The 57,671-nt window shown below is 28.3% G+C and carries 59 protein-coding genes and 5 tRNA genes (2 of these 64 cut by a window edge); 48 read left to right on the top strand and 16 right to left on the bottom strand.

All coding sequences use genetic code 11. The features are described from left to right. The 3 genes in view from AMN80_RS02565 to AMN80_RS02575 are tightly spaced (each overlapping or abutting the next) and all read left to right on the top strand, a layout consistent with a single transcriptional unit that may run on beyond the window. Window positions 1-156, top strand: partial view of an FtsB family cell division protein gene (locus AMN80_RS02565; protein WP_075520431.1) — the 3' portion only. It extends 141 nt beyond the left edge of the window; only the last 156 of its 297 coding nucleotides appear in the window; its start codon lies off the left edge, out of view; the stop codon is at window positions 154-156. After that, the gene (gene lipA / locus AMN80_RS02570) at window positions 149-1,099 is read left to right on the top strand and encodes a lipoyl synthase (RefSeq protein WP_075520432.1); all 951 of its coding nucleotides are present in this window, start codon (window positions 149-151) and stop codon (window positions 1,097-1,099) included. Before AMN80_RS02565 ends, lipA begins: the two co-directional genes overlap by 8 nt. Continuing rightward, the gene (locus AMN80_RS02575) at window positions 1,068-1,517 is read left to right on the top strand and encodes a type II toxin-antitoxin system RatA family toxin (RefSeq protein ID WP_075520433.1); all 450 of its coding nucleotides are present in this window, start codon (window positions 1,068-1,070) and stop codon (window positions 1,515-1,517) included. Before lipA ends, AMN80_RS02575 begins: the two co-directional genes overlap by 32 nt. On the opposite strand, the gene AMN80_RS02580 is transcribed toward AMN80_RS02575, so the two are convergent. The 3 genes from AMN80_RS02580 to ispF are packed head-to-tail and all read right to left on the bottom strand — an operon-like array spanning window position 1,500 to window position 3,565. Then, entirely contained in the window at window positions 1,500-1,970 is a 471-nt protein-coding gene (locus tag AMN80_RS02580) for a CinA family protein (protein WP_075520742.1), read from the bottom strand. The genes AMN80_RS02575 and AMN80_RS02580 overlap by 18 nt on opposite strands. Continuing rightward, entirely contained in the window at window positions 1,957-2,457 is a 501-nt protein-coding gene (locus tag AMN80_RS02585) for a phosphatidylglycerophosphatase A family protein (protein ID WP_082256548.1), read from the bottom strand. The genes AMN80_RS02580 and AMN80_RS02585 overlap by 14 nt, the downstream gene beginning before the upstream one ends. Beyond that, a complete protein-coding gene (ispF, locus tag AMN80_RS02590; RefSeq protein ID WP_075520434.1) occupies window positions 2,450-3,565 on the bottom strand; it encodes a 2-C-methyl-D-erythritol 2,4-cyclodiphosphate synthase in 1,116 nt (371 codons plus the stop codon). The genes AMN80_RS02585 and ispF overlap by 8 nt, the downstream gene beginning before the upstream one ends. A gap of 31 nt (window positions 3,566-3,596) precedes the next feature. Between ispF and AMN80_RS02595 the strand changes: the two genes are divergently transcribed. From AMN80_RS02595 to AMN80_RS02640, 10 genes are all read left to right on the top strand, one after another. Then, window positions 3,597-5,381, top strand: coding sequence for an ATP-binding protein (locus tag AMN80_RS02595; RefSeq protein ID WP_075520435.1), 1,785 nt, complete (start codon window positions 3,597-3,599; stop codon window positions 5,379-5,381). Beyond that, window positions 5,371-6,723 (top strand): sigma-54-dependent transcriptional regulator, encoded by a 1,353-nt coding sequence (locus AMN80_RS02600; protein WP_075520436.1) that lies wholly within the window; start codon window positions 5,371-5,373, stop codon window positions 6,721-6,723. The genes AMN80_RS02595 and AMN80_RS02600 overlap by 11 nt, the downstream gene beginning before the upstream one ends. Next, the gene (trkA, locus tag AMN80_RS02605; RefSeq protein ID WP_075520437.1) at window positions 6,723-8,096 is read left to right on the top strand and encodes a Trk system potassium transporter TrkA; all 1,374 of its coding nucleotides are present in this window, start codon (window positions 6,723-6,725) and stop codon (window positions 8,094-8,096) included. Before AMN80_RS02600 ends, trkA begins: the two co-directional genes overlap by 1 nt. After that, window positions 8,097-9,500, top strand: coding sequence for a TrkH family potassium uptake protein (locus AMN80_RS02610; protein ID WP_075520438.1), 1,404 nt, complete (start codon window positions 8,097-8,099; stop codon window positions 9,498-9,500). Between the two features lie 27 nt (window positions 9,501-9,527). Beyond that, window positions 9,528-9,604: transfer RNA gene (locus AMN80_RS02615), tRNA-Arg, on the top strand. Between the two features lie 172 nt (window positions 9,605-9,776). After that, window positions 9,777-10,814: an amino acid ABC transporter substrate-binding protein gene (locus tag AMN80_RS02620; protein ID WP_075520439.1), complete on the top strand. Its 1,038-nt coding sequence runs from the start codon at window positions 9,777-9,779 to the stop codon at window positions 10,812-10,814. Window positions 10,815-10,876: 62 nt separating this feature from the next. After that, window positions 10,877-12,028 carry an amino acid ABC transporter permease gene (locus AMN80_RS02625; RefSeq protein WP_075520440.1) on the top strand — a complete coding sequence of 384 codons (1,152 nt, stop codon included), beginning with the start codon at window positions 10,877-10,879 and terminating at the stop codon, window positions 12,026-12,028. A 1-nt stretch (window position 12,029) separates the two neighbouring features. Beyond that, on the top strand, window positions 12,030-13,298 hold the full coding sequence (locus AMN80_RS02630; RefSeq protein WP_075520441.1) for an amino acid ABC transporter permease: 1,269 nt from the start codon (window positions 12,030-12,032) through the stop codon (window positions 13,296-13,298). After that, entirely contained in the window at window positions 13,299-14,033 is a 735-nt protein-coding gene (locus AMN80_RS02635; protein ID WP_075520442.1) for an amino acid ABC transporter ATP-binding protein, read from the top strand. A 149-nt stretch (window positions 14,034-14,182) separates the two neighbouring features. Beyond that, window positions 14,183-14,554, top strand: coding sequence for a helix-turn-helix domain-containing protein (locus AMN80_RS02640; protein ID WP_075520443.1), 372 nt, complete (start codon window positions 14,183-14,185; stop codon window positions 14,552-14,554). Window positions 14,555-14,556: 2 nt separating this feature from the next. On the opposite strand, the gene AMN80_RS02645 is transcribed toward AMN80_RS02640, so the two are convergent. Together AMN80_RS02645 and AMN80_RS02650 are read right to left on the bottom strand one after the other, a co-directional pair. Further along, window positions 14,557-14,632, bottom strand: a tRNA-Asn gene (locus tag AMN80_RS02645). 51 nt (window positions 14,633-14,683) lie between these two features. Further along, window positions 14,684-14,757, bottom strand: a tRNA-Cys gene (locus AMN80_RS02650). A 118-nt stretch (window positions 14,758-14,875) separates the two neighbouring features. Here AMN80_RS02650 and AMN80_RS02655 point away from each other — a divergent pair. From AMN80_RS02655 to phoB, 10 genes are all read left to right on the top strand, one after another. Beyond that, window positions 14,876-17,497, top strand: coding sequence for a valine--tRNA ligase (locus tag AMN80_RS02655; protein ID WP_075520444.1), 2,622 nt, complete (start codon window positions 14,876-14,878; stop codon window positions 17,495-17,497). After that, window positions 17,497-19,212 (top strand): dihydroxy-acid dehydratase, encoded by a 1,716-nt coding sequence (gene ilvD, locus AMN80_RS02660; protein WP_075520445.1) that lies wholly within the window; start codon window positions 17,497-17,499, stop codon window positions 19,210-19,212. The genes AMN80_RS02655 and ilvD overlap by 1 nt, the downstream gene beginning before the upstream one ends. Next, window positions 19,212-20,414, top strand: a complete 1,203-nt coding sequence (locus tag AMN80_RS02665) for a sugar phosphate nucleotidyltransferase (protein WP_075520446.1) — start codon at window positions 19,212-19,214, stop codon at window positions 20,412-20,414. The genes ilvD and AMN80_RS02665 overlap by 1 nt, the downstream gene beginning before the upstream one ends. A 4-nt stretch (window positions 20,415-20,418) precedes the next feature. After that, the gene (locus tag AMN80_RS02670) at window positions 20,419-21,570 is read left to right on the top strand and encodes an ATP-binding protein (protein WP_082256549.1); all 1,152 of its coding nucleotides are present in this window, start codon (window positions 20,419-20,421) and stop codon (window positions 21,568-21,570) included. 131 nt (window positions 21,571-21,701) lie between these two features. Next, the gene (locus AMN80_RS02675; protein ID WP_425304128.1) at window positions 21,702-22,709 is read left to right on the top strand and encodes a substrate-binding domain-containing protein; all 1,008 of its coding nucleotides are present in this window, start codon (window positions 21,702-21,704) and stop codon (window positions 22,707-22,709) included. Window positions 22,710-22,820: 111 nt separating this feature from the next. Beyond that, on the top strand, window positions 22,821-24,224 hold the full coding sequence (gene pstC, locus AMN80_RS02680) for a phosphate ABC transporter permease subunit PstC (protein ID WP_075520447.1): 1,404 nt from the start codon (window positions 22,821-22,823) through the stop codon (window positions 24,222-24,224). After that, window positions 24,217-25,479 (top strand): phosphate ABC transporter permease PstA, encoded by a 1,263-nt coding sequence (gene pstA / locus AMN80_RS02685; RefSeq protein ID WP_075520448.1) that lies wholly within the window; start codon window positions 24,217-24,219, stop codon window positions 25,477-25,479. The genes pstC and pstA overlap by 8 nt, the downstream gene beginning before the upstream one ends. Further along, the gene (pstB, locus tag AMN80_RS02690) at window positions 25,480-26,241 is read left to right on the top strand and encodes a phosphate ABC transporter ATP-binding protein PstB (RefSeq protein WP_075520449.1); all 762 of its coding nucleotides are present in this window, start codon (window positions 25,480-25,482) and stop codon (window positions 26,239-26,241) included. Between the two features lie 3 nt (window positions 26,242-26,244). After that, window positions 26,245-26,937 (top strand): phosphate signaling complex protein PhoU, encoded by a 693-nt coding sequence (gene phoU, locus AMN80_RS02695; protein ID WP_075520450.1) that lies wholly within the window; start codon window positions 26,245-26,247, stop codon window positions 26,935-26,937. A 3-nt stretch (window positions 26,938-26,940) separates the two neighbouring features. Further along, the gene (gene phoB, locus AMN80_RS02700) at window positions 26,941-27,621 is read left to right on the top strand and encodes a phosphate regulon transcriptional regulator PhoB (RefSeq protein WP_075520451.1); all 681 of its coding nucleotides are present in this window, start codon (window positions 26,941-26,943) and stop codon (window positions 27,619-27,621) included. Here the strand turns inward: phoB and AMN80_RS02705 are convergent. The 4 genes from AMN80_RS02705 to AMN80_RS02720 are packed head-to-tail and all read right to left on the bottom strand — an operon-like array spanning window position 27,618 to window position 29,861. Then, complete coding sequence (locus AMN80_RS02705; protein ID WP_075520452.1) at window positions 27,618-27,839, bottom strand: DUF6552 family protein; 222 nt, start codon at window positions 27,837-27,839, stop codon at window positions 27,618-27,620. The genes phoB and AMN80_RS02705 overlap by 4 nt on opposite strands. Window positions 27,840-27,890: 51 nt before the next feature. Next, window positions 27,891-28,286: a Fur family transcriptional regulator gene (locus AMN80_RS02710; RefSeq protein WP_075520453.1), complete on the bottom strand. Its 396-nt coding sequence runs from the start codon at window positions 28,284-28,286 to the stop codon at window positions 27,891-27,893. A 22-nt stretch (window positions 28,287-28,308) separates the two neighbouring features. Beyond that, window positions 28,309-29,112, bottom strand: a complete 804-nt coding sequence (locus tag AMN80_RS02715) for a metal ABC transporter permease (RefSeq protein ID WP_075520454.1) — start codon at window positions 29,110-29,112, stop codon at window positions 28,309-28,311. Next, the gene (locus AMN80_RS02720) at window positions 29,112-29,861 is read right to left on the bottom strand and encodes an ATP-binding cassette domain-containing protein (RefSeq protein ID WP_075520455.1); all 750 of its coding nucleotides are present in this window, start codon (window positions 29,859-29,861) and stop codon (window positions 29,112-29,114) included. The genes AMN80_RS02715 and AMN80_RS02720 overlap by 1 nt, the downstream gene beginning before the upstream one ends. Before the next feature lie 75 nt (window positions 29,862-29,936). Here AMN80_RS02720 and znuA point away from each other — a divergent pair, with 75 nt between their 5' ends. Further along, complete coding sequence (znuA, locus tag AMN80_RS02725) at window positions 29,937-30,932, top strand: zinc ABC transporter substrate-binding protein ZnuA (RefSeq protein WP_075520456.1); 996 nt, start codon at window positions 29,937-29,939, stop codon at window positions 30,930-30,932. A gap of 6 nt (window positions 30,933-30,938) precedes the next feature. On the opposite strand, the gene xth is transcribed toward znuA, so the two are convergent. Beyond that, a complete protein-coding gene (gene xth / locus AMN80_RS02730) occupies window positions 30,939-31,715 on the bottom strand; it encodes an exodeoxyribonuclease III (protein WP_075520457.1) in 777 nt (258 codons plus the stop codon). Continuing rightward, window positions 31,715-32,032 carry a HesB/IscA family protein gene (locus AMN80_RS02735; RefSeq protein ID WP_075520458.1) on the bottom strand — a complete coding sequence of 106 codons (318 nt, stop codon included), beginning with the start codon at window positions 32,030-32,032 and terminating at the stop codon, window positions 31,715-31,717. The genes xth and AMN80_RS02735 overlap by 1 nt, the downstream gene beginning before the upstream one ends. Before the next feature lie 50 nt (window positions 32,033-32,082). Here AMN80_RS02735 and AMN80_RS02740 point away from each other — a divergent pair, with 50 nt between their 5' ends. The 13 genes from AMN80_RS02740 to secF are packed head-to-tail and all read left to right on the top strand — an operon-like array spanning window position 32,083 to window position 42,851. Next, entirely contained in the window at window positions 32,083-33,192 is a 1,110-nt protein-coding gene (locus AMN80_RS02740; RefSeq protein WP_075520459.1) for a deoxyguanosinetriphosphate triphosphohydrolase, read from the top strand. Beyond that, window positions 33,189-34,910: an arginine--tRNA ligase gene (gene argS / locus AMN80_RS02745; RefSeq protein WP_075520460.1), complete on the top strand. Its 1,722-nt coding sequence runs from the start codon at window positions 33,189-33,191 to the stop codon at window positions 34,908-34,910. The genes AMN80_RS02740 and argS overlap by 4 nt, the downstream gene beginning before the upstream one ends. Next, window positions 34,910-35,170 (top strand): hypothetical protein, encoded by a 261-nt coding sequence (locus tag AMN80_RS02750; protein ID WP_075520461.1) that lies wholly within the window; start codon window positions 34,910-34,912, stop codon window positions 35,168-35,170. Before argS ends, AMN80_RS02750 begins: the two co-directional genes overlap by 1 nt. Beyond that, on the top strand, window positions 35,160-36,134 hold the full coding sequence (locus AMN80_RS02755; protein WP_075520462.1) for a glycoside hydrolase family 3 N-terminal domain-containing protein: 975 nt from the start codon (window positions 35,160-35,162) through the stop codon (window positions 36,132-36,134). The genes AMN80_RS02750 and AMN80_RS02755 overlap by 11 nt, the downstream gene beginning before the upstream one ends. Next, complete coding sequence (locus AMN80_RS02760; protein WP_075520463.1) at window positions 36,112-36,849, top strand: segregation and condensation protein A; 738 nt, start codon at window positions 36,112-36,114, stop codon at window positions 36,847-36,849. Before AMN80_RS02755 ends, AMN80_RS02760 begins: the two co-directional genes overlap by 23 nt. Continuing rightward, entirely contained in the window at window positions 36,846-37,541 is a 696-nt protein-coding gene (scpB, locus tag AMN80_RS02765; RefSeq protein ID WP_075520464.1) for an SMC-Scp complex subunit ScpB, read from the top strand. Before AMN80_RS02760 ends, scpB begins: the two co-directional genes overlap by 4 nt. Window positions 37,542-37,584: 43 nt before the next feature. Continuing rightward, window positions 37,585-37,797, top strand: a complete 213-nt coding sequence (tatA, locus tag AMN80_RS02770; RefSeq protein WP_075520465.1) for a twin-arginine translocase TatA/TatE family subunit — start codon at window positions 37,585-37,587, stop codon at window positions 37,795-37,797. 2 nt (window positions 37,798-37,799) lie between these two features. After that, a complete protein-coding gene (locus tag AMN80_RS02775) occupies window positions 37,800-38,054 on the top strand; it encodes a twin-arginine translocase TatA/TatE family subunit (RefSeq protein WP_075520466.1) in 255 nt (84 codons plus the stop codon). Beyond that, complete coding sequence (gene tatC, locus AMN80_RS02780) at window positions 38,041-38,805, top strand: twin-arginine translocase subunit TatC (protein ID WP_075520467.1); 765 nt, start codon at window positions 38,041-38,043, stop codon at window positions 38,803-38,805. Before AMN80_RS02775 ends, tatC begins: the two co-directional genes overlap by 14 nt. Next, complete coding sequence (serS, locus tag AMN80_RS02785) at window positions 38,798-40,057, top strand: serine--tRNA ligase (protein WP_075520468.1); 1,260 nt, start codon at window positions 38,798-38,800, stop codon at window positions 40,055-40,057. Before tatC ends, serS begins: the two co-directional genes overlap by 8 nt. Before the next feature lie 53 nt (window positions 40,058-40,110). After that, complete coding sequence (gene yajC / locus AMN80_RS02790) at window positions 40,111-40,398, top strand: preprotein translocase subunit YajC (RefSeq protein WP_075520469.1); 288 nt, start codon at window positions 40,111-40,113, stop codon at window positions 40,396-40,398. Window positions 40,399-40,407: 9 nt separating this feature from the next. After that, a complete protein-coding gene (gene secD / locus AMN80_RS02795) occupies window positions 40,408-41,961 on the top strand; it encodes a protein translocase subunit SecD (protein ID WP_075520470.1) in 1,554 nt (517 codons plus the stop codon). Next, on the top strand, window positions 41,958-42,851 hold the full coding sequence (gene secF / locus AMN80_RS02800; protein ID WP_075520471.1) for a protein translocase subunit SecF: 894 nt from the start codon (window positions 41,958-41,960) through the stop codon (window positions 42,849-42,851). Before secD ends, secF begins: the two co-directional genes overlap by 4 nt. On the opposite strand, the gene AMN80_RS02805 is transcribed toward secF, so the two are convergent. After that, window positions 42,848-43,450, bottom strand: a complete 603-nt coding sequence (locus AMN80_RS02805) for a urate hydroxylase PuuD (protein ID WP_075520472.1) — start codon at window positions 43,448-43,450, stop codon at window positions 42,848-42,850. The two genes, secF and AMN80_RS02805, sit on opposite strands and share 4 nt — an antisense overlap. A 26-nt stretch (window positions 43,451-43,476) precedes the next feature. Then, window positions 43,477-46,353: an excinuclease ABC subunit UvrA gene (uvrA, locus tag AMN80_RS02810; protein WP_075520473.1), complete on the bottom strand. Its 2,877-nt coding sequence runs from the start codon at window positions 46,351-46,353 to the stop codon at window positions 43,477-43,479. A gap of 74 nt (window positions 46,354-46,427) precedes the next feature. Here uvrA and ssb point away from each other — a divergent pair, with 74 nt between their 5' ends. From ssb to AMN80_RS02840, 6 genes are all read left to right on the top strand, one after another. Next, the gene (gene ssb / locus AMN80_RS02815; RefSeq protein ID WP_075520474.1) at window positions 46,428-46,871 is read left to right on the top strand and encodes a single-stranded DNA-binding protein; all 444 of its coding nucleotides are present in this window, start codon (window positions 46,428-46,430) and stop codon (window positions 46,869-46,871) included. 5 nt (window positions 46,872-46,876) lie between these two features. Then, window positions 46,877-49,420, top strand: coding sequence for a DNA gyrase subunit A (gene gyrA, locus AMN80_RS02820; protein ID WP_075520475.1), 2,544 nt, complete (start codon window positions 46,877-46,879; stop codon window positions 49,418-49,420). Then, a complete protein-coding gene (gene coaD / locus AMN80_RS02825) occupies window positions 49,420-49,914 on the top strand; it encodes a pantetheine-phosphate adenylyltransferase (protein WP_075520476.1) in 495 nt (164 codons plus the stop codon). The genes gyrA and coaD overlap by 1 nt, the downstream gene beginning before the upstream one ends. A 58-nt stretch (window positions 49,915-49,972) precedes the next feature. Next, window positions 49,973-50,458 (top strand): peptidylprolyl isomerase, encoded by a 486-nt coding sequence (locus AMN80_RS02830; protein WP_256997980.1) that lies wholly within the window; start codon window positions 49,973-49,975, stop codon window positions 50,456-50,458. A 9-nt stretch (window positions 50,459-50,467) separates the two neighbouring features. Then, window positions 50,468-51,580: a tRNA guanosine(34) transglycosylase Tgt gene (tgt, locus tag AMN80_RS02835; protein ID WP_075520478.1), complete on the top strand. Its 1,113-nt coding sequence runs from the start codon at window positions 50,468-50,470 to the stop codon at window positions 51,578-51,580. Window positions 51,581-51,631: 51 nt separating this feature from the next. Next, a tRNA-Lys gene (locus AMN80_RS02840) sits at window positions 51,632-51,707 on the top strand. Between the two features lie 13 nt (window positions 51,708-51,720). Here the strand turns inward: AMN80_RS02840 and AMN80_RS02845 are convergent. Next, a complete protein-coding gene (locus AMN80_RS02845) occupies window positions 51,721-52,539 on the bottom strand; it encodes a M48 family metallopeptidase (RefSeq protein ID WP_075520479.1) in 819 nt (272 codons plus the stop codon). 121 nt (window positions 52,540-52,660) lie between these two features. On the opposite strand from AMN80_RS02845, the gene AMN80_RS02850 reads away from it, so the two are divergent. Beyond that, the gene (locus AMN80_RS02850) at window positions 52,661-53,275 is read left to right on the top strand and encodes a DUF502 domain-containing protein (protein WP_075520480.1); all 615 of its coding nucleotides are present in this window, start codon (window positions 52,661-52,663) and stop codon (window positions 53,273-53,275) included. Here AMN80_RS02850 and recG read toward each other — a convergent pair. Beyond that, window positions 53,272-55,311: an ATP-dependent DNA helicase RecG gene (gene recG, locus AMN80_RS02855; RefSeq protein WP_075520481.1), complete on the bottom strand. Its 2,040-nt coding sequence runs from the start codon at window positions 55,309-55,311 to the stop codon at window positions 53,272-53,274. The genes AMN80_RS02850 and recG overlap by 4 nt on opposite strands. Before the next feature lie 16 nt (window positions 55,312-55,327). Between recG and AMN80_RS02860 the strand changes: the two genes are divergently transcribed. Beyond that, entirely contained in the window at window positions 55,328-55,585 is a 258-nt protein-coding gene (locus AMN80_RS02860; protein WP_075520482.1) for a succinate dehydrogenase assembly factor 2, read from the top strand. On the opposite strand, the gene AMN80_RS02865 is transcribed toward AMN80_RS02860, so the two are convergent. Beyond that, a tRNA-Ser gene (locus tag AMN80_RS02865) sits at window positions 55,586-55,675 on the bottom strand. Window positions 55,676-55,780: 105 nt separating this feature from the next. On the opposite strand from AMN80_RS02865, the gene rarD reads away from it, so the two are divergent. The 3 genes in view from rarD to AMN80_RS02880 are tightly spaced (each overlapping or abutting the next) and all read left to right on the top strand, a layout consistent with a single transcriptional unit that may run on beyond the window. Then, window positions 55,781-56,653, top strand: coding sequence for an EamA family transporter RarD (gene rarD, locus AMN80_RS02870; protein WP_075520483.1), 873 nt, complete (start codon window positions 55,781-55,783; stop codon window positions 56,651-56,653). Further along, window positions 56,640-57,641, top strand: a complete 1,002-nt coding sequence (locus AMN80_RS02875) for a lytic murein transglycosylase (protein WP_075520484.1) — start codon at window positions 56,640-56,642, stop codon at window positions 57,639-57,641. Before rarD ends, AMN80_RS02875 begins: the two co-directional genes overlap by 14 nt. Beyond that, on the top strand, window positions 57,631-57,671 hold the beginning of the coding sequence (locus AMN80_RS02880) for a hypothetical protein (protein ID WP_075520485.1). 718 nt of this gene lie beyond the right edge of the window; 41 of the gene's 759 nt are visible here — the first part of the coding sequence; the start codon lies at window positions 57,631-57,633; its stop codon lies beyond the right edge, outside the window. The genes AMN80_RS02875 and AMN80_RS02880 overlap by 11 nt, the downstream gene beginning before the upstream one ends.

A 57,671-nucleotide genomic window follows, 5' to 3' on the forward strand; every position in this document is an offset into this window, starting at 1 on the left:
GAAGTGAAAATAATTAGACAAGAAATTGAAGATTTAGAAAAATCTAATATTCTTTTGAGTGATAATATAGATGCTGATTATATTGAGATTTTGTTACGTGACAAATTTTTATTAGGTAAAAAAGGTGAAACAGTTTATATAATTAAAAATGAGTAAATTTAGACATCCTGAAAAGCAAAAAAACCCTATCAATCCAATAAAAAAAAAACCAGAATGGATTAGATCAAAACTTACTAACAGTCGTGAATTTTTTTTAACTAAAAGTGTAGTAAATCAGAATAACCTAGTAACGGTTTGCCAAGAAGCCAATTGCCCAAACATTACTGAATGTTGGAGCAAAAGACATGCCACATTTATGATTATGGGCGACACTTGCACAAGAGCATGTGCATTTTGTGATGTAAAAACAGGCAGACCAAATAAATTAGACCCCCTAGAACCAAAAAAAATATCCTTAGCTGTAAAAAAACTAAATTTGAGACATGTAGTTATAACCTCAGTCGATCGAGATGATTTAGAAGACGGGGGATCAAATCATTTTTATGAGACTATAACGGAAACAAGAAATGAAAATCCAAATACAACAATAGAAGTTTTAACACCTGACTTTTTGAGAAAAGGAGATGCATACAAAAAAGTTTTGGATGCAAAGCCAGATGTTTTTAATCATAATATTGAAACCGTTCCAAGTTTATATTTAAAAGTTAGACCTGGATCGAGATATTTTTCATCTTTAGAGTTACTCAAAAATGCAAAAACATTTGATGAAAATATATTTACAAAATCTGGAATAATGGTTGGTATGGGTGAGAGTAAAGATGAAATCATTCAAGTGATGGACGATTTAAGATCTGCTAAAGTTGACTTTTTAACAATTGGTCAATATTTGCAACCATCAGTAAAACATTTTCCTTTAAATAGATATTATGATCCAAATGAATTTAAAGAATTAGAGGTCATTGCTAAGGCTAAAGGATTTTTGTTAGTTTCTTCATCACCACTAACCAGATCTTCATATCATGCTGATGAAGATTTTGCTCTTTTAAAGAAAAATAGAAAACTAATTAATGCCAAAAGCATCAGTAAAGAGAACCATTAATTGTTCAAAAGAAGATCTAATTAATCTTGTTTTAAATATTGAGGATTATCCAAACTTTATTCCTTATTGTTTGAATGCAAAAATTTATGAAAAAAAATTAGATAATGATGATCAATTAATCATAGCAGATTTAACAATTGGCAAAGGACCATTTAAAGATACTTATAAAAGTGATGTAAAATATATTAAAAAAGATGATATTATACTCGTTAAAAATATAGATGGCCCCCTAAAATATCTTGACAATAAATGGCAATTTATAAAAATAGGTAAATTAACTGAAGTTTCATTTGATGTTGATTTTGAGTTGAAAAATAAATTTCTCAATATTTTAATGACGAAATCTTTTAAATATGGCCTAGACAAAATAGCTGATGCTTTTCAAAAAAGAGCAGAGGAATTATTTCACAATAGATAAAACTGTTTTTATAACTTTATTTACAGCTATTTTTTGAAAATTTATTCTCGATTTATTCTTAAACAAATATTTATTTATTAATATTTTTCTTTTAAATTTTAATCCAATAAATACTAAGCCAACAGGCTTTTTTCTTGTACCGCCTTTTGGTCCTGCAATCCCTGTAACGGAAATGTTTATGTGACTTTTACTTATTTTACCTAAATTATTAACCATAGACAAACAACATTGAACACTAACAGCACCATATTTTTTGATGATTTTATTTGGAACTTTAAGTATTTTTTGTTTCGCTTGATTTGAATATGTTACTAGTCCTAGGTCGAAAACCTTTGATGAACCAGCGTTAGAAGTAATAATACTTGACAAAAGTCCACCTGTGCAAGATTCAGCAAAACTAATTTTAAGTTTTTTTCTTTTCAATAAATTTATTAATTTTTTAGAATTTGTCATAAATAATAATAAATATATACAATACAATAGTCGTAAAAATTCCTGCTACAATGTCATCAAAAACAACACCAAAACCATTTTTATAATTATTGTCTACATAATTTATAGGATAGGGTTTTAGAATATCAAAAAATCTAAAACCAATGAATGAAATTAATACTATTATCATAAAAAAATTTATTGATACTGATGCTTCAAATAAAATTACATAAAAAAATAATATTGGTATAGATTGACCTAAGTATTCATCAATTACAATTTCTTTTGAGTCTATTTCTTCAAATTCATTTTTTAAAAGATTTATAAGATAAACTGATACAAACAATAGAAGTAAAAAAATTAAAAATAAAGTCAAATAATGAACTTTTAAATAAAAAAAAAATATATAAAGAAAAGAAGTAATGGCTGAGGCAATGGTTCCTGGAAATTTTCCTAACTTACCGACATTAAACATAGTCAAAATTAATTTACCGTATTTTTTAATCATAATTTTTTTTTATTGATACTATTACCTCACAGGCAATTGCTTTTTCTTTACCTATAACACCAAGTTTTTCAGCAGTTTTTCCTTTTAAATTTATCTTATCTTTATTAATCCTACATAATTTTGAGATTGATAAAATAATTTTTTTTTTAATTTTTGTTAATTTTGGTGTTTCAGTAATAACATTTATATCGATATTAATTATATCGAAATTTTTTGACTTAATATCTTTTATAACTTTATTTAATAATATAGTGGATCTTATATCTTTATATTTTTTACTTTTATCTGAGAATTTTTCACCAATATCTCCCATTCTGCATGCGCCTAGAATTGCATCTGTTATAGCATGAAGAATAGGATCGCCATCTGAGTGACCTAATGTGCCTAATTTTGATTTAATTTTAATTCCGCCAAGATACATTTTTCTTCCGGGAACTAATCTGTGCACATCAAAACCAATCCCGTAAAATACTTTATTTTCTACTGTGTCTTTCAAAGTAGTTATTTTATAATTTTTTTCTTCACCTTTAATTAATTTAATTCTTTTATTTGCGGTGATCAAAAGACTCGAGTCATCTGTAGTTTCTTCGTTAACATTATTTTGTAACTCCATAATAACTTTGTATTTAAATGCCTGGGGTGTTTGAGAAAAAAAAATTTTTTTTCTGTCTAGGTTGTGTATCTTTTTGTTTTTTTTTAGCTTTGGAGTGTCAATACTTTGAACAACAGGAATTGCGCCATCATTAAATTTTAAAGCTTTTAATAATTTATTTATCAAATTTAAAGAAAAATTTGGCCTTGCTGCATCATGGATAAATATATTTTTTGGTTTATGTTTTTTTAAATAATTTAAACAATTTCTTGCAGAATCAGCTCTAGTTCTGCCGCCGTTAACAAATAACACTTGTTTAAGTTTGAGATTTTTAAGGTATTTTTTGTGTTTTTTATTAACAGCAACTACTATTTTTGAGAATTTTTTCGATAAAATTGCCTTATTTATAGAATGTTTAATTAGTATATCACCATTATATTGAACAAATGGTTTTGGAGTTTTAGATTTAAATCTATTACTTTTTCCAGCAGCTAATATTATAAAACAGTTGTTCATTTAATTTTATGAATTTTTATTTTTAAACATAATGCTAAATTTCATTAAAAAAAACCTATTTATAGTTATAATTTTCTTTATCACATTATTATTAGGTTTTATAACCTTTTTAACTTTTTTAGATAAAAGCTTCATTAAACTTAATGACCAAAATTTACAATATCTTTTATTATCAAATATTTTTTTATTAATAATATTTTTTCTATTTATTTTCTTAGAAGTTAAAAATTCAATAAAAAGTGAAATAGTTGTAGAAGGATCTAGAGCTAATAGAAAGTATATTGCATTTTTTTCATTATTTACCCTTATACCGTCTATACTTATATCGGCTTTCTCTCTTTTCCTTTTTTCATTTGCGGTAGAAAAATATTTTGACAAAAAAATTACTACAGCTGTGGACAATTCTTATAGAATTGCTCAAAATTATGTTATTGACGTAAGAAATAAAATTGAGTCAGATATAGTATTAGTAGCTTTTGATCTAAATAAAAATATTAAAATTTTCCAAAACAATAAAAAGCAATTTGCAAGTTTTTTAAATACGCAAAAAATCGTTAGAGATGTAGATGGGATATTCCTAGTTGATAGCGAAGGTAAATTAATCTTATCAAATTTTACAAAAAAAAATTTATATCAACCTCCATCAAAAGAAGCTCTTAAAATGGTTCAGAATGATGATAGACCTTTAAAAATACTTAATGCTTATGAAAATACTTCTGCAGCACTAATGAGGTTGGCAAATTACAATGATACATTCGTTTATGTTGTAAAATTCTTAGATCCAAAAATATCAAAATATCTTACTGAGTCAAAAGATGCTATTAGTTTCTATTACACAGTCCAGGAAAAAAGAACAGGAATTAAAATTTCATTCGCAATAATCTATATGATCGTTGTTACATTGCTGTTATTTTTATCAATTTCTATAGCAATACGTTTCTCATCAAGATTTTTTGTATCTATTAATAATCTTATTTCAGCATCAAATAATATTGGTAATGGTAATTTAAATTCGAAAGTTCCTGAGATTAAAACTGATAAAGAATTAGAAAAGTTAAATAAAAACTTTAATTTAATGATTGATAGACTAAAAACTCAGCAAAATAAATTATTGGCTAATGAAAGACATGATGCATGGGAAAATGTAGCAAGAAAAATTGCACATGAAATAAAGAATCCCTTAACACCAATTCAATTAATAATAGATAGTTTAAAGAACAAATATACAGATCTATTAGATGAAAATAACAAAATATCTTTTAATGAAAAAGTTAAGACCATTAATAAACAAGTAAAATTGATTGAGAAATTAGTAAATGAATTTTCAGATTTTGCAAGAATGCCTAAACCAATTTTTAAAAAAATTAATTTAAAAAAAATTGTTAATGATTGCTTGAAACTTATGAAAGTAAATGATGATACTATTATAATAGACTTTAAATGTGATGATGGTATTTTTATCAATGCAGATAGCGAGCAAATCAGTCGAGTTTTTATTAATTTAATTAAGAATTCTATAGAAAGTTTGAATGAAAAATATCAAAATAACAATGAATTTATTAAAAAAATCATTATAGAAATTTATCAAATTAATGATTATATAGAAATTCTAATTATTGATAATGGTACTGGTTTTAATACTACAAATTTATCTGAAATATCTAAACCATATTTTACCACAAAAAAAAATGGTAGTGGTTTAGGCTTATCAATAGTAGGAAAAATAATAAATGATCATAATGGTACTATTGAATTTTTAAATTATAAACAGGGTGCAAAAATTAAAATAACTTTTCCAAAAATAAATGTCAGCTGAAATATTAATTATTGATGACAATCCTGATATTAGAAATATTATTAGAGATTTAATAAGTGAGACTGGTTATAAAACTAGAGTTGCAGCAAATTACAATCAAGCCCTTAAAGAAATTGATAAAAAATTACCAGATGTCGCTATAATTGATGTAAAATTAGATAAAGGTGATAATGATGGTATTGAACTCCTTTCACATATTAAAAAAAAAAATAAAGATATTCCTGTAATAATAATTTCGGGTCATGCAAATATTGAAATGGCTATTAAATCTTTAAAAAACGGTGCATTCGAATTCATAGAGAAACCATTTGATCAAGATAGGCTTATGAACTTTGTGAACAGAGCGGTCGAAAACTTTAACTTAAAAAATCAAAATAAAGAGCTTGAAACTAAGTTGTTTCACTCATTCGAATTAATCGGAAATAGTTCAAATATTCTAAAAATAAAAGAACAAATTGAAAAGTTATCAAACTCTGACAGCAGAGTCTTTATTTTGGGACCAACCGGATCTGGAAAAGAATTAGTAGCAAGAAAAATTCACAAATTATCTAAGAGAAACAAATTTCCTTTTGTTATTTTAAATGGAGCGTTACTTGATGCAAAAAAATACGAATCTGAATTATTTGGTGAAGAAAAAAATAATGGATCAATTTCTTATGGTGCACTAGAAAAAGCAACGGGAGGAACATTATTAATAGATGAAATTTCTCAAATACCTCTAGAAACTCAGTCGAAAATTCTTAGAGTTTTGACAGATCAAAAATTTAAAAGGATCAATGGTAATCATGATGTGAAAGTTGATGTCCGAATAATTTGCACGTCAAGTAAAAATATTGTTAATGAAATAAAATTTGGAAATTTTCACGAGGATTTATTTTATAGACTCAATGTATTTCAAATAATAATTGAGCCTTTAACTAAAAGAGTGGAGGATATTCCATTATTGGTAGATTACTTTTCAAATAAAATATCTAATTCTTATAACTTAAAAAAATTAAATATTAGAGGAGACAATTCATATCTTATTAATCATACTTGGCCCGGGAATGTTAGAGAATTAAGAAATCTAATTGAGCGAGTTGCTATTTTGGCAAACAACAATAATGACAAAATATCTGCAATTATAAAAGAATCTATCAAACAAGAAGAAAACGAGGTTTATAGTGAAAGTAACTTTTCTGTACCACTTAAAGAAGCAAGGGAAAATTTTGAAAAAGATTATCTAACCACTCAACTTAAAAAATTTGGAGGCAACGTCTCAAAAACGGCTAAATTTGTAGGGATGGAACGATCTGCATTACATAGAAAGTTAAAAGATCTTGGTGTGAAGGATTTGAATTAATGAATATTATTATTTGTGGTGCTGGTAGGGTTGGCTATACAATTGCCAAACTTCTCTCTGAGCAAGATCATTCTATAACTGTTATAGATCAGTCTAGTGAGGATATTCAAAAAATAAATGAGGATTTAGATGTAAAATCAATAGTTGGGAAAGCTACCTTTCCAACTGTTCTTGAGAAGGCAAATGCTGAGGAAGCTGACATGATTATAGCCGTTACAAGAAGCGATGAAATAAATATGCTGATTTGCCAGATTGCGTTTTCTGTATTTAAAATTTCAAAAAAGATTGCAAGAATTAGATCTCAAGAATATCTAGATACAAAATTTTCTAAAGTCTATAGCATAGAAAATCTACCAATCGATGTAATAATATCACCCGAAGTTGAGATTGCTAAATCTATTCAAAGAAAATTAGAAGCCCCAGGGGCACTTGACAATGTCCCTTTTGCAGATAATAAAATAAGATTATTAGAAATAGATGTTGATGATAATTGCCCCCTAGTAGACATCAAACTAGAGGATATAACTAAAAAATTTTCAAAACTTGAAGCTAATATTCTGGGTGTAATTAGGAACGAAAAATTTATATTTCTAAAAAAAAAAGATGTTATGAAAAAGCAAGATAAGGCGTATGTAATAATTAATTCTTCTCAAATGCAATTAACTTTGGATGCCTTTGGTCATAATGAAAAAATATCAAACAAGTTTCTTATTATCGGAGGAGGAAATATTGGTTTTAATTTAGCAAAAAATTTAGAAAATTCTATGGATGCTGCAAGAATAAAAATAGTAGAAAAAAATAAAGAAAGAGCCGAACTTATAGCTAACAACCTTAACAATTCATTAGTAATCAATGGAAATGGTTTAGATGAAGATGTTTTAAAAGAAGCAAATATAGAAGATGCAGAGACTGTTTTGGCATTAACTAATGACGATGAAGATAATTTAATGGTTAGTGTTCTTGTTGAAAAATTTTCAAAAGACAAAAGAACAATGGCGTTGATTAACAAACCAAATTATTCACTTTTACAAAATTCTCTAAAAATAGATGATTTAATTGATCCTAGGATGAATACGGTCTCTAGTATTTTAAAACATGTTCATAAAGGGACAATTGAAACCGCATATACAATTTTAAATGGTGAATTTGAAGTAATAGAGGCAGAAATAATTGATTCTTCAGAATTGATAAATAAGGAGTTAAAAAACTCAAATCTACCAGATGATATTAGAATAGGAGCCATTTTAAGAAAAGATGATGTTATAATCCCAACATCAAAATTTATTTTTGAAAAAAAAGATATAGTGGTTTTTTTGGCTAAGCGAGATCAACTTTCTTTAGTAGAAAGACTTTTTCAAATAAGTTCAATATAAATGATTAATTTTACTCATTTATACTTAGGTATATTTTCCTTATTTATTTCTGCATTATCTTTTTTGAATATTTTGTATTGTTATTATTTTAAATTATATCTTAATATTAATAATTTTATTTTTATCTTTATAGTTTCACTATTGTTAGGATCAGTTATTTTTTTTAATAAAAAAAATATAAAAAAAATATCAATTTATCAAAAAATATTAACAGTTGTATTGGGTTATGTAGCAATACCTATATTACTCTCAATACCGTATTATCTCATTATTAATAAAATTAGTTATATAGACTCGTACTTTGAAGCCATATCTGGTTTTACATCAACAGGATTTACAATATTTAATAATCTTAAGCACTTAGATGAAAGCTTATTATTATGGCGATCATCTACACAATGGTTAGGAGGTTTATATTTTTTGATATCTATTATACTTTTAATAGACATTTTTGATAAAAACTTAAAAAAATCTTTGACTAATTTTATAAACTTTAATTCCAATGAAACTATTAAACAATGTTTTAAAATTAGTATTGTTTATATGATATTAACAATTACAATTTTTGCAGTTTTATACTTATCTGATTTAAGAGCTTTTAATTCATTTAATTTGTCATTAACTCTAATTTCTTCTGGAGGATTTTTACCTGTAAACAATTTAGATACAATTATCAATACTAAATTTAAGGAAATTGTATTATCTGCAATGATGTTACTATCTTTTTTTAGTCTTTTTTTTACATATAATTTAGTTTTTTTTCATAAAAGAAATATCAATTTTTTTTCAGAAGATTTATATTTAGGTTTTTATTTAATTTTTTTGGTAAGTTTTTTTTTCCTTTTTTTAAATATTGATGATAATTTCTCATCACTTTTACTTGCTATCTGTAGCTCTATTTCAAACATTGGTTTTTCCCTTAATGTTCCTAAAGATTTGTCTTTTATTTTTTTAATCCTAATTATTATAGGGGGTTCTTTCTTTTCAACAAGCTCAGGTATAAGATTTTTTAAATTACTTTTATTATTTAAATTTTCAATTAATGAATTAGTTTCACATTCAAAACCAAAAAGTTTATTTACGAATAAGTTATCTTTTTTTAATTTAAGTTTTTCTAATGAAGATTTTTATAAATATTTTGTATCCGTCATAATTTTTATTTTATCGTTATCAATCTTATCGTTAATGTTAACTATTTCTGGTATAAATAGCGAAGATGCTTTTAGACTATCAATATTAACATTAATGAATACAGTTAACTCATTTACTTCAGGTATTAATAATTTTACTTTTTACGATTTATCATTATTTTCAAAACTATCATTAATGTTTTTTATGATAATCGGTAGAGTTGAACTAATTTCTATATTAATAATTTGTAAAAAGTTCTTTTTTAAAACTTAATTAAGTATTATAAATGCCTTGTGAATTGCGCCCTTAGCTCAGCTGGATAGAGCAACGGTTTTCTAAACCGTGGGTCGGAGGTTCGAATCCTTCAGGGCGCGCCAATTTCTACTCTAGGTTGTTTTGACTAATTTTTGATTAATAATTAGTGACATTTTGATCATGAAAGTTATTTGATTTACGTTGATCAAGTTTTATTTAAATGATTAACTTAGTTAATTCAAAAATTTATTTTGAATTATTTGTTAACAAATAAAACAACATAAGAGGAAATATATGTTTAAACACTTAAAACAACTGACTTCTTTAGTGGCAATGATCGCTGTTGTATTTGCATTTACAACAGAGGCAATGGCTAAAAAGTCAAAAACTCTAAAAAACACTCAAAAAAAGGGTTTTGTTAGATGTGGTGTTTCACAAGGTCTACCAGGATTTTCAAATGCTGATGCATCTGGAAATTGGACTGGTATAGATGTTGATGTTTGCAGAGCTGTTGCTGCTGCAGTTCTTGGTGATGCGAATAAAGTAAAATTCACTCCACTAAGTGCTAAAGAGAGATTTACAGCTTTAACATCAGGTGAAATTGATATTTTATCAAGAAACACTACTTGGACACTATCTAGAGATGCTGACATCGGACTTACATTCGTAGGAGTAAACTTCTATGATGGTCAAGGTTTCATGGTCAGAAAAAGCTCCGGAATAACTTCAACAAGCCAATTTAAAGATGGTATTTCAGCTTGTACAAACATTGGTACAACAACTGAGCTTAATATGAGAGATTTCTTTAATTCAAAAGGAATTAAATATGAGCCAGTAGCTTTTGAAAAGGCTGACGAAGTTGTTGCTGCATATGATGCTGGAAGATGTGATACTTACACAACTGACAAATCAGGATTAGCAGCTCAAAGAACTAAAATGAAAAACCCAGATGAGCACATTGTATTACCAGAAACTATTTCTAAAGAGCCTTTAGGACCAGTTGTAAGACAAGGCGATGCTGTTTGGGAAGACATTGTAAGATGGTCTTTGAATACTATGATCGAAGCTGAGGAGTATGGAATTACTTCTGCAAACGCTGACTCTATGAAAACTTCAGATAACCCAGCAATCAAAAGATTAGTTGGAGCTGAAGGTGAAATGGGTGCAGCATTCGGTTTAGATAACGAGTGGAACCTAAGAATTATCAAGCAAGTTGGTAACTACGGTGAAAGTTATAAAAGAAATATAGCTGACACAGGTATTTTACCAGACAGAGGTCCAAATCAACTTTGGACAAAAGGCGGAATTTTATACGTTCCACCAGCAAGATAATTTCTTTTAAAATCTTCAAAAAGGGCTAGATTTTTCTAGCCCTTTTTTTATATATAGAGTTAATGAACAACAAAATTAAAAAACTCATACCACAAATCTTAACGATTCTTTTTGTAATCTTAATATTTGGTTTCTTTACCATTAATGCTCAAGTCAACATGGATAACAGGGGTATAGATTTTGGCTTTGGTTTTCTAAAACAAGAAGCATCGTTTGATATGCAATTCACATTGCTAGATTACGATGGTCAAGACTCTTATGCATGGGCTTATGTAGTAGCTTTATTAAACACACTTTTAGTATCTTTTTTAGGAATAATATTTTGTACAATTTTAGGCGTTATAATTGGTGTTGCAAGGCTATCCCAAAATTTTCTTATTAGAAATTCTGCTGCTTGGTACGTAGAGTTTTTTAGAAACATACCATTATTATTACAAATATTCTTTTGGTATTATGCTGCTTTAAGAGCATTACCTTTACCAGAAACTGCAGAGCCATGGTTTGGTGTAACTTATATGACAATAAAAGGTTATTACATACCATCTATGATATGGGAAAATTTAAACGTATTTTTATCGTGTTTGATAGCTGCAATAGTTTCAATAATTTTTATAAGAATTTATGCAAGAAAACTTCAAGAAAGAGAAGGTAAACAACTACCTGTTTTCTATATTTCAATAGGATTATTGATTATTTTGCCTTTGCTATCATTTCTAATAGGAGGCGTTAAACTTGATTTTGAGTTACCTGTTTTAAAACAACTAGCTCAAACATCTTTTATATTTGAAGGTGGAATTGCATTACCACCTGAATTAATTGCATTAGTAGTTGCCTTGTCTTTATATACATCAACATTTGTTGCTGAATGTGTAAGAGCAGGAATTCAAGGTATAAGTAAAGGACAAAAAGAGGCCGCTGCATCAGTAGGATTAAACCCAAATCAAATTTTAAAATTAGTAATCATGCCTCAAGCTTTAAGAATAATAATACCACCAACCACTAACCAATATTTAAATTTAACAAAAAACTCATCCTTAGCAGCTGCTATTGCATATCCAGACTTAGTATTAGTTTTTGCAGGAACAGCATTAATGCAAACTGGAAAAGCTATAGAGATTGTAGGAATTACGATGTTAACTTATCTAACAATAAGTTTGTCAATTGCTGCTTTGATGAACTGGTACAACAAAAGAATAGAGATTAAAGAAAAATAAAATGAATATAAGTTTATCAAAAATTAAAACAAGCAACCCTATAATAAATATTTATATAGGCTCATTTTTACTTTCATTAGCTATATTTGATGTTTTTGTTTATTCTTTTTTTAATTTAAATATCACTTCTTTTTTACCAGGAAATTTAAATTTATTTTTTCCATTAATTATTGGATTTATAGGTCTTTCATTTATAAGAATGGAATATAGCGGTATTAAATTAGTAGATAACATTAATAAACATATTAACCCATCTAATTTTAATGCTTTACTAACATTATTAATCATTTTTACAGTCTTAAAAGCAATACCTCCTGCATTAAGTTGGATGGTTCTTGATGCAAATATTTCCGGTGATACGAAAGCAGCTTGCACTGGGACTGGTGCTTGTTGGACTTACATTAAAGTATGGTTTAAAAGATTTATGTACGGAATGTATCCAAATGAGCTTCATTGGAGAATTAATTCAGCATTTATTTTAGTTATTGCTTTAGGCTTTGTTGGTTACTTTTTTAAAGAAAATTTAAAAAAATATTTAGCACTCTATTATGTCGTGATTTATCCAATAATCGCTTTTTTAATAATTTATTATTTAATTTCTGGTGGTTCTTTTGGTTTAGTTTGGGTCGAAACAGGTGCTTGGGGAGGACTATCGTTGACTTTCATTGTCTCATTTTTCTGTTTAATTTTCTGTTTTCCGCTGGGCATGATCCTTGCTTTAGGAAGAAGATCAAACTTACCAGCAGTTAAATATGTTTCTATTTGTTATATCGAATTTTGGAGAGGTGTCCCATTAATAACAGTATTATTTATGTCTTCAGTTATGTTTCCTATGTTTTTACCTGAAGACTTTTTTATGGATAAACTTGTTAGAGTAATTATTGCAATTACTTTATTTGAAGCGGCTTATTGTGCGGAGGTTATAAGAGGAGGACTGCAAGCATTACCAAGAGGCCAATACGATGCAGCTAAATCATTAGGAATGGGTTATTGGAAAATGCATATTTTTGTTATTCTTCCTCAGGCTTTAAAATTAGTGATACCAGGTATAGCAAATACATTTTTAGCTTTAGTTAAAGATACACCATTAATTTTTGTCGTTGGCTTAGCCGAAATTGCAGGAATGCTTGCTCTTGCAAAAACTAATCCTAAATGGCTTGGATTTGCAATGGAAGGCTATATTTTTGCAGCCATAATTTTTTGGATAATTTGCTATGCAATGAGTAAATATAGTTATAATCTCGAACAAAAATATAAAACTGAGAGATAAATGTCTGAACCAATAATTAAAATAAATGATGTAAATAAGTGGTTTGGTGATTTTCAAGTTTTAAAAAATATTAATTTAGACGTTAAACCAAAACAAAAAATTGTAGTGTGTGGTCCATCAGGATCAGGAAAATCAACGTTAATAAGATGTATAAATAGACTTGAGGAACATCAAGAAGGTACAATAATTGTTGATGGTAATGAATTAAATGAAAATACAAAGAATATTGAGGAAATTAGAGCTGAGGTTGGAATGGTTTTTCAACAATTTAACTTATTTCCACATTTATCAATATTAGATAACTGCACATTAGCACCTATATGGGTAAAAAAAATGCCAAAAAAGAAGGCAGAAGAATTAGCTTTAAAACAATTAGAGCAAGTCCAGATAGCTGATCAAGCTTATAAATTTCCTGGTCAATTATCTGGTGGACAACAACAAAGATCTGCTATTGCAAGAGCATTATGTATGGAGCCAAAAATAATGTTATTTGATGAACCGACATCTGCATTAGATCCAGAGATGATTAAAGAGGTTTTAGATGCAATGGTAAACCTTGCAAAAGGTGGAATGACAATGATTGTAGTAACACATGAAATGGGATTTGCTAAAGAGGTAGCAGATGAAGTAATTTTTATGGATGAAGGTATGATTGTTGAAAAAAATACGACTAAAGAATTTTTTGCAAACCCAAAAAGTGATCGTACAAAGCTATTTTTAAGTCAAATTTTATAATTTCAACTATCAAAACTACCTTATTTTTCAGAGCAATTTTTTAGATTTTTCAGATTGTCAAGCCCCATAATTCACCAAAAAATAATTTTTTTTGTGCTTGCATAAACCCTCAGGATAGAGTTCAATTATCCTTTTTACGAGGGGTCTTAATGGAAGATAATTTTAATAAACACTTAGGTAGCAAACTTAAGTTAAGACGCTTAGCATTGGGTTTAACTCAAACTAAAGTAGCTAAAGCAATCAACGTTACATTTCAACAAATTCAAAAATACGAAAAAGGAACAAATGGTGTTAGTTCAATGAGATTATTACAACTTTCTAACTATTTAAAGGTTCCTATAAGTTATTTTTTTGAAGATTTTTCAGAATACTTAATAAATGCTGAAAAAATTAAAGAAGGTCATTTAAGTATAAATTATAATTTTTTATTAAAAGTTTATTCAGAACTTTCTAGTGATCAAAAAATTAAATTCACTAAAAGTTTGGATACTGTAGTCAACAAAGTAGCTAAGACAGGATAGTCTGGCTCCTCGGGCAGGACTCGAACCTGCGACCAATTGATTAACAGTCAACTGCTCTACCAACTGAGCTACCGAGGAATGTAAAAATCAAAATTTACTTTTTTTTGAGGTTAAAACAACTCTTTTTTTTGGAGGTAACGCCCGGAATCGAACCGGGATACAAGGATTTGCAATCCTCTGCGTAACCATTCCGCCACGTTACCGTTAAAATGATTAACAAAACAATCTATTTGATGTTTATATATGAAATATTCTATCAAATTCAATCTAATTTTGATTGTTGTTTAATGTGTTTATTGAATTATAAACTATAAATCACTAATGAGTTCAGAAAAATATATACATACAAAGGTAGAAAATAAGATTTATTCCTATTGGGAAAAAAAACAACTTTTTAAACCAAAAAAAAATAAAAAAAAATATTCAATTGTAATACCACCACCTAATGTAACCGGAAGCTTACATATGGGGCACGCTTTAAACAATACGATCCAAGATTTGTTAATTAGATATCATAGAATGAATAATTATGAGACCTTGTGGCAACCTGGAACTGATCATGCAGGTATTGCAACCCAGGCCTTAGTAGAGAAAAAGTTAGAAAGCCAAAATATAAATAAAAAATCCATCGGAAGAGACAAATTTGTAAAAAAAGTTTGGGAGTGGAAGAATGAATACGGCGGAATAATTATTAATCAACTTAAAAAACTTGGATGTTCTTGTGATTGGTCGAGGAATGCATTTACTATGGATAAAAATTTATCCTCATCTGTAATCAAAGTTTTCATAGATTTGTACAACAAAGGATTAATTTACAAGTCAAAAAAATTAGTAAATTGGGATACTGTTCTAAAAACAGCTATATCGGATTTAGAGGTTGATCAAAGAGAGGTTAATTCAAAGCTATACTATATAAATTACCAAATAGAGAATTCGTCAAATTTTATAACAATTGCAACCACTAGACCAGAAACCATGCTTGGTGATACAGCGGTAGCTGTAAATCCTAAAGATGAAAGATATCAAAATTTAGTTGGAAAAAATGTTATTTTACCAATTACAAATAGAAAAATTAAAATTATAGCTGATGACTATGCAGATCCAGAGCAAGGTTCTGGAGCTGTTAAAATAACACCTGCGCATGACTTTAATGACTATGATGTTGGTATAAGAAATAAATTAAAAATTATAAATATTTTCACTGAGGATGGTAAAATAAATAATAATGCACCAACTGAGTATGTTGGATTAGATAGATTTGAGGCTCGAAAAAAAATACTTAATGAATTAGGCGATAAATTAATCAAAGAAGAAAAAATAAAAAATAAAGTTCCATATGGTGATAGATCAAATTCTGTTATCGAACCATACTTAACTGAGCAATGGTTTGCAGATGCAAAGAAATTATCTATAAAAGCAAAGAAAATAGTTAAGAATAAAAAAACAAGTTTCTTTCCAAAAAATTGGTCTAAAACATATTTTCAATGGATGAATAATATAGAGCCGTGGTGTATATCAAGACAGTTATGGTGGGGTCATCAAATACCTGCTTGGTACGGTCCAGATAAAAAGATATTTGTTGCAAATAATTTAAACGAAGCAAAAAAACTTGCTAAAAAAAAGTATAAAAAAGATGTTGAATTAATTAGAGATGAAGATGTATTAGACACGTGGTTCTCATCAGGTTTATGGGCTTTTGCAACTTTAGGATGGCCAAAAAAAAATGAATATTTAAAAAAGTTTTACCCAACATCTGTATTAGTTACTGGCTTTGATATTATTTTTTTTTGGGTTGCAAGAATGATGATGTTTGGAATGGAATTTTTAAATAAAGAACCTTTTAAAGATATTTATGTTCATGCTTTAGTCAGAGACGAGAAGGGTCAAAAAATGTCAAAATCTAAAGGAAATGTTATTGATCCCTTAGTGTTAATAGAAAAGTATAGCGCTGATGCATTAAGATTTACTTTATTGTCAATGGCTTCACCTGGTCGAGATGTGAAACTCTCAGAAGATAGAGTTAAAGGTTATAGAAATTTTTTAAATAAGTTGTGGAATGCTAATAACTTTTTATCTATGAATAAATGTGGTTTTAAAAAGTCAAAAAAATCACCAAAAATTAAACTTAATATAAATAAATGGATAATTTCAGAGTTAAATCAAACAACAAAGGAAATAGAAAAAAACATAAAAGATTACAGATTTGATGAAGCTGCTAGAAATATCTATCAGTTTGTTTGGCATTCTTATTGTGATTGGTATTTAGAGCTTTCAAAAACCATTTTAAATTCTAAAGACAAAAAATCTATTAATGAGGTAAAATTAACAACTTCGTACGTTTTCAAAGAAATCTTAGTTTTATTACACCCATTTATCCCGTTTATAACAGAGGAACTTTGGCTAAAGAATAAACTCGATAAATTGAATAGTAGTTATTTAATGCACACAAATTGGAGTTTAAATAAAATAAAAAGTGACAAAAATATAAAAGAAGTACAAAAAATAATTGATTTTATAAGCCAACTAAGATCTTTTAAAAATGAACTAAATGTAAGTCCTGGCTCTTTTGTTGATATGTCATTAGCTAATTTACCAAAAAAAGATCAGGATTTTATTATTAAAAACGAAATTGTACTAAAAAGATTAGGTAGAATTAATAACTTCTTTGATAGTGAAAAAAACAAACCATCTGCAAATCTTGTGATTGCAGGTGATATATTTAAAATTTATTTTGATCAATCAGTTGATTTGTCATTAATTAAAGAGAATTTACTTAAAAGGCAGAGCAAATATGAGGCAGAATTAGATGTAATATCAAAAAGATTATCAAATAAAAGTTTTGTCGATAGGGCACCAAAAAATATTGTTGATCAAGAGAAAAATAACTATAATGAATTACAGAAAAATATTGATAAAATATCAATCACAGTTAAAGGTTTGTAATGAAATTTAATAAGAAAAAATTACCAAGTAGACATACTTCGCTAGGTCCAGATAAGGCACCTCAAAGATCTTTTTATTATGCAATGAAATTAACTGAAAAAGATGTTGCAAAACCTTTTGTAGGAGTAGTTTCAACATGGAATGAAGCTGCACCTTGTAATATTGCTTTAATGAGACAAGCACAGTCAGTTAAAAAAGGTGTTAAATCATCTGGAGGAACACCAAGAGAATTTTGTACAATCACAGTTACTGATGGTATTGCAATGGGACATGAAGGAATGAAATCTTCATTAGTTTCAAGAGATGTAATTGCGGATTCAACTGAACTAACTGTTAGAGGACATTGTTATGATGCTTTAGTAGGTGTTGCAGGTTGTGATAAATCTTTACCTGGTTTGATGATGGCAATGGTTAGATTAAATGTGCCAAGCGTATTTATTTATGGAGGCTCCATACTTCCTGGAAGATTTAACGGTAAAGATGTAACTGTAGTAGATGTTTTTGAAGGTGTAGGAAAATATTCTTCAGGACAAATGAATGCACATGCTTTAAGAAAATTAGAATTAAAAGCTTGTCCAAGTGCAGGTGCATGTGGAGGTCAATTTACAGCAAACACTATGGCATGTGTGTCAGAGGCGATGGGATTAGCATTGCCTTATTCAGCTGGAACTCCAGCACCCTACGAACAAAGAGATAAATTTGCATTACAAAGTGGAAAAGCTGTAATGAATTTGTTAGCAAAAAATATTAGACCAAGAGATATTGTTACAAGAAAAGCATTAGAAAATGCAGCAACAATTGTTGCAGCAACTGGAGGATCAACTAATGCTGCATTACATTTACCAGCTATTGCAAATGAAATGGGGATTAAATTTGATTTAATGGATGTTGCTAAAATTTTTAAAAGAACTCCTTATCTTGCAGATTTAAAACCAGGCGGAAGATATGTTGCAAAAGATATGTGGCTAGCAGGCGGTGTACCAATGTTATTAAGAACATTGTTAGACGGTGGATATATCCATGGTGACTGTATGACTGTTACTGGAAAAACTATGAGACAAAATCTTAAAAATATCAAATTTAATCCAAAACAAAAAGTTATGAGAAAATATAACAATCCACTTTCTAATGATGGTGGTGTTGTAGGTTTAAAAGGAAATCTTGCACCAGAAGGAGCAATTGTAAAAGTTGCAGGATTAAAAAAATTACAATTTACAGGAACAGCAAGATGTTTTGATACAGAAGAGTCTGCTTATAAGGCTGTTAAGAATAAAAAATATAAAGATGGAGACATAATTATTATTAGATACGAAGGTCCAAAAGGTGGCCCTGGTATGAGAGAAATGTTACAGACAACTGGTGCAATTTACGGCCAAGGAAAAGGAGAGAAGGTAGCGCTTATTACTGATGGTAGATTTTCAGGTGCAACAAGAGGTTTTTGTATTGGTCACGTTGGTCCAGAAGCATCTGTTGGAGGACCAATTGCATTACTTAGAAACGGAGACGTAATAGACATTGATGCTAAAAAAGGAACTATCAATGTTAGATTGTCCAAAAAAGAATTGCAAAAAAGACGTAAAAAATGGAGACCTAAAAAGATTAACTTTGGTAATGGAACTCTTTGGAAGTATGCACAAACTGTTGGACCAGCATATTTAGGAGCGCCAACACATCCTGGTGGCAAAAACGAAGTTAAAGTTTACGCTGATATTTAATGAAAATTAGACCGGTTATTTTATGCGGTGGGGCAGGTACTAGACTTTGGCCCAAAAAATCTAATCATCAAGCAAAACAATTCATAGATTTCGGCGGTTGGACTTTAATTAATAAAACTTTTGAAAGAATTAAAAGTAAAGTTTTTGATTACCCAATTATAAGCACTAATTCAAAGTATATTAAGGATATAAAAAAAGCTTTAAAGAAAAGTAAAATTAAAAAGTATAAGATTATTTTAGAACCAGCAAAAAAGAATACTGCTCCTGCAATTTTAGCATCGGCATTAATAAAAGAAATTCCAAATAATCAGCCATTAATGTATTTTACTGCTGATCATTTGATTGAAAAGCCGAACAAATTAATAACAGCTATTAACAAAAATAAGTCAAATTTAGACGAAAAAAATGTATTTATATTTGGAATAAAACCAACAAGCCCGTCTAGTGAGTATGGATATTTCATTACCAAGAAAAAAAAGAGTATTAATAAGGTCACCAAATTTATTGAAAAACCTAAAGTATCGAGAGCAAAACAAGTAATTAGACAAAAAGGATATTGGAATTCTGGGATGTTTTTTTTGAGAAAAGACTCAATTATTAATAATTTTAAGAAATATCAGCCTAATATTTTTCGAAACTGTAACAAAGCTGTAATAAAAGCTAAATATAAAAGCAATGTGTATTATTTAAATAAACAATCATTTTCTAAAGCTACAGCAAAATCGTTTGATTACGCAATACTTGAGAAAACTAAAAATATCAATGCGATCAAGCTTGATATTCCATGGTCAGATCTAGGGAGCTGGAAAGAAATCTGCAAAATGTATGGAAAAATTAAAAATAAATATTTTAAAAAGAAAAACGTATTTCATAGACCATGGGGCAGCTACACAAACTTATTTAAAGGCAAAGAATTTTTAATTAAAGAATTATTTGTTAAACCTAAAGGCATTTTAAGTCTTCAAAAACATTTCCATAGAGCAGAACATTGGGTGGTTACTCATGGTATTCCAAAGATTACCTTAAATAAGAGTAAATTCCTAAAGAAACCCGGTGAAACTATATATATTCCACTAGGAGCTATTCACAGAATTGAAAATCCATTTAAAAAACCGGTTAAGATTATAGAAGCACAAATAGGCTCAATACTTAAAGAAACAGATATTGTTAGATATCAGGATGTATACGGCAGAGTAAAATAGTTCTATGGAGTTACTTACTATAATCTTAATTTTCATAATTGGAATATTGTTTTTTTTATTACTCAAAAAGGAAAGGGTTCTAGGAATAAATTTAGAAGACAACCAAAAAGAAGTTAAAATAATTGAAAACAAAGATTATCAAAAAAATATTTTATCTTTATTAAATTATATACCAGAAGGCATAATAATAATAAATAAGTCAAAGGAAATTCTATATAACAATTCCTCAGCTCAAAAAAGATTTGAAACTAAATTGAATGAAAATATAAGCTCTTTTCTTAGGAATCCTGACTTGTTAATTTCAATAGAAAAAGCATTTAATAATCAAAAAGTAAAAGATTTAGAAATTGAGATTAGAAATCCATCTGTTCTAAGAATGAATATCAGTTTATTTTACGATAATAATAATTTATTTTTCGACGAAGAATCTTGCATGTTATTTATAAGAGATTTAACTGAATTTTATAAATTTCAGCAGCTTAAATCTGACTTTGTTGCTAATGTCTCACATGAATTAAGAACTCCATTACAATCAATTAAGATGGGATTGGAAACATTTGATAAAAATTCAGATATAAATAAGAATTCTGAAGTCAATAACTTATTACCTGTAATGATATCTCAATCTGAGAGAATGGAAAATTTGATCAGGGATTTACTATCTTTGTCAAAAATTGAATTACAAGAACATATTAGACCAACCCATGAAATTAATCTTATTGAGGTTATTGATTATGTGATTAAAACTTATGAAAACATTGTTAAAAAAAACAACGTAAACATTGAATTTCAAAAGACAGAAAATTTTAAAATTATTGGTGATAGAGATAAATTAATTGAAATATTTACAAACCTTATTGATAATTCAATAAAATATAGTGATAAAAATAAAGAGATTAAAATTACAACTAAGAAAGAGGGAAATTTAAATATAGTTTCTGTAGAAGATCAAGGTATAGGCATACCAAAAGAATTCATCCATAGGATCACAGAAAGATTTTATACAGTAGATCCAAGCAAAAGTAGAAGCGTCGGTGGAACAGGACTTGGGTTAGCTATAGTTAAACATCTTGTATCTCAGCATAGAGGTGAAATGGATATTTCAAGCGTTCAAAATCAAGGAACTAAAATAAGTGTTAAATTTAACTCTTTATAATTCAACTAAAAAGTTAGTCTTTGTCATAAAACTTTAACTTTATTTTAACAAAACTTTTAAAATTTGAACTTAAACATTTGTTCATGAAAGAATCTAAACAAGGAGAAAATATGAATAGATTGTTAAAATTAATGTTAGGATTTCTAATAGTATTTAGTTTCGCTACTAATAGTTATTCAAGAGATCAAATTAAAATCGTAGGATCATCAACTGTTTATCCATATGCTACTGTTGTAGCAGAAAAATTTGGTAAAGGTGGAAAATTCAAAACGCCGGTTATCGAAAGCACTGGAACAGGCGGTGGAATGAAGTTATTCTGTGCTGGAGTTGGTGCCAATCATCCGGATATAACAAATGCCTCAAGAGCTATTAAGCCAAAAGAAAAAACATTATGTGAAAAAAATGGTGTTACTGATATCATTGAAATAGTTGTTGGTAATGATGGTATCTCATTTGCACATTCAGTAAATTCACCTGATGCTGATTTTACCAAAGAACAACTTTGGAGGGCTTTAGCTGCAAAAGTTGACGTAGATGGAAAGCTTGTTGAAAATCCATATAAAAAATGGAGCGATATTGACACAAGTCTTCCAAACAAAAAAATTGAAATTTTAGTTGCACCACCGACATCTGGTACAAGAGACGCATGGAATTCGTTGGTTATGGCTAAAGGATGTACTAAAACTACTAAATCAATTTATGAAGCAGATGGTAAAAAAGCAAAAAAAGAGTGCGTAAAAATTAGAGAAGATGGTTATGCAGTTGAAGCAGGTGAAAATGACACTTTAATTGTTCAAAAACTTAGTTCGAATCCAGACGCATATGGTTTTTTTGGTTATAGTTATTTAGTTGCTAACAAAGATAAGATAAAAGCTTCAGCGGTTAATGGAGTAAAACCATCTTTACAGGGAATTCAAGATTACTCATATCCGATTGCAAGACCTTTATTTTTTTATGTAAAGAAGGCTCATGTTGGAGTAATTCCAGGTATTGAAGAATTTTTAAAAGAATTTACTTCAAAAAAAGCAATGAGTAACAGGGGATACTTAGCTCAAATAGGATTAGTCCCTTTGGCTTCAGATAAGTATCAATCAACAAGAACAGCTGCTTTAGAGTTAATTACAATTAACTTAAACTAAATTCTACTTTCCTCAAAAAAGGCCAGTTTTACCTGGCCTTTTTTTTCTTATTACAATTTAAAGTTTAGTTTGTAACAATTCTGTAACATTAAAAAGTTATCAATCTGGCGAATGAACCTAGTTCTTATTTTTTTAATTATCATATTCTCATCGTCATTGTTTTTTTATGGTAGGTCAAAAACTAAAAGTTTAGCCATATCAGGAAATATAAAACTAAATGCTTTACCTAAATTCTATGGATATTATCTTGTTTTATGGTGCTCAATTCCTGCATTAGTTTTCTTATTGATTTGGTCATTATTCGAACCAGTTATTATAAAATCAATTATAATTGATACTGCAGCAAAACAAGGTGCAATATTTAATGATAAAAATGAAGCGAATTTAGTATATGAAAAAATTAAAGCTATTCACTTAGGAACTTATGTAGGGGAGTTGGATAGTATATTAAAAGAAAGCGCACTAGCTTATGCTAAATTTATTAATATATTCGCAAACTCAAAAGTAGTATTGATATTTGGAATAATCATCGCTTCTACACTTTACTCACTCAAAAAGATAAAAAACAATAATAAAGCAAGAGATGATGTTGAGGTTATTTTAAAAGGATTATTATTTGTGTCGTCATTAATAGCAATACTAACGACATTAGGAATAATATTGTCCTTACTTTTTGAAAGTATAAAATTTTTCTCTGTAATTAATATATTTGACTATTTATTTGGCACTAACTGGAGTCCGCAGAGAGCATTTGTAAGAGATGCTTCTTCTATTACTCTTGCTGAGTACCAAGATTTAAAAGACGCATTTGGATTTGTTCCATTAATAGCTGGAACTGGTTTTATAGCTTTCTTAGCAATGCTTGTTGCTGTGCCGGTTGGTTTATTCTCCGGTATATATATGGCAGAATACGCATCGCTTAGAGTGAGAAGATTTTCAAAACCTGTTATTGAGATTTTAGCTGGGATTCCAACCGTAGTTTATGGTTTTTTTGCAGCATTAACAGTTGGGCCATTTTTTAGACAAGTGGGTGAAAATTTTGGACTTACTGTTTCCTCTGAAAGCGCTTTAGCAGCAGGGTTAATAATGGGTATAATGATTATCCCATACGTTTCATCTCTATCAGATGATGTAATTAATTCTGTACCTCAGTCATTAAGAGATGGTTCATACGCTGTGGGTGCCACAAAGTCAGAAACTATAAAAAAAGTTGTAATACCTGCTGCATTACCAGGAATTATTGGATCCATATTATTAGCTGTATCAAGAGCAATAGGGGAAACAATGATTGTAGTTATGGCTGCAGGTCTAGCAGCAAATCTTACAATTAATCCTTTAGAGTCAACCACAACAATTACTACTCAAATTGTAATGATACTTGTCGGTGACCAAGAGTTTGATAGTCCGAAAACTCAATCAGCTTTTGCGTTAGGATTAACATTATTTATTGCTACACTAATTTTGAATTTCATTGCTCAAAGAGCAGTTAAAAAATATAGAGAAAAGTATGACTAAAGAAGAAAGATTAAAAAAAAGACATAGTGCTGAAAAAAGATTTAGATTTTATGGATTAGCATCTATTTTTGTTGCTTTACTTTTTGTACTTATATTAGTTCAAAACATATTTTCCAAAGGAAGTTCAGCATTTATAAAAACAGTTATAAAAACTGAAGTTTTTTATAATCAAGAGCTACTAGAATTAAAAAATGGAGCCTCAGAAAAAGATATTATAAATGCAGATTTTTATGAGGTTATGATTGAAAGTCTAATTAAATCGTTTCCTGCAAAAAATATAGATGAAGAAAATGAACTAATAAGATTATTCAGTGCTGATGCTGAATATGAAATCAAAAAAGCTTTTTTAAACAATAATAATCTTATTGGTGAAAAAATTATTCTTGATTTAACAGCTTCGGATGACATCGATCAGCTTCACAAAGGAAACTACCCAAGAGACCTGCCAGAGGACAGAAGAAGAATTTCAAATTTTCAATTAGCTATTTATGACAATTTTGTAGAAAATGGTAAAATCGGTAAGAATTTCAATAATTATTATTTTACAAAAGGGGATTCCAGAGACCCAGAACTAGCTGGTATAGGCGGAGCTATAGTTGGATCGATTTATAGTATATTAATCTGCCTTCTTTTAGCTTTTCCAGTAGCTGTTTTAGCTTCAATTTATCTTGAGGAGTTTGCTCCTAAAAATAAAATAACTGATTTTATTGAAATAAATATTAATAATTTGGCTGCTGTCCCTTCAATAGTTTATGGTCTGCTTGCTTTACAAATATTATTAGCAACTATTCAATTGCCAAGATCTACGCCATTAGTAGCTGGTATCACTCTTGCATTGATGACATTACCTCGAATAATTATACCATGTAGAGCATCATTAAAAGCAGTACCACCATCAATAAGGGAAGGTGCCTTAGCCGTTGGAGCTTCTAAATTCCAATCGGTATTTCATCATGTAGTTCCATTAGCAATGCCAGGAACTTTGTCTGGTACAATAATTGGATTGGCCCAGGCATTGGGTGAAACTGCCCCTTTAATTCTAATTGGAATGGTAGCATTTGTAGTAGATATACCTTCAAGTCCAATAGATCCTTCGTCATCTTTACCAGTACAAGTTTACTTATGGTCTGAGTCTGCCGAGAGAGGTTTTGTTGAAAAAACTTCAGCAACTATTATGATATTGCTAACATTTCTTATGATTATGAATTTCTTAGCAGTATATTTAAGACAAAAATTTGAAAAAAGATGGAATTAGATGAATAAAGTTAAAATAAAATCAAAAAATTTAAACGTTCATTACGGACAAAAACAAGCATTGTTTGATGTTAACCTTGATTTGAATGAGAAAGAAGTAACTGCTCTAATTGGTCCCTCAGGATGTGGTAAGTCTACTTTTATAAGATGCATTAATAGAATGAATGATGTTATTGATATATGTAAAGTTACCGGTAACATTGAAATAGATGGAGTAGAAGTTAATGACAAGAATTTAGATGTAGTATCATTAAGAGAGAGAGTGGGGATGGTATTTCAAAAGCCCAATCCTTTTCCAAAAAGTATTTATGAAAATATATCTTATGGTCCAAAAATTCATGGCAAAGGTGATACAAAAAGTGAATTGGATGAAATCGTAGAAAACAGTCTTAAAAAATCAGCATTATGGGAGGAAGTTAAGGATCGTCTTGATGAACCAGGCACAAGTTTATCTGGCGGACAACAACAAAGACTTTGTATAGCAAGAGCGATATCAGTAAATCCTGAAGTCATACTTATGGACGAACCGTGTTCAGCTTTAGATCCAATAGCTACAGCAAAAATCGAGGAATTGATTGATGATCTTAAAAAAACATATACAATAGTTATTGTTACTCATTCTATGGCGCAAGCAGTTAGAGTTTCTCAGAAAACTGGCTTTTTCCATCTTGGAAAGCTTATAGAAGTAGGCAAAACTGAAAAAATTTTTAAAAACCCTGACAATAAAATGACACAAGATTATATTACAGGTAGGTTTGGATAGATTATGAGTAATGAGCATACAGTTAAATCATATGAAGAGGAGCTTCAAAATTTAAAAGACTCACTCATTAAAATGGGTAGTTTAACCGAGTCTCAAATGAGCGACTCTATGGATGCAATTATTAAAGTTGATAAAGATTCAATTGACAAGATAATAAAAAGTGATGATGAAATTAATAAATTTAGATCAGTTATTGATATTCAAATAATGAACCTTTTAGTTAAAAGAGCTCCAATGGCGATTGATTTAAGAGAAACAATAAGCTCACTCAAAATTTCTCAAGATTTGGAAAGAATTGGAGACCTATCCAAAAGTAATGCAAAAAAAATAAAGCCACTTCCTCTTGATTTACCAGAAGAACTATTATCAAATCTTAAAAGATTAGGTGATTTAGTTATTAAACAATTAAACGACGTTTTAGACAGTTATATCAATAAAAACTTTGATAAGGCTAAAACTGTATGGGAAAAAGATGAACAAGTCGATGATCTTACAAACATAGCTATGCAAAGTGTCATAGACTTTCTTTCAAAAGATAAAAAAAATCTAGATTTTTCAACACATCTTATTTTTGCTACGAAAAATTTAGAAAGAGCCGGAGACCATGTAACAAACATAGCTGAAACTATTTGTTATTTAATAAAAGGTGAATATCTTAAAGGTAGCAGACCAAAAGGTAAGCAAGCTCAAGAATAATTGATGAAGGGAAAAATTTTTATTATTGAAGATGAGACTTCAATAATTCAACTGGTACAACATAATTTAGAGAAAGAGGGGTTTGTTGTATCTTCGTCAACTAATGGTAATGATGGTTTAAAAGAATTAAAAAAATTTGAGCCCAATCTACTATTACTTGATTGGATGTTACCTGATTTATCTGGAATAGATGTTTGCAAAAGTCTTAGAAGAGACAAAAATTTTAAAAATTTGCCAATAATCATGTTAACAGCCAAAGGGGAAGAGGAAGATAAAGTTAAAGGATTGGAAAGTGGTGTAGATGATTACATAACAAAACCCTTCGGTTTTAATGAGTTGATGGCACGTATAAAAGCTTTACTAAGACGATCAGATCCTAAGACTGTATCTGATGATCTTATTTTTGAGGACTTGAAATTAGATAGAACTGAAAAAAGAGTTTTTAGAGATAATAATGAAATTCATCTTGGTCCTACTGAATTTAGACTTTTAGAATTTTTTTTATTAAATCCAAAGAGGGTTTTTTCAAGAGATCAAATTTTAGAAAGTGTGTGGCCAAATAATATAAATGTAGAAAGTAGAACAATAGATGTTCACATCAGAAGATTGAGACAATCTATAAACCTTTCTGGTAAAAAAGAACTTGTAAGAACGGTAAGATCTGCAGGTTATTCTTTGTCTTAAATTATAACTTTATAAATTCCAACTAAAAATAAAGGGACTTGTAATCCAAAGTTAGTAAGTATTGCTTTATCTTTACTTATAAACCCAGCAACTGTCCATCCAACAACTCCTAATCCATGAAAATATATATTAAGTGGATATATATTTAGATTTGTTAAAAGAATGCCAACTAAAACTAGAAATGTACTTATCCATTTAAGGTATTTTTTTACAAACATATTTTCCTCCTTAATTTGAAATATATAGATTTTTTGATTATTTCTTAATGTTTACTTACACTTTTTGCACAGACCGAAAAATTCAAGATTGTATTTGTTGAATTTCATACCTTCTTTATCTTGAAAATTTGATAGGTATTTCGACAGCTTTGAGCTACTAATTTCTTTTACATCTTCGCATGACTCACAAATAGAAAATGCTGTAGCATTTGTAATTGTACAAGCCGAATTTCTACAGGCAATAAATGCATTTCTACTTTCAATTTTATGGATTTTTCCTATTTCTACTAATTTATCTAATGCTCTATAAACCTGAGGAGGTGCTTTTAAACCTTTTTTTTGGACATTAAACAATATTGAATACGCTTTCATAGGTTGTGCAGATTTTTCAATAATATCTAAAACTATTTTTTGATTTTTTGATAAATATTTTTTTTTTTGAGCCATATTATATTTTACTAATTTCCATTTAATTGTTCAATTGAGTTTTCTTTTTTATTCTACTTAATGAAAGTATAAATAATAACAATCCAGTTGTAATTATAGATGGTCCCGATGGTGTATTAAATTCTAAAGATGCAAACAGACCAATTAAAACAGATAACAAGCCTCCAATTACAGAAAATATCACCATTTGCATCGGATTATCCGAAATATTTCTTGCCATTGCCGCAGGAAGTATAAGCATTCCTGTTATTAATAATAAACCTACCATTTTAATGGATATCGCAATTATTGCCGCTAACAATATTGTAAATATTGCATTATATTTTTCAGGTTTCATTCCCTCTGCCTCAGCTAATTCAAAATTAACAGTAGATGCAAACAAAGGTTTCCAGATAATTTTTAATACAATAAGAATTATAGCTCCACCAATCCATACAAGAATAATGTCGTTAACATTAACTGCAAGTATATCCCCAAATAAAAGCCCCATTAAATCAAATCTAATTGTTGCTAAGAGACCAATAACTACTAAACCTATAGCTAAAGATGAATGCGCAAGCAATCCTAGTAAAGCATCTGAGGGTAAATTAGTAGTTTTTTGTAATTTCAATAAAATTAATGCAACTATAGATGATGTAACAAAAACCGAGAAAGCCATATTAATTTCAATTGTGTACGATAAAGTTATTCCCAATAAAGCAGAGTGAGCTAATGTATCCCCAAAAAATGATAATCTCCTCCAAACTACAAAGCATCCAAGAGGGCCAGTTACTATTGCCATTCCAATCCCAACCAATAAAGCTCTTATAAAAAAATCATCTAACATTATTTTTTCTTTTCTATTGATCCATCAATATTGTGAACATGATCATGGGTGTGTTCATAAACAGATAATATTTTAGAAATATCTTTACCAAATATTTCTTGATATTTTTCATTGTTAGCTACATCTATCGGTGTACCAGAGCAGCAAACATGTCCATTCAAACATACAACGTGGTCTGTTTTAGACATAACCACATGAAGGTTATGTGAGATTAATAAAATTCCACAGTTTAATGTATCAGATATTTTTTTTATCAATTCGTATAATGCTATTTCACCATTAAAATCCACACCTTGCACAGGCTCATCAAGAACTAAAAGTTCTGGTTTTTTTGCAATAGCTCTAGCCATAAGTATTCTTTGAAACTCACCGCCAGATAAACTTTTTAGATCTTTATTTATTAAATGAGGCGTTCCTGTTATTTCTAATGCATATTTAATTTCATCATTAGTTGACGTATTTGTGAGATTCATAAAATCATTAACTCTAATAGGTAATGTCCAATCTATATTTATTCTCTGAGGTACATAGGCTATTTTTTCTGTAAATTTTTGCACCTTACCTTCAATATCTTTGTATAGTCCTAGAGTTATTTTAGCTGTTGTAGTTTTTCCAGATCCGTTTGGGCCAATGAGTGTAACAATCTGTCCTTTATTTATTTCAAATGTAACTCCTTTTACTAACCATTTGTCATTAGCAAACACCCCTACATTTTCTAATTTTACGAGAGAATTATTTATTTGTGTCATAAAAAAAATACTTGTAATTTCCTGTTATATTATTACAATGTTATAATATAACAATAAAAGATAAAGGTATTTATCATGAAAAATATTAGCAAAAATTTATTATTAACTCCATTTATTAGCATGCTTTTAGTCTTTGCGCCTGTTAAAGCAGATATTAATGTAGTTACATCTATTAAACCTCTACATTCACTAACAAGCTATATAATGGAAGGGGTGGGCGAACCTGGTTTAATTATCGATGGAGTTGCATCACCACATAATTTTCAAATAAAACCTTCACATGCAAAGATGCTTCAAAAAGCTGATTTAGTTATTTGGGTAGGTGAGGATTTAGAGAGTTTTTTACCAACAGCTTTGAAATCCATACCAAAAAATTCTATTGTTTTTCCTTTATTAGAACAAAGTGGATTAAAGAAATTAAAATTTAGAGAAAAAAATATTTTTGAAGGTCATGATGATCACGGACACGATGAACATGGTAAAAAAGAGGATGATCATGATGAACATGCAGAAAAAGAAGAAGGTCACGATGATCATGGACATGATGAACATGGCCACGCGCATGGAGATTATGATCCACACATTTGGTTAGATCCTTTAAATGCAAAAGTTATTGTTAAAAAAATTACAAATCAGTTAGTTAAAATAGATGCTGATAATAGCTCCGCTTATAAAGCAAATTCTAAAAAGCTTTTAAAAGATTTAGATAATTTAACTAGCACTATAAAAAAAGATCTAAATAAAAATGCAAGTTTTGTTGTTTTTCATGATGCTTACCAATATTTTGAAAAAAGATTTGGTCTATCTGTTATAGGCGCTTTAACAGTTAACCCAGACGTCATGCCCGGTGCTGAGCAATTATCAGAAATTAGAGAAGTTATCGAAGAGAAAAAAGTAAAATGTATATTTTCAGAGCCTCAATTTAACCCAGCGATAATTAAATCTATTGCAAGTGACACAGGTGTTAAAACTGGTGTTCTTGATCCATTAGGTGCAACTATAAATAAAAGTAAAAATATGTATTTTAATTTAATTGAAGATATGTCTAACGCATTAAAGGATTGTTCTTAATTAAATTTAATCGATTATTATTTCTATAGGTGTATGGTCTGAGGGTTTTTCTCTTCCTCTTGGGTATTTATTTATCTTAACATCTTTAATACTATCTATTAAAGAGCTTGAGACTAAAAAATGATCAATTCTCATACCATTATTTTTTTGCCATGCTCCACTCATATAATCCCAAAAAGTATAACCTTCCTTATCGGGATAAATGTACCTGTAAGTATCAAAGAAACCTAAATTAATAATTTCTCTAAATCTTTTCCTTATTTCTAATCTAAACAGGGCATCATTTTCATATGACTTTGGATTATGAACATCTTCAGCAGCAGGAATAATATTAAAATCTCCACCTATAATAATATTACTATTTTCTTTTAAATTTTTTTTTATTGTTTTTATAAAACTATCTAACCAATATAATTTATAATCATATTTTTCTGTATCTACTGGATTTCCATTTGGAGTATAAATATTTATTAAATTAATTTTTTTCTTTTTATGAGTTAATTCACCTGAAATTATTCTTGATTGTTTCATTTTATCTTTAAAAATATTTTGTTTTATATTGCTTAATTTACTCTTAGATATGAAGGCAACACCATTGTAACTTTTTTGTCCAAAAACATAACTTTCATATTTAAGGCTTTTAAATTCATCAAAAGGATAATTTTTTTCTTCAGTTTTTATTTCTTGCATCATTACAATGTCAGGAGAGGATTTTTTAAGATATTCTTTGATATTATTTATTCTAGCTCTTACAGAATTAACATTCCAAGAGCTTATTATCATTATAGAGAAAAAGAGACACCGCAACCACAAGATGATTTACTTTGTGGATTGCTAATTTTAAATTGTTCACCAATTAATTCTTTAACAAAGTCAACTTCTGATCCTTTTAATAAATCAGCTGATATTTTATCAATTAGAATATTGTTATATTGAATATCATCATCCTCTTTTTCAGTATCAACTGAAAAATTGTATTGGAAACCGGAACACCCACCACCCTTGATAGCGATTCTAAAAAAAGATCCTTTTTCCTTTTTGGATAACAAATGGTTTATTTGTTTTATCGCATTATCAGTAAATTTAATTTCTTTAATCATCTCGTAAGGCTGTTAATAGTAATATAATTATAATTTACCTTTTTTAAAGTATGAATAATTTCAAAAAACTTGGACAATTTAAGTCAACTGGAAGATTTTTTAATGAGAAAAATAGCTCATACAGAACGCCATTTCAAAGAGATAGAGATAGAATAATTCACTCTGCCTCTTTTAGAAGACTTAAGCATAAGACACAGGTGTTTGTTAATACAGAAGGTGATCACTTTAGAACTAGAATCACACACTCAATTGAAGTTTCACAGATAGCAAGATCGATTGCAAAGTATTTGAAATTAAATGATGATCTTGCGGAAACACTAAGTCTTGCTCATGATCTTGGTCACACACCATTTGGTCACGCTGGAGAAAATAGCCTAAAAGAATGCATGATTAATCACGGAGGTTTTGATCATAATTTGCAAACTTTAAGAATTGTAATGTTTCTTGAGAATAAATATTTAAAATTTAAAGGTCTTAATTTAACATTTGAAACTTTAGATGGTTTATTAAAACATAATGGACCTATATTAAATGTCAGTAGAGTAAATAATATAATAGGTATTAAAAATTTAAAAAATAAATTTAATTTTAATCAATATTCATCTTTAGAGTCACAAATTTCAAATATCTCTGATGATATAGCTTACAATAATCATGATATTCAAGATGGATTAAACGCAAATTTATTTAAACTTGAGGAAATTTTAGAAATCAATTTTTTTAAAGAAATTTTTAAAAGATATAAAAATGTTAAAAAAAATAAAATTTTGATTTATCAAATAATAAGAGATTCAATAGATTTAATGGTAAAAGATATTATTTCTAACAGTAAAAAAAATCTAAAGAAACATAAAATTAAAAATTTGAGAGATATTAAAAAAAATAATTTTAAAATAATAAATTTTTCTGAAAATTTTCAACAAATCGATAGTGAACTTAAAAAATTTTTAAGAAGCAAAATGTATAATAATAAAAAAGTATTATCTAAAAATACTAAAGGCCAAAAAATTATAAAATATTTATTTGCTTATATCTGTAAAAATCCAAAAAAATTTATTAAAAACCAAAAAATAAATAAGGATAAGTTTAGATCTGTTTCTGATTTTATTTCAGGAATGACAGACAGATATGCTATAAACCTTTACAATAATTTAAAATGAACATTTTCGACATTTATCTTAACAAAATTAAAAATATAGTTACTAATAATTCCGCTAATTTAAAAATTCCTCAAAATTTATCAGGTATTAACGTAGATACAGCTCCTTCTAAATTTAAAGCTGATATTTCAACAAATGTCTGCATGGTTCTTTCCTCATTAAATAAATTGCCACCAACTGAGATTTACAAACAACTTAATTTAGATGATCTACAAAACGATAAAGACATAGAAAATATTGAGTTTGTTAAACCAGGTTTTGTTAATATAAAATTTGTTAAGAAATTCTGGAATACTTTTTTAACAAAAATGCTCAATGATCAAAAATATGGAGCAAGTCTTAAAAATGATAAAAAAAATTATTTACTGGAATTTGTTTCTGCTAATCCAACAGGCCCCTTACATGTAGGCCATTGTCGTGGTGCTATATATGGAGATGCTTTGTGTAATCTTTTAAAATTTTGTGATCATAAAGTTACCAAAGAATATTATGTAAACGATCACGGTAATCAGATCAAAAACTTTTCTTTATCTGTATACTTTAGAATTAAGGAAAAATTATTTAACGAAGAATACCCTAAGGATGAAAATTTATATCCAGGAGATTACATAATTGAAATAGCAGAACAAATTATTAGTAAAAATTCTATTAAGAATTATGAAAATTATGAAAAAATTTCAGATGAACTCTCTAAATTGAGTGTTGTTGCTTCTTTAGAAATAATAAAAAAAAATCTAAATTCTTTAGGTGTTGTTCACGATAATTTTGTAAGTGAAAATAATATTATTAATTCAAAAGAAGTTGATGAAGCTATAGATAATTTAAAAAAGAACAATTTAGTATTTAAAGGCAAGATCGAGGCGCCTGAAGGTGAAGATAAGTCTAAATGGGTTGAAAGAGAGCAACTACTATTCAAATCTACAAATTATGGTGACGATAAAGATAGAGCTTTAACAAAAAGTGATAATTCTTGGACATATTTTGCTGGCGATATTGCTTATCACAACAACAAATTAAAGAGAAATTTTGATGAATACATAAATATTCTTGGTGCAGACCATGCTGGTTATATTAAAAGAATTAATTCTGTTGTAGATGCTCTCTCTAATAAAAAGAAAAATCTAATTTGTAAAGTTACTCAGCTTGTAAAATTGATTAAAGACGGCAAACCCTTCAAAATGTCAAAAAGAAAAGGTGATTATATAATTGTTGATGATTTAGTTAACGAGGTAGGTAAGGATGCAACTCGTTTTATAATGTTGAGTAGAAGTAATGATGTCCAATTAGAGTTTGATTTTGAAAAAGTTAAAGAAAAATCAAAAGATAACCCCCTCTATTATGTTCAATATTGTTATGCAAGGATCTGTTCTGTTTTTAAAAATGCTGATGAAAAAATAGAAAATAACCTAACTGAAGTTGAAAAAAATTATGAATTTAATGATGAAGAAATAAAAATAATAAATAAAATTTCTGAATGGCCTAAATGTGTAGAGGTATCCTCACAAAAACTAGAGCCACACAGAATACCTATCTATTTATATCAACTGTCAGCTTTATTTCATTCATATTGGAACATGGGAAAAGATAATGAGTCAATGAGGTTCTTAGATAAGAGTAAAAAACTAAATAAAAACAAAGCGGTTCTATTAAATAGTGTTTTAAAAACTATTGGCACTGGAATGAAAATATTAGATGTAAATACGCCGGAAACCATGTAATGATTAAAGAAATTAAATATATTTTTTTCGTATTTATAATTTCTTTATTTATATTTTTTACTGTTAAATACTACATATCTGATGAGTTTGAAAAAAAGTATTATAAATCAATTAACAATCTAGACTCTAAATTAGATTTAAAGAAAAATAGTTTAATAAAGTTAGATAGTGATACAGATAATATTATTGAATATATTGACGAAAAAGAAAACAAGGAAAAAAAATTATCATTTTGGGACCTGATCAAAAATGAAGATTAGTCAAAAGAGGTCATTTATATCTGGTTTGAAGTCTACAAATTTGTCAAATAAAGAAATTTTATTTCTTAAAAAATATAAACCATGGGGAATAATATTGTTTGAGAGAAATATTAGGAGTTTAGATCAGACCAAAAAGCTGATCCAATCAATTAAAAAGATATTTAAAGATCAAAACTATCCCATTCTTATTGATGAAGAAGGAGGAAGAGTTAATAGACTAAAAAAAATAATAGACACCAAATTACATTCTTCGAAATTTTTTGGTGATATGTATAAAAAAGATAAAAAAAAATCACTTCTTTATTATAAAATTTACATTGATCAAATAAGCTATTTATTAAACAACTTAGGCATAAATATTAATACTGTGCCTGTTCTGGATATAGCTCGAGAAAAAACTTCTAAAGTAATAGGTGACAGATCATTTTCGAAAAATAAAAAAATAGTTAATATTTTTGGTAATTTTACGATCGATCAATTTCATAAGAATAATATAGCAACTGTAATTAAACATATACCAGGTCACGGCCTAGGCAAAGTTGACTCACACTACAAACTACCAATTATAAACAATAGTAATCAATATTTACTTAAAAATGATTTTTTGACGTTTAAAAATAAAAACTCTCTTTTTGCTATGACTGGTCATTTACTTTTTAAAAAAATTGATAATCTAAATTCTGTAACTCATTCAAAAAAAATAATTAAATTAATAAGAAATAAAATAAATTTTAAAAATTTAATAATGTCAGACGATATATCAATGAAAGCTCTACCATATGGTATTAAAAATAATGTTATTAAAGCATTTACCGCAGGTTGTGATTTAGTTTTACATTGTAATGCTAATTTAAAAGAAATGCATATAGTTGCAGAAAATTCACCAAAATTGAGTAAATTTATAATAAAAATTACAAATAAATATTATAAGCTAGTGTCCAATGGAGAATCAAGATTCAACTAATACTTTTCAGGTAAATCTAGATCAATTTAATGGTCCTTTAGATTTACTTTTAGATTTAGCAAAATCTCAAAAAGTTAATTTAGAAAACATATCAATTACTTTATTGGCTGATCAATTTTTAGAATATATTAATAAGGTTAAAGATATTAATTTAGATATTGCATCAGAATATTTAGTTATGGCAACTTGGCTTGCGTATTTAAAATCAAAATTACTACTTCCAATAACTGATGAAGAAGAGTTTAAAGTTCATGAAGTTGCTGAAAGATTAAAATTACAATTAAAAAAATTAGAATTAATAAGATTACTGTCTGATCAAATGCTTAAGAGAAAAAGACTTGGAAAAGATATCTTTGTAAGAGGTATTAAAGGTAGAATTCGTTCTATTTATAGTTCTACATATAAATTATCTTTATACGAACTTCTAAAAACTTATTCTGCAATTGTCATGCAAAAGGATTTTCAAAGAATGAATATTCCCAAATTACCAGTTTGCACAACAGAAGAAGGTATAAAATTAATTAAAAGCATTATAAAAAAACTAGAAGATTGGAAAAACCTTGAGGACATTATTCCAAAAGCCTTTAAAAAATCAAATTTAAAAAAAACTGGACGTGCTAGTATTTTTGCTGGATCATTAGAATTAGTAAAAGAGGGGACTGTTATTTTAAAACAAGACAAATTATTTGATGAGATTTATATTAAACAAAAATGAAGAACGAAAAGAAAAAAAATAACGTAATTTCATTTCCAGGCCAATTATCTACTGGAGAGAGGGAAGTTGAAGCTATTTTATTTGCTGCAGTAGAACCTTTAGAAATAGAAACCATAGAAGATAGAATTTCAAAAAAAATTGATGTTAAGAAAATTTTAAAAAAATTAGAAGATGTTTATAAAAATAGGGGAATTAATTTAGTTTGCATTTCAAATAAATGGTCATTTAGAACAGCATCAAATTTGTCGTCTTTAATGTCCAAACAAAAAACAGTTGAGAAAAAACTTTCCAAAGCTGCTATTGAGACACTATCAATTATTGTATATCACCAGCCGGTAACTAGAGCTGAAATAGAAGAAATTAGAGGTGTTGCTTTTGGTACAAATACTCTTGATATTCTAATGGAACTTAATTGGGTAAAACCAATGGGCAGAAAAGAAATTCCTGGGAAACCAATACAGTATGGAACTACAGAGGATTTTTTGAGCCATTTTAATTTGCAAAAATTGTCTGATTTACCAACCGTTGATGAACTAGGATCAGCAGGATTGATTGACAGCTCAACTATTGACTCATCTATATTTGGAACTGGAAAATTTTACAAAGAAAAACAAGATGAGAAAAAAGAAAATATTTATTCTAATATTGATGAAATGCTCAATAGCACCTTAAATGATGACGCTAAAGAGTAAAATTCTACTTTAAAATCAGCTACAAAGAGGTTATATATAATTTATGAGTATAGGTTTTTGGCAAATTGCAATCGTAGTTATCTTAGTAGTTCTTCTTTTTGGAAGAGGAAAAATTTCAAGCTTAATGGGAGATGTTGCAAAAGGCATTAAGAGTTTTAAAAAAGGGATGGCTACTGATCCTGGTGATGAAAAACCAAAAAATATTTCAGAAAATACTGAAGACAACAACAATCAAGACTCTCCAAATAAAGAATAAAAATGCCACAAATTGGCTGGCTAGAACTTATTATAATAATCGGTCTTTCAATTGTAATAATTGGGCCTAAAGATTTTCCTGTCGTGTTGAAAAAAATTGGATCTTGGTTTGGTTCTGTAAAAAGATACGTAAGTAACTTGCAAAACGAAATGACAAATTTGGAGGAAAACAGTATTGAGATTAATAATCAAACCTTTGACATAAATAATCCAAGTGAAAATGAAGAAAAAAAAGTAGATAAAAATGAAGGAAAATAAAGAAGAGGGATTCATAAGTCATTTAACTGAATTAAGAAAAAGATTAATTCACTCCTTTATATTTTTAACTATTTTATTTGTTGTATGTTACATTTTTTCTGAAGAGATTTATGGTTTTCTAGTTTCGCCTTATGCAGAAGCGGTTAAAGATAGTCAAATAGAAAGAAGATTAATATTTACTGCGTTACAAGAAACTTTTTTAACTTATATCAAGGTTGCTTTTTTTGCAGCATTCTTTTTAACTTGTCCATATATTTTAATTCAAATATGGAAATTCATTGCACCGGGTCTGTATGAGCATGAAAAATCTGCTTTAATGCCTTATCTGGTTCTTACACCAATTCTTTTTTTATTAGGTGGAATGCTTGTTTATTATTTAATAATGCCTCTTGCTATTAAATTTTTTCTTTCTTTTGAAAGCACTGGTTTAACAACAGCCCTACCTATACAGCTTGAAGCTAAAGTTAATGAATACTTATCATTAGTTATGAAGTTAATATTTGCTTTTGGTATAAGCTTTCAGCTTCCAGTTATTCTATCTTTATTAGCAAGAATTGGATTTATTGATTCGATTTTTTTAAGAGAGAGACGTAAATATGTTGTGATTATTATTTTTGCCGTTGCAGCTGTACTGACTCCGCCAGATCCTGTCACTCAAATTGGATTAGCGGTTCCATTGTTATTATTGTATGAATTATCAATAATATCTGTAAAAGTTATAGAAAAAAAGGCAGAAAAAAAAGATGCATGATATTAAATATATTAGAAATAATTTTTCTGAATTTAAAAAACAAGTAAATAATAGGAATACAGAAGTTAATCTTGATAAAATTTTAGAATTAGACACCAAAAACAGATCTTTGATACAAGAAAAAGAAAAACTTGAATCAGAAAAAAAAACCCTTTCAAAACAAAATGACAAAAGTTTATTTGCAAAATCGAAAGATTTATCTAAAAAAATTGATAAAATTAGTGAAGATCAATTAAATGAAAGGAAAAAGCTAAATCAAATTTTATCTCAAATTCCCAATATAGCTCTTGAAGATGTACCTGTTGGCAAAGATGAAAAATCTAATAAAGAAATAAAGAAAAGTGGCAACATTCCTAATTTTAAATTTAAACCTAAATCACATTACGAATTAGGTGAAAATTTGAATATGCTTGATTTTGAACTAGCAACCAAGACAACTGGATCAAGATTTGTATTTGTTAAAGATAAATTAGCTCAATTGGAAAGAGCAATATCAAATTTTATGATTGATACACATATAAATGAAAATGGTTATAAAGAAATTTCCCCGCCATTATTTGCAAGTGAAAATAGTATGTTTGGAACAGGACAAATGCCAAAATTCGAGGATGATCAATTTGAAATAAAACTTGATAATAAATCTGGAAGAAAATTTCTAATACCAACTGCTGAAGTAATATTAACGAATATGGTTAATGATACCATACTAAATCATTCTGATTTACCTTTAAGATTTGTTGCATCAACACCATGTTTTAGAAAAGAAGCTGGGAGTTACGGAAAAGACACCAAAGGCATGATAAGGCAGCATCAATTTTATAAAGTTGAGTTAGTTAGCATTGTTGACCCAGTTAATTGTAAAGATGAACTTGAAAGGATGACTAGTTCAGCTTGTAAAATATTAGATAAACTTAAATTACCTTACAGAGTAATAAAACTTTGCACAGGAGATATGGGTTTTAGCGCCCAAAAAACTTATGATATAGAAGTATGGCTACCATCAGAAAATATTTATAGAGAAATTTCTAGCTGCTCTACATGTGGAACTTTTCAGGCTAGAAGAATGAAAGCTAGATTTAAAAAATCTAATAATGAAAAAGAATTCTTAGGCACTCTAAATGGTAGCGGTCTTGCAGTAGGGAGAACTTTGATTGCAATATTAGAAAACTATCAGCAAGAGGATGGGTCTATTCTAATTCCTGATATTCTAAGACCATATATGAACAATTTAGAAGTTATTTCTAAGATTTAGAGTTGTTAAAATAATATTAATGGTATAATAGGTACTTTAACAAAATTTAATTTATGTCAGAGTCTGGAATAGCACAACTAATACCTTTAATACTAATTTTTATAATTTTTTATTTCTTTTTAATTAGGCCACAGCAAAAAAAAGTAAAAGAACATAAAGTCATGGTAGAAGGTTTAAAACGTGGCGACAAAGTAATTACTTCAGGTGGTATAGTTGGTACAGTAGAAAGAATTATAGAAAACGATAGAGCAGAAATACTTATAGCAGACAATGTAAAAGTTGAAGTGATCAAATCTACAGGCGTACAAGCCTTGATTAGTGGAACAGAACCAAAAAAATAGTCAATTTAAGTGTTATATTTTTCGAGATTAAAAATAATTTCAATAATAGTTTTTTGTCTTTCTTTAATATTTTTTAGTATTTCTAACTTTATTAATAACGAGGATTTCTTTTTGAAAAAAAAAGTAAACCTTGGTCTTGATTTGCAAGGTGGATCATATTTACTTTTGGAAGTAGATAAAAACCCGGTAATTAATCAAACTCTTCAATCAAAACTTACACAAGTACGTAATTATTTTAAAAAAAAAGAAATAAAAACTTTTGATTATAAATTAGGAAAACAAAAAGTTTTATTTAAGTCAGATACAAATGATCAAGAAAAAATATTAGAATTATTTAAAGATGATAATGAATTAAATCCTTATTTTGATGTTTACAAATCCAATCAATACAATGTTGAATTAATTGATAATATATTTGAATTAACTCTTACAAAATACGGTATTATTGAAATTGAGCAATCTTTGTTAGATCAAGCAATAGAGATTGTTAGAAAAAGAGTAGATGAGGTTGGTACTAATGAACCTAGTATTACAAAAAGTGGCTCAAATAGAATTGCTGTAGAGTTACCCGGTTTAGATAATCCTGATAGAATAAAATCATTATTAGGAAGAACTGCAAATTTAACATTTAGATTTGTAACTCAAAATACCGACGCCTCTTTTGGCTCAGAAAAATTAAAAAATCTTGATACAGGTGAAGAACTGAATGTTAGTAAAAGAATTATTATAAGTGGTGACAATTTAATAGATGCTAAACCTCAGATGGACAATATTAATAATGAAACGGTTGTAAGTTTTACTTTAGATAGGTTAGGTGCAAGAAAATTTGGAAGAGCTACAAAAAACGGAATTGGTAAACAATTAGCAATAGTATTAGATAATCAGATTATTAGTGCACCTGTAATTAGAGATGTAATTGCAAGCGGATCAGGTCAAATTTCAGGTGGATTTACATTCCAGTCAGCAACTGACCTTGCATTATTACTTAGATCAGGTGCTTTGCCAGCGCCTTTAGATATAATTGAAGAGCGAACTGTTGGACCAGATTTAGGAGAGGACTCTATTAAAGCTGGAGTTTTATCTCTGATAATTGGATTTATTTTAGTGATTTTGTATATGATTTATAAGTATAGGTTATTTGGCTTAATTTCAAATTTTGCTCTAATAATAAATTTATTAATGTTACTTGGTTTCTTAACCATATTTGAAGCTACATTAACTTTACCCGGTATCGCTGGCATTATTCTTACAGTTGGTATGGCTGTTGATGCTAACGTTTTGATTTTTGAGAGAATTAAGGAAGAATTAAAAAAAGAAAAAAATAAAGTAATTGCATTTGATAACGGATACACATTATCAAGAACCGCCATCCTAGATGCAAATATAACAACAATAATTGCAGCATTAATTCTATTTGTTTTTGGCTCTGGTCCTGTAAAGGGCTTTTCTGTAACACTATCAATTGGAATTTTAACAACATTATTCTCCGTTTATTACATTGCGCGATTACTTACATCTCTTTATGTGATGAAAAATAAAAATAATGAGGTGACAATTAAATGACCGGAAAATACTTGTTTAACAAATATTATAATTTATCAAATATTATTTCATTAATATTATTCATAATATCTATTTTCTTTCTGATATTTAAGGGATTAAATTATGGTGTAGATTTTAAAGGAGGAACTTTAATTGAATTAAGATCGGATAATACTAATTATAAAACTGAAGATATAAGAGGAGCGTTCAATAAACTTAATTTAGATGATCTTTCTGTAAAAAAATTTGGTGCTGAAGGTGATTATGTAATTAAATTTAAAAGATCAGATCTTAATGAACCTGATTTTATTAAAAATTTAAAAAATGATTTGGATAATTATCTTGAGGATTACAGTTTTAGACGAGTTGAAAATGTTGGACCAAAAGTAAGTGCAGAACTATTGCAAGATGGTGTAACTGCGATAGCAATAGCATTGGCTGCTATGTTAATTTATATTTGGTTTAGATTTGAATGGCAATTCAGCATTGGTGCAATAGTAGCTATATTCCATGATGTTATAATAACACTTGGTATATTTTCTCTTTTAAGTTTAGAAATTAATTTGTCAATTGTGGCTGCCGTACTAACAATCGTTGGTTATTCGATGAACGATACTGTTGTAATTTTCGATAGAGTAAGAGAAAACTTAAAAAAATATGCAGATATAAAAATTTTTGATTTAACGAATTTATCTATTAATGAAACATTATCTAGAACCTTAATAACATCAGTCACGACACTTTTAGCACTCTTATCTATTTTCTTTTTTGGAGGAGAAATCCTTAAAGGTTTTTCTTTTGCAATGATCCTTGGCGTTATACTTGGAACTTACTCATCTATATTTATTGCAAATCCAGTACTTGTTTACTTTAAGGTATCTCAAAAAACTTTGATTAAAGAGGAAGATTAATAAAGATTTTGCGCTACAACCATGCTTAAAAGCATAGGTAACGAAAGCAAAGTATTTGTTCTAGAAAACAACATTGCAACTCTAGCTGATTTTGCTTTTGTGTCTGCATCTACCTCAACAATGCCTAATGCTTTTTTTTGATTTGGCCATATAACAAACCAAACATTGAATGCCATTATTATACCCAGCCACATTCCAATTCCTATCGCAGTACTTTTTCCACCTCCTGACATAATACCTAATGTCATGGCATCATGAATATAGCCGTTTATATAACCTAATATTAACCCTGAAATGATTGTTGCAAGAGCCGCCCATCTAAACCAAAATAATGCTGCTGGAGCAATTACTTTACTAATTGCAGGTTTATGCTCATCTGGAATTTTAGACATATTCGGTATTTGAACAAAGTTAAAATACCACAATAATCCTATCCACATTATTCCAACTAAAACATGGATGTATCTGAATAGCCAACTCCAGAACAATGTGTCAAAGTCAAAACCACCATTTTGAAAAAATAAAATGAGAAACAACACAATAGATAAAGCAAGTGATAGATGTACAGTTCTTGATAATGAACTTAAGATATTTCCCATATTTAATTATAACAAAATTTAATTATTTATGCAATTTTTTTAAATTTACCGTTTAGTAAATTTTTTAAAAATTTACCTGTATAGCTTTTAGAAACATTGCAAATGCTCTCTGGATTTCCCTCTGCGATAATTTCTCCACCCTTTACACCACCGTCAGGGCCCATATCTATAATATGATCTGCTGTTTTTATCACATCTAAATTGTGCTCTATAACTATAACTGTATTGCCCGTTGCAACAAAGGTATGCAAAATTTCTAAAAGTTTTTTAATGTCATGTTGATGTAATCCTGTAGTAGGTTCATCAAGAATATATATAGTTCTACCTGTTGATCTTTTTGACAATTCTTTAGCTAGTTTAATTCTTTGTGCTTCTCCACCAGATAATGTGGTTGCCTGTTGTCCAATTTTTATATAACCAAGTCCTACTTTTTTAAGTGTCAGTAACTTTGATCTAATATTTGATATATTTTCAAAAAAATCACAACCCTCATCAACGGTCATATTTAATACATCAGCTATACTTTTATTTTTAAATTTAATTTCTAAAGTTTCTCTATTATATCTACTTCCTTTACATTCATCACATGTTACATATACATCAGGAAGGAAATGCATTTCATAAGTTATAACACCGTCTCCTTCACAAGCCTCACATCGGCCGCCCTTAACATTAAATGAAAATCTACCTGGTTTATATCCTCTGCTTTTAGACTCTGGTAAATTAGTAAACCAATCTCTTATTGGTCCGAAAGCAGCTGTGTAAGTAGCAGGGTTAGATCTTGGAGTTCTACCTATTGGTGATTGATCAATATCAATTACTTTATCTATCAGTTCAATTCCTTTAAATCCTTTAAACGGCATAGGAATTTTTCTTGATTTGTTATTATTTAAACTCATATTCAAAGCATTAAATAAAGTTTGTAAAATTAAAGTAGATTTACCACTACCTGATACTCCAGTGATACAAGTAAAAGTTCCAAAAGGAATTTTTAAATCGACGTTTTTTAGATTATTACCTGAAGCACCAAGAATTTGTAAAAATCTTCCATTTTTACTTAATCTTCTTTTCTTTGGTATTGGTATATAAAATTTATTACATAAGTATTTACCAGTTATACTTTTTTCATTTTTCTTTATCTCATCTAATCCACCATGAGCTATAACTTCTCCACCTTTACTTCCAGCCTCTGGGCCTAAGTCAATGATGTAATCTGAATTTTCAATTGTCTCAGTATCATGCTCTACCACAATTACAGTGTTACCTAAATCTCTTAATCTTTTTAAAGCATTAATTAATTTTACATTGTCTTTCTGATGAAGACCAATAGATGGTTCATCCAGCACATAAAGAACACCGGTTAGACCAGAACCAATTTGGGAAGCCAACCTAATTCTTTGGGATTCTCCACCAGATAAAGTTCCTGACTCTCTTGATAAAGTTAAATAATCTAATCCAACATTTAATAAAAAATTTAGTCTTTCATTTATTTCTTTTAAAATGTGTTCTGCAATTTTTATTTGTCTTTCATCTAATTTCTCGTTTAAACACTTGAACCATTTTTCAGCATCTATAATAGATTTTTCACATATTTCACTTATGTGTTGATTGTCTATTTTCACACATAATGCTTCTTCTTTTAATCTATACCCGTTACAAGCCTCACATTTAGTATCTGATTGATATTGTGATATTTCCTCTCTTTTCCAATCACTATCAGTTTCTAAATATCTTCTTTCAAGATTATTTACTACACCCTCAAAAGTTTTTTTATGCGAATATTTTTCATATCCATCATCGTAAGAAAACTTAATTTCCTCCTCATCTGAACCATATAAAATTATATCTTTTATTTTTTTTGGTAATTTTGACCATTTTTCATCTAAAGAAAAATTATAATGTTTCGCTAATGATGATAATGTTTGAGCATAATATAGTGAGCTTGATTTAGACCATGGCTCAATCGCACCTTCAGCAATTGTCTTTTTTTCATTTGGAATAACAAGATTAGGATCTACATTTAATTTTATACCAATACCATCACATTCAACACATGCTCCATATGGACTATTAAATGAAAATAATCTTGGCTCAATTTCTTCTATAGTAAAACCGCTTTCAGGACACGCAAATTTAGAAGAAAATATTATTTTTTCTTTTTTTCTAAATTTAGCTGGTAATGTTTCATTTTCGTATTCTACATATAATAATCCATTAGACAAATTAAGTGAAGTTTCGATACTTTCAGCTAAACGATTGCCTAAATCAGAATTTAGTATTATCCTATCAACTAATATTTCTATTTCATGTTTTATTTTTTTATTTAATTCTGGGATGTTATCTATCTCATAAATTTTCCCATCAATCTTAATTTTTCGAAAACCTCTTTTTTTATAAGATAAAATTTCTTTTTTATATTCACCTTTACGACCTCTCACAATTGGTGAAAAAAGATAAATAGTACTTTTTTTTGGTAATGTTTTAATTTTATCTACAATTTGAGTTACTGTTTGTGATTTTATTTCTTTGCCAGTAAATGGTGAGTAGGGGATGCCAACTCTAGCAAATAATACTCTCATATAATCATATATTTCAGTAACAGTTGCTACTGTTGATCTAGGATTTTTTGACGTATTTTTTTGTTCAATAGATATTGCGGGACTTAAGCCTTCTATTAAATCAACTTTAGGCTTTTTCATTTTATCTAAAAATTGTCTTGCATAAGCTGATAAACTTTCAACATATCTTCTTTGACCTTCGGCATAGATAGTATCAAAAGCTAGAGATGATTTTCCTGATCCTGACAGACCAGTTATTACTACAAATTTATCTTTTGGAATATCTAAAGAAATATTCCTTAAATTATGTTCTTTTGCCCCTTTAATAACTATCTTTTTAATCATCTTTTTTGTTGCTTTACTTCAATATTATTAATAATCAAACCTTTTCTATGATATAATAAAATCATTAAAATATTATGGCTGGAAGTTTAAATAAAGTACTATTAATTGGACGATTAGGCGCAGATCCTGAAATTAAGCAAATGGTTAATGGTAAAAGTGTTGCTAGACTTAGTTTAGCTACTAGCCAAAGCTGGAAAGATAAAAACACTGGAGAAAAAAAAGAAAAAACTGAATGGCACCGTGTGGTTGTATTTAATGAGGGTTTAGTAAATGTGGTTCAACAATATCTGAAAAAAGGCGCTCAAATTTATGTTGAAGGTCAATTGACAACTAGAAAATGGAAAGATGAACAATCTGGCCAAGATAAATATTCTACTGAAATTGTTATACAAGGTTACAACTCATCACTGACAATGTTAGGAGGAGGTGGTGGTACTTCTAATTTAACTTCATCAAATAACAATCAAGAAGTATCGCAGATAACAGATAATAATCTTGATGATGATATACCTTTTTAACTTTTATGGACAAAAGTGAAATAGATCAAAAATCTAAAATAAAACCTATTGCTATGTACGACGAGATGAGCTCGTCATACTTATCATATGCAATGAGCGTTATTGTTAGCAGAGCATTACCTGATATTAGAGATGGATTAAAACCAGTACACAGAAGAATAATTTATGCCATGTACAAAGGAGGCTTTGATTGGTCAAAACAATTTAGAAAATCTGCCAGAATTGTCGGTGATGTTATTGGTAAATATCATCCTCATGGAGATCAGGCTGTTTATGATGCTTTAGTTAGAATGGTACAAGATTTTTCAATGAGTGTTCCACTTATTGATGGACAAGGAAACTTTGGTTCTGTCGACGGAGATCCACCTGCTGCGATGAGATATACAGAGACCAGACTTTCTAAAATAGCTGAGTATTTAATCGAGGATATAGAAAAAAATACTGTAGATTTTAAAAGCAATTATGATGAAACAGAAAAAGAACCGGTTGTTTTACCAGCTCAATATCCAAATTTATTAGTTAATGGTGCTGGAGGAATAGCAGTTGGAATGGCGACCAGTATACCACCACATAATCTTGGTGAGGTAATAAATGCTACACAAGCTTTAATTAATAATAAAGATATTAAAATTAATGAATTAATGAAACATATACCTGGTCCAGATTTTCCAACTGGAGGAACAATAATTGGCAAAGATATAATCAAAACGGGTTATAAAACAGGCAGAGGTTCTTTTAAAATTAGAGGAGATATCAAAATAGAACAGTTAAAAAATGGTAAAGAAAGATTAGTAATCATAAATATTCCCTATCAAATAAATAAATCTGTATTAAATGAAAAGATTGTAGAATTAATAAGAGATAAAAAAATTGAGGGTGTTAGTGACATTAGAGATGAATCAAATAGGGAAGGGATTAGAGTTGCAATAGATTTAAAAAGAAATACTGAACCAGAAACTGTTAAAAGACAACTTTATAAATACACATCTTTGGAATCTTCATTCAGTTTTAACACTTTAGCAATTGTAGACAAGAAACCGAAAAATTGTAATTTAAAAGATTTCTTAGAGTCTTTTCTTAAATTTAGAGAAGATGTAGTAACAAAAAAAACAAAATTTGATTTAAAAAAAGCAGAAGACAGGGCTCACATTTTAATAGGACTTTCGGTAGCGGTAGAAAATATTGATAAGATTATTAAGATAATTAGAAATTCAAAAAATCCTGAAATTGCAAAAGAAACATTAGTTAAAACAAAATGGAAAATTAATTCAACTCAAAAATTTATTAAACTTATAGAGAAAAAAAATACTATCGCAGCATACTCTTTTTCAATTGATCAAGTAAATTCTATTTTAGAATTAAGATTACAAAAACTTACAGCTTTGGGTATCAATGAAATAGAAGCAGAGATTAAAAAATTGTCTGAATTAATTATACAATATAAAAAAATTCTAACTTCTAGAAAAGAATTATTAAAAGTAATCAATAACGATTTAAATTTAATTAAAGAAAAATATTCTAATCCAAGGAGAACAAAAATAATTGATGCTATATTAAATTACGACATTGAGGAAACTATTCAAAAAGAATCAGTAATTATAACTGTAACACTACAAGGTTACATTAAGCGAGGTGCTTTAAGTAGTGTACGGGCACAGAAAAGAGGCGGAAAAGGAAAGGCTGGAATTAAAACTAGAGAACAAGATTCTGTTGTGCAAACTTTGTCTGTGAACACACATACATCAGTCCTCTTTTTTTCAACAGAGGGATTAGTATATAAATTAAAAGCGTGGAAAATACCGGAGGGAACTTCTATTTCAAGAGGCAAGTCTTTGTATAACATTTTACCTTTAAAAAATCATCAATCTATAAGCTCTATAATGCCTTTGCCTGAAGAAAAATCAGAGTGGAAAAATCTTAATATAGTTTTTGCAACCTCAAAAGGTAAAATAAGAAAAAATTCTCTTGAAGATTTTATTAATATAAACGCATCTGGAAAAATTGCGATGAAACTTGATCCTGACGACAAAATTATCGGCGTAAAAATATGCAGAGAGGATCAAGATATTATACTTAGTTCGCTAAACGGAAAATCTATAAGATTTAACGTTGAAAAGATTAGATTGTTTAAAGGAAGATCTTCTAAGGGAATAAGAGGTATAAATCTAAAAGAAAAAGATTTGATCGTATCGTTGTCAACTATTGATAAAGATACAAAAAATGGAAAAAAAGGTGATAAATTTATTTTATCAATCACCGAAAATGGCTTTGGAAAAAGAACTGCTTCAAATGATTTTAGGGTAACAAATAGAGGGGGAAAAGGAATAATAAGTATAGTTAATTCCTCTAGAAATGGAAATGTGTCTTCTTCGTTCCCAGTTTTTGAGGGTGATGAAATTTTGATATCAACAAATAAGGGAAGGGTAATTAGAGTTGCGGTTAAAGAAATAAGAATTGCCGGACGTAATACTCAAGGAGTTAGAATAATTAGATTATCAGGAGATGAAAAAGTTGTTTCAGCAATAAAAATTGATGATAACTTACTATAATGAAAAAAGTTATTTATCCAGGAACATTTGACCCAATTACTTTTGGCCATATAGATTTAATTAAAAAAGCATTAAATATTTTTGATAACCTTATAGTTGCGGTTTCAGATGGTAATAATAAAGAATATTTATTTTCAGCTGAAGAGAGAGAATATTTAGTTAAAAAATCTCTTTTTAATGATCTTAAATTTAAAAAAAATCAAGTAAAAGTAGTAATATTTAATACGTTGACTACTGATTTTTGCAAAAAAATGAAATCCAATGTTATACTTAGAGGACTTAGGGCAACCTCAGATTTTGAATATGAGTTTCAACTTTCTGGAATGAATAAAAAATTAAATGATAAAATAGAAACTGTATTTTTAATGTCTGACCCTCAGAATCAAATTATTTCATCTAAATTAGTAAAAGAGATAGCTGATTTAAAAGGAAATGTAAAAAAATTTACTACTAAAAGTGTATTAAAACATTTAAAATTAAAATTAAATGGTTAGAGTATTTATCTTAATATTTATATTTATTAGTTCTAATTTATTGGCGGAGGAAAATACTATGATTTTAAAATTAAAAGATGGTGAAGTAAAAATTGAATTATTTCCAGATGTAGCACCTGGACATGTTAAAAGAATTAAAGAATTAGCGAATTCAGGAAAATACAACGGTGTTGTATTTCATAGAGTAATAGATGGATTTATGGCACAAACAGGTGATGTACAATTTGGTAATTCGGACAGCAAAGAATTTAATTTGAGTAGAGCAGGTATGGGCGGTTCTGATTTACCAGATTTAAAAGCTGAATTTAATAATTTGCCACATGAAAGAGGAACATTGTCTATGGCCAGATCTCAAAATCCAGATAGTGCTAATAGTCAGTTCTTTATTTGTTTTCAACCAGCTCCATTTTTAGACAGACAATATACTGTATTTGGCAAAGTAATTAGTGGAATGGAATTTGTTGATAAAATTAAAAGAGGCGACTCAAATAATAACGGAGCTGTGACTGATCCAGATAAGATAATATTTTTTAAATCAGAATAATTTTAGTTAATGACATTAAAAAAATTTAATTTTAATGTTCTTAAAAAAGATAAATTTGCAAGACTTGGAAAAATAATTACTAGCCGTGGTACAATAGATACTCCAGTATTTATGCCAGTTGGAACCCAGGCAACTGTTAAAGGTACATTTATTAAAGACGTTATTAAGGCTGGAAGTCAAATTGTTTTATCCAATACTTACCATTTAATGATTAGACCTGGTGCAGATAGAGTAAAAAAAGCTGGTGGTTTACATAATTTTATGAACTGTAAAGTACCAATCTTAACTGATTCTGGCGGTTATCAAATTATGTCATTATCTAAGTTAAACAAAATTGATAGATCTAAAGGTGCAATATTTAATTCTCATATTGATGGAAAAAAATTCATATTAAGCCCAGAACAAAGTATTAAAATTCAAAAAAAACTAAACTCAGATATTGTTATGGTACTAGATGAATGTCCAAGAAAAACATTAAGCTATGATACGATTTTGAATGCTGTAATTTTATCAACTGAGTGGGCGAAACGATCAAAAAAAGAATTTGGAAGAAACAAACATAAAGCTCTTTTTGGTATTGTTCAAGGAGGTTTATTTAATGATCTTAGATTAAAGTCTCTAAAAGAATTAATTAAAATTGGATTTGATGGATATGCTATAGGGGGATTGGCCGTAGGGGACTCTCAAAAAGAGATGTTTAAGGTTTTGGATTATCTTAAGAACTACATGCCTATCAATAAACCTAGATATTTAATGGGTGTTGGGACACCTTCAGATATACTTGGATCTGTAATGCGCGGCGTTGATATGTTTGATTGTGTATTACCAACTAGGGCTGGTAGAACTGGCCTAGCATTTACTTGGAACGGAAGAGTAAATATTAGAAACGCAAAATACAAAAAAGACAACAAACCACTCGATGAATCGGTAAAAATATTTGATTTAAACAAATACTCTAAAAATTACATCAATCACTTATTCAATACTAACGAAATGTTAGGCTCTATGATTCTTACATTAAATAATATTAATTTTTATCAAGAATTAATGTTTGAGATTAGAAAGAATATTAAAAGAGGCACTTTTACCAAATTTTATACAAAATATGCTAATAAGTTATAAAATTTCGCATTGATAATTAAAAAATAATCACTATAAAAGTCAATTCTTTGTGGGCCGTTAGCTCAGTTGGTAGAGCAATTCCCTTTTAAGGAATGGGTCGTTGGTTCGAGTCCAACACGGCTCACCAGTTTAAATAATATTTAAATTGGTGGATACTCATATCTAATTTCGTCAATCCAACCATTAATGTTTTCAATTCTTTTCGTTGATGAAGGGTGTGTATTGAGGAATACTGGCGGTTCCTTACCTTTATTTGCCTCTTTCATTCTCTCCCATATTTTTGTTGTTTCTCTAATATCGTATCCAGATAAGGATGAAAAAATTAAACCTAAATAATCAGCCTCGGACTCTTGCTTACGATTAAATGGATTCATGATTCCAATCTTAGATAATAACCCAACTGTATCCATACCAGTTGTTCGGTTGACTTGTGAAATTTTTCCACCAGAAAATATATCTAATAATTGGGTACTAGTTTGCAGAACAACACTTCTACTTGCTCTTTCAACTGAATGTTTTGCAACAGCATGAGCAACCTCATGACCCATGACAGCTGCTAAACCATCTTCATTTTTTGTAATTTCTAGCATACCTGTATAAACAGCAATTTTTCCCCCTGGCATACACCATGCATTTTTCATTTTTTTATTATCTATCAATATATATTCCCATTGAAAATTAGATGTTGGGTCTGGAATATCTTTATTATCAAAATACTGACTAATTGAGTCTTCCATTTTTTTACCAATTTCCTTAATAAGATTTAGTGATTTTATATCATCACTTAATTTCTCCTTTTCTTTAACTTTCTCATATAATTGAGCAGCTTGCGCATTTAGTTTTGCTTCAGGTATTAGCTTTAATTGTTTTCTATCTGTTATTGGTACTGTTCCACATGATGTAAGAAAATAACCGCAACATCCACAACCAACTAAATTTAGAAATTTTCTTCTATCCATAATAATTATTTTCTTGTATTAATGATAATTTATAAAATATATATGAATTTAAACAATAAAATATTGTTATTTTTGTTTATTATCGCACTAATATTCGTTATTTATTCGTCTTACAACTAATATGTCTGATAAAAAAAAAATTTCTATTTTAGCTAGATTAAGAAATTATTTTTTAGCCGGCATTGTGGTTCTTGTCCCAATTGGATTTACTTTATATTTAACAATTTTTTTAATCAAAATTTCATCCAAACTTCTTCCAAATGAAATAAATCCAAATAATTATTTACCTTTTTCGATACCAGGCTTAGAAATTTTATTATCTGTTATTATAATAATTATTGTTGGTGGAATTTCTTTATCCTTTTTTGGAAAAAGAATAGTTTCATTAATTAATGACATATTTAAAAAGATACCTATTCTAAGAACTATATATTCTGCAATAGGTCAAATGACACAAAGTTTTACTTCAACAGGAAAAGATAAAAAAAGTGTTGTTTTAGTTGAGTATCCAAAAAAAGGATCGTGGGCTGTAGGATTTGCCACAAAAGAAAACGAAGGAGAGATTAGTAAAAAAGTCAACAAGCAAATGATCAATGTATTTGTACCAACCACTCCTAATCCTACAAGTGGATTTTTACTAATGTATCCTAAAGATGAAGTGATTTATTTGGATATGTCATTCGAAGAAGCTTCAAAATTTATAGTTTCTGCTGGAACATCAGATCCATCAAATTAAACTAAATCATTTAAAATATCAGCCCTATCATACATTTTTAATAAGGGCATATAGTTATCAATATTTTCATTTGTAACTTCAATTCTTTTAACTTCTTGCTCAGCAAGAAAAAATAGGTCTTTATTTAGTATTGGATCAGCAATTCTAAAACTTTGTAGTCCACTTTGTTTAAAACCTAGCAAGTCTCCATACCCTCTTAGCTTCATATCTTCTTCTGATATCTTGAAACCATCATTACTGCTTTTTAATATTTTAATTCTTTTTTTTGCATTCTCGCTCAAGTTAGATTTAAACATTAATATACAATAGGCCTCTTTATTACCACGACCAACTCTACCTCTTAATTGATGTAATTGTGATAATCCAAATTTGTTTGCATTTTCTATTACTATTACATTGGCATTCGGAAAATCTATGCCCACTTCAATAACAGTTGTAGATACTAAAATATCAATTTTTTTGTTTAGAAAATCATTTAAAATTTTTTCTTTTTTACTTTTGTCTAAATTTCCATGAAGTATACCAACTTTATTTGAAAAGTTTTTTTTTAAATATTCGTATCTACTAACAGATGATTGATGGTCCACTTTTTTTGACTCCTCGATCAATGGACACACCCAAAAAATTTGATTACCATTTTTTATTTGTTTTTTTAAAAAAGCTAATATTTCGTCAATTTTTTTATCTAATTTACTTAATGTAATTATTTCCTTACGATTTTTAGGTTTGCTTTTTATAATTGAAACATCCATATCACCAAAAATAGTCATAATCATAGTTCTTGGTATTGGCGTTGCTGACATAACTAATATATCGCAATTTTTACCACCCTTATCAGATAACTTCTTTCTTTGTTTTACTCCGAATTTGTGCTGTTCATCAATAATGATTAATCCCAATTTTCTGTAATTAATTTTATTTTGGAATAAAGAATGCGTTCCTATTAATAAATCAATTTGATGATTTTCAAGATCATTAATAATTTTTTTTCTAATTTTATTATCTGTTTTACTTGTTAATATATCAATTTTTACATTATCAGGTAGTAAGCTTTTAGCTAAGTTATAATGTTGATGCGCCAATATTTCAGTTGGGGCCATAAAAGCAACCTGAAATTTACTACTTATAACATTTAAAATTGTGGTTAGAGCGACTATTGTTTTTCCACTTCCTACATCGCCTTGTAAAAGTCTAAACATTTTTTGCTCAGATCTTAAATCATCATTAATTTCATTTATTGCTTTTAATTGGTCCTTAGTGAGTTCAAAATCTATTTTATTTGTTATATGTTTAATGTAATTTGAACTAAATTTTTTTTTAGTTTTCTTTAGTTTTTTTACTGATTTTCTTATTTTAGAATTAATTAAAAAACTTGATAAAATTTCATCAAAAACTAATCTTTTGTAAAAAGAACCCTTCTTATTTAAATTCTTTGGATCATGTAGTTGAATAATTGCATTTTTCCATTTTATATTTTCAAATTTACTACTAATATTTTTATTTAACCATTCATTTAAATCTGGAATTTTATTTAAAACCTCACTAACAATTTTGTTATATTTTTTTTCATTTAATCCCTCTGTTAAGCTATATTTTGTATCAACCTTCTTGATACTATTTATGTTATTACCTAAGTATGTTGGATTTGTAATTTGATATCTGTTTTTATAAAAATTAATTTTACCACTTATTATTACCCGTGAGTTTAAAGGTAGTATTTTCCTGATGTATCCTTCGTAACTATTAAAAAAAATACAGTCTAATTTTCCTGTTTCGTCTTCACACAATACCCTGTTAGGTAAATTCCTAACTCTGGGAAAATTATATTTCCTTACATTTACTGATATAGTTTGTATTTTGCCAATTTGAAGTTGATTTATTTTTCTTAAATCACTCCTATCAATTATATCTCTTGGCAAATTCCACAATAAGTCAAAAATTGTATTTATATTTTTTTTTCTAAATAATTTGGCTGTTTTGGCACCAATACCATTAATTTTATTGATATCTGATAACAAGTATTCATAATTAGACATAATTACTTATATATCCATGTCACAAAATAAAGAAGATCTTAAAAATAAAATTATTTATAGAGCTTCTTATAGAGGCACAAAAGAAATGGACATATTAATGACCGCTTTTGTTAAATCTTTTATAGACGAGTTGAATGAAGACACACTAAAAATATTGGACACGTTTGTTAATATGGATGATGAAACATTAATTTCTTTTAAAAAAAAAGAATCATTGGATAATATTAAAGACAAAAATTTGCTAGGTATAATTGATAGGTTTAAAAAGTTTTAGTGGCGGAGAGACTGGGATTCGAACCCAGGAAAGAGTTGCCCCTTTGCCGGTTTTCAAGACCGGTGCTTTCAACCGCTCAGCCATCTCTCCACTCCAGACATTTATATTTAAAAAAAAAATTTCTACAACATAATATGTTTTTTACTATATCTTAAGATATTTTAAGTGTAATTGTCCCTAATAAGTCATAATTATATGAAAAAATTTAATCAAGGTATTATTCTAAGTAGTTTAGGATCTTTTTGGTGGGGTGTAATCGGAGTAATTTATTTTAGATCTTTATCTTTTGTAGGTCCGCTCGAATTAGTTATACATAGATGTTTATGGACAACAATATTTTTATTAATTACAACCTTTTTTTTATTTAAATACCAAAAGTTTTTTCTTATTCTAAAATCATCAAAAAAAATATTTGTATTATTTTTATCCTCAATCTTAATTCTTACAAATTGGTCTGTTTGGATATATGCAGTTTCAACTAATCAAATTATAAATGCTAGTTTTGGCTATTTCATAATGCCTATTATGAGTGTTTTTTTTGGTTATTTATTTTTTAAGGAAAAACTAAATTTTAAAATAATCTTATCAATCATATTAGTTTTATGCTCAATATTTTATATGCTATATGAATTTAAGACCATACCCTGGATAGGTTTAACAGTTGCTATATCTTGGTCACTATATAATGTTTGTAGAAAATTAATAAAAGTAGATACTGATATTGGTTTATTGGTAGAAAGTTTTTTTATATTTCCTTTTGCACTTTTAGCCCTAATTTATTTATTTAATATTGAGGTTAATTATTTTTCTACAGACAATATTTCAATGATGTTTTTATTAGTTTTAGCTGGACCTATAACTGTTATACCTCTATTTTTGTATGTGAAAGGTGTTGAGTTATCTGGTCTTGGACCCACAGGTATGATATTTTATATAACACCAACCTTTCAATTTTTGTTAGGATACTTTTATTATGGAGAGATATTTTCTTTTGAAAAGTTTATTAGTTTTATAATAATATGGATTGCCGTATTGATTTATTTAAATAATTTATATGAGAAAAATTAGTATTATAATCTCGTCATTACTTTTAATGTTAATAACTTTTACCAAGGTTAATTCTGATGAAAAATTTAGCTCTTGGATTATAGAATTTAAAAAAAAAGCTATTAATGAAGGTATTTCAGAAAAAACTGTTGATGCAGTCATGAATAATGCAATTTTTCTTCCTAAAGTAATTGAGTATGACAGATATCAACCGGAATTTTATGAAGATACGAAGACCTATGTTTCAAAAAGAACATCTAAAGATAAAGTCAAAAAAGGTAAAAGAATTTATAAAAAAAATAAAAATTTAATTAATATTGTTGACAAAGAATTCAAAGTAGAAAAAGAACTTTTGCTTGCCTTAATGGGTATTGAGACAAACTATGGTACGTATTTAGGAAAAATGGATATAATTTCATCATTAGCAACTTTAAGTTACGATAAACGGAGAAGTGAATTTTTTTCAAATGAATTAATTACAATACTAAAGCTGATTGACCAAAACAAAGTTGATAAAGACATTTTATTTGGTTCATGGGCAGGTGCCTTTGGTAATTTTCAGTTTATGCCAACTACAATCTCTAATTATGCCATAGACTATAATAATAACTCAATTATTGAATTAAAAGAAGCCGAAGATTCTTTTGCCTCTGCTGCAAATTATTTAAATAAAATTGGTTGGAAAAAAAATGAGCCATGTTTTTTTAATATTGAGTTAAATGAAAATATCCCTAAAAAATTATTAAATACCTCAGCAAAAAAAATAAAACATAAAAGAAAATTCAAATATTTTAAAAAATATATTAAAGAATTTGAAAATTTAAACGTAGGAGATAACGTAAAAGTAGCTGTAATAACACCTGATAGTGATATTGTTAAAGATAATAATAAGTTAAAACCTGCTTATTTGGTATTTCCAAATTATGATAGAGTTTTGAAATGGAATAGATCACTAAGATTTGCTATCGCGGTTTGTACACTAAAAAACAAATTTGAAAATGAATTATAAAATTTTTATAATTTTAATATTTTTTATAAT

This window comes from Candidatus Pelagibacter communis, from assembly GCF_001179985.1.
GTDB classification, from domain to species: domain Bacteria; phylum Pseudomonadota; class Alphaproteobacteria; order Pelagibacterales; family Pelagibacteraceae; genus Pelagibacter; species Pelagibacter ubique_J.

What these genes read in the sequence shown, in the direction of transcription:
- lipA (WP_075520432.1), top strand. Translation starts at nt 149, where the DNA reads ATGAGTAAATTTAGACATCCTGAAAAGCAAAAAAACCCTATCAATCCA.
- AMN80_RS02575 (WP_075520433.1), top strand. Translation starts at nt 1,068, where the DNA reads ATGCCAAAAGCATCAGTAAAGAGAACCATTAATTGTTCAAAAGAAGAT.
- AMN80_RS02580 (WP_075520742.1), bottom strand. Translation starts at nt 1,970, where the DNA reads ATGACAAATTCTAAAAAATTAATAAATTTATTGAAAAGAAAAAAACTT.
- AMN80_RS02585 (WP_082256548.1), bottom strand. Translation starts at nt 2,457, where the DNA reads ATGATTAAAAAATACGGTAAATTAATTTTGACTATGTTTAATGTCGGT.
- ispF (WP_075520434.1), bottom strand. Translation starts at nt 3,565, where the DNA reads ATGAACAACTGTTTTATAATATTAGCTGCTGGAAAAAGTAATAGATTT.
- AMN80_RS02595 (WP_075520435.1), top strand. Translation starts at nt 3,597, where the DNA reads ATGCTAAATTTCATTAAAAAAAACCTATTTATAGTTATAATTTTCTTT.
- AMN80_RS02600 (WP_075520436.1), top strand. Translation starts at nt 5,371, where the DNA reads ATGTCAGCTGAAATATTAATTATTGATGACAATCCTGATATTAGAAAT.
- trkA (WP_075520437.1), top strand. Translation starts at nt 6,723, where the DNA reads ATGAATATTATTATTTGTGGTGCTGGTAGGGTTGGCTATACAATTGCC.
- AMN80_RS02610 (WP_075520438.1), top strand. Translation starts at nt 8,097, where the DNA reads ATGATTAATTTTACTCATTTATACTTAGGTATATTTTCCTTATTTATT.
- AMN80_RS02620 (WP_075520439.1), top strand. Translation starts at nt 9,777, where the DNA reads ATGTTTAAACACTTAAAACAACTGACTTCTTTAGTGGCAATGATCGCT.
- AMN80_RS02625 (WP_075520440.1), top strand. Translation starts at nt 10,877, where the DNA reads ATGAACAACAAAATTAAAAAACTCATACCACAAATCTTAACGATTCTT.
- AMN80_RS02630 (WP_075520441.1), top strand. Translation starts at nt 12,030, where the DNA reads ATGAATATAAGTTTATCAAAAATTAAAACAAGCAACCCTATAATAAAT.
- AMN80_RS02635 (WP_075520442.1), top strand. Translation starts at nt 13,299, where the DNA reads ATGTCTGAACCAATAATTAAAATAAATGATGTAAATAAGTGGTTTGGT.
- AMN80_RS02640 (WP_075520443.1), top strand. Translation starts at nt 14,183, where the DNA reads ATGGAAGATAATTTTAATAAACACTTAGGTAGCAAACTTAAGTTAAGA.
- AMN80_RS02655 (WP_075520444.1), top strand. Translation starts at nt 14,876, where the DNA reads ATGAGTTCAGAAAAATATATACATACAAAGGTAGAAAATAAGATTTAT.
- ilvD (WP_075520445.1), top strand. Translation starts at nt 17,497, where the DNA reads ATGAAATTTAATAAGAAAAAATTACCAAGTAGACATACTTCGCTAGGT.
- AMN80_RS02665 (WP_075520446.1), top strand. Translation starts at nt 19,212, where the DNA reads ATGAAAATTAGACCGGTTATTTTATGCGGTGGGGCAGGTACTAGACTT.
- AMN80_RS02670 (WP_082256549.1), top strand. Translation starts at nt 20,419, where the DNA reads ATGGAGTTACTTACTATAATCTTAATTTTCATAATTGGAATATTGTTT.
- AMN80_RS02675 (WP_425304128.1), top strand. Translation starts at nt 21,702, where the DNA reads ATGTTAGGATTTCTAATAGTATTTAGTTTCGCTACTAATAGTTATTCA.
- pstC (WP_075520447.1), top strand. Translation starts at nt 22,821, where the DNA reads ATGAACCTAGTTCTTATTTTTTTAATTATCATATTCTCATCGTCATTG.
- pstA (WP_075520448.1), top strand. Translation starts at nt 24,217, where the DNA reads ATGACTAAAGAAGAAAGATTAAAAAAAAGACATAGTGCTGAAAAAAGA.
- pstB (WP_075520449.1), top strand. Translation starts at nt 25,480, where the DNA reads ATGAATAAAGTTAAAATAAAATCAAAAAATTTAAACGTTCATTACGGA.
- phoU (WP_075520450.1), top strand. Translation starts at nt 26,245, where the DNA reads ATGAGTAATGAGCATACAGTTAAATCATATGAAGAGGAGCTTCAAAAT.
- phoB (WP_075520451.1), top strand. Translation starts at nt 26,941, where the DNA reads ATGAAGGGAAAAATTTTTATTATTGAAGATGAGACTTCAATAATTCAA.
- AMN80_RS02705 (WP_075520452.1), bottom strand. Translation starts at nt 27,839, where the DNA reads ATGTTTGTAAAAAAATACCTTAAATGGATAAGTACATTTCTAGTTTTA.
- AMN80_RS02710 (WP_075520453.1), bottom strand. Translation starts at nt 28,286, where the DNA reads ATGGCTCAAAAAAAAAAATATTTATCAAAAAATCAAAAAATAGTTTTA.
- AMN80_RS02715 (WP_075520454.1), bottom strand. Translation starts at nt 29,112, where the DNA reads ATGTTAGATGATTTTTTTATAAGAGCTTTATTGGTTGGGATTGGAATG.
- AMN80_RS02720 (WP_075520455.1), bottom strand. Translation starts at nt 29,861, where the DNA reads ATGACACAAATAAATAATTCTCTCGTAAAATTAGAAAATGTAGGGGTG.
- znuA (WP_075520456.1), top strand. Translation starts at nt 29,937, where the DNA reads ATGAAAAATATTAGCAAAAATTTATTATTAACTCCATTTATTAGCATG.
- xth (WP_075520457.1), bottom strand. Translation starts at nt 31,715, where the DNA reads ATGATAATAAGCTCTTGGAATGTTAATTCTGTAAGAGCTAGAATAAAT.
- AMN80_RS02735 (WP_075520458.1), bottom strand. Translation starts at nt 32,032, where the DNA reads ATGATTAAAGAAATTAAATTTACTGATAATGCGATAAAACAAATAAAC.
- AMN80_RS02740 (WP_075520459.1), top strand. Translation starts at nt 32,083, where the DNA reads ATGAATAATTTCAAAAAACTTGGACAATTTAAGTCAACTGGAAGATTT.
- argS (WP_075520460.1), top strand. Translation starts at nt 33,189, where the DNA reads ATGAACATTTTCGACATTTATCTTAACAAAATTAAAAATATAGTTACT.
- AMN80_RS02750 (WP_075520461.1), top strand. Translation starts at nt 34,910, where the DNA reads ATGATTAAAGAAATTAAATATATTTTTTTCGTATTTATAATTTCTTTA.
- AMN80_RS02755 (WP_075520462.1), top strand. Translation starts at nt 35,160, where the DNA reads ATGAAGATTAGTCAAAAGAGGTCATTTATATCTGGTTTGAAGTCTACA.
- AMN80_RS02760 (WP_075520463.1), top strand. Translation starts at nt 36,112, where the DNA reads ATGGAGAATCAAGATTCAACTAATACTTTTCAGGTAAATCTAGATCAA.
- scpB (WP_075520464.1), top strand. Translation starts at nt 36,846, where the DNA reads ATGAAGAACGAAAAGAAAAAAAATAACGTAATTTCATTTCCAGGCCAA.
- tatA (WP_075520465.1), top strand. Translation starts at nt 37,585, where the DNA reads ATGAGTATAGGTTTTTGGCAAATTGCAATCGTAGTTATCTTAGTAGTT.
- AMN80_RS02775 (WP_075520466.1), top strand. Translation starts at nt 37,800, where the DNA reads ATGCCACAAATTGGCTGGCTAGAACTTATTATAATAATCGGTCTTTCA.
- tatC (WP_075520467.1), top strand. Translation starts at nt 38,041, where the DNA reads ATGAAGGAAAATAAAGAAGAGGGATTCATAAGTCATTTAACTGAATTA.
- serS (WP_075520468.1), top strand. Translation starts at nt 38,798, where the DNA reads ATGCATGATATTAAATATATTAGAAATAATTTTTCTGAATTTAAAAAA.
- yajC (WP_075520469.1), top strand. Translation starts at nt 40,111, where the DNA reads ATGTCAGAGTCTGGAATAGCACAACTAATACCTTTAATACTAATTTTT.
- secF (WP_075520471.1), top strand. Translation starts at nt 41,958, where the DNA reads ATGACCGGAAAATACTTGTTTAACAAATATTATAATTTATCAAATATT.
- AMN80_RS02805 (WP_075520472.1), bottom strand. Translation starts at nt 43,450, where the DNA reads ATGGGAAATATCTTAAGTTCATTATCAAGAACTGTACATCTATCACTT.
- uvrA (WP_075520473.1), bottom strand. Translation starts at nt 46,353, where the DNA reads ATGATTAAAAAGATAGTTATTAAAGGGGCAAAAGAACATAATTTAAGG.
- ssb (WP_075520474.1), top strand. Translation starts at nt 46,428, where the DNA reads ATGGCTGGAAGTTTAAATAAAGTACTATTAATTGGACGATTAGGCGCA.
- gyrA (WP_075520475.1), top strand. Translation starts at nt 46,877, where the DNA reads ATGGACAAAAGTGAAATAGATCAAAAATCTAAAATAAAACCTATTGCT.
- coaD (WP_075520476.1), top strand. Translation starts at nt 49,420, where the DNA reads ATGAAAAAAGTTATTTATCCAGGAACATTTGACCCAATTACTTTTGGC.
- AMN80_RS02830 (WP_256997980.1), top strand. Translation starts at nt 49,973, where the DNA reads ATGATTTTAAAATTAAAAGATGGTGAAGTAAAAATTGAATTATTTCCA.
- tgt (WP_075520478.1), top strand. Translation starts at nt 50,468, where the DNA reads ATGACATTAAAAAAATTTAATTTTAATGTTCTTAAAAAAGATAAATTT.
- AMN80_RS02845 (WP_075520479.1), bottom strand. Translation starts at nt 52,539, where the DNA reads ATGGATAGAAGAAAATTTCTAAATTTAGTTGGTTGTGGATGTTGCGGT.
- AMN80_RS02850 (WP_075520480.1), top strand. Translation starts at nt 52,661, where the DNA reads ATGTCTGATAAAAAAAAAATTTCTATTTTAGCTAGATTAAGAAATTAT.
- recG (WP_075520481.1), bottom strand. Translation starts at nt 55,311, where the DNA reads ATGTCTAATTATGAATACTTGTTATCAGATATCAATAAAATTAATGGT.
- AMN80_RS02860 (WP_075520482.1), top strand. Translation starts at nt 55,328, where the DNA reads ATGTCACAAAATAAAGAAGATCTTAAAAATAAAATTATTTATAGAGCT.
- rarD (WP_075520483.1), top strand. Translation starts at nt 55,781, where the DNA reads ATGAAAAAATTTAATCAAGGTATTATTCTAAGTAGTTTAGGATCTTTT.
- AMN80_RS02875 (WP_075520484.1), top strand. Translation starts at nt 56,640, where the DNA reads ATGAGAAAAATTAGTATTATAATCTCGTCATTACTTTTAATGTTAATA.